General features: G+C 66.9%; 59 protein-coding genes (2 of these 59 cut by a window edge). 31 read left to right on the top strand and 28 right to left on the bottom strand.

Going from position 1 to position 53,914, the window contains the following annotated elements; all coding sequences use genetic code 11:
• The 5 genes from AC56DV_RS20695 to AC56DV_RS20675 form a co-directional block, all read left to right on the top strand.
• A protein-coding gene (locus tag AC56DV_RS20695) for a DEAD/DEAH box helicase (RefSeq protein WP_496316110.1) crosses the window boundary here: on the top strand, positions 1-265 show its final stretch. Its footprint begins 1,160 nt before the window's first position; the window shows 265 of its 1,425 coding nt (coding positions 1,161-1,425); its start codon lies off the left edge, out of view; the stop codon is at positions 263-265.
• Positions 266-529: 264 nt separating this feature from the next.
• Positions 530-1,321, top strand: a complete 792-nt coding sequence (gene otnI, locus AC56DV_RS20690; RefSeq protein ID WP_496316109.1) for a 2-oxo-tetronate isomerase — start codon at positions 530-532, stop codon at positions 1,319-1,321.
• Between the two features lie 60 nt (positions 1,322-1,381).
• Positions 1,382-2,257, top strand: coding sequence for a hypothetical protein (locus tag AC56DV_RS20685; protein WP_496316108.1), 876 nt, complete (start codon positions 1,382-1,384; stop codon positions 2,255-2,257).
• A gap of 10 nt (positions 2,258-2,267) precedes the next feature.
• Positions 2,268-2,840 carry a hypothetical protein gene (locus AC56DV_RS20680; protein WP_496316107.1) on the top strand — a complete coding sequence of 191 codons (573 nt, stop codon included), beginning with the start codon at positions 2,268-2,270 and terminating at the stop codon, positions 2,838-2,840.
• A gap of 54 nt (positions 2,841-2,894) precedes the next feature.
• On the top strand, positions 2,895-3,776 hold the full coding sequence (locus tag AC56DV_RS20675; RefSeq protein WP_496316106.1) for a universal stress protein: 882 nt from the start codon (positions 2,895-2,897) through the stop codon (positions 3,774-3,776).
• On the opposite strand, the gene AC56DV_RS20670 is transcribed toward AC56DV_RS20675, so the two are convergent.
• Positions 3,773-4,132: a hypothetical protein gene (locus tag AC56DV_RS20670; RefSeq protein ID WP_107870841.1), complete on the bottom strand. Its 360-nt coding sequence runs from the start codon at positions 4,130-4,132 to the stop codon at positions 3,773-3,775. The two genes, AC56DV_RS20675 and AC56DV_RS20670, sit on opposite strands and share 4 nt — an antisense overlap.
• A 415-nt stretch (positions 4,133-4,547) precedes the next feature.
• Between AC56DV_RS20670 and AC56DV_RS20665 the strand changes: the two genes are divergently transcribed.
• From AC56DV_RS20665 to AC56DV_RS20640, 6 genes are read left to right on the top strand one after another with little or no spacing between them, the layout of a single operon-like run.
• Entirely contained in the window at positions 4,548-7,112 is a 2,565-nt protein-coding gene (locus AC56DV_RS20665; RefSeq protein WP_496316105.1) for an EAL domain-containing protein, read from the top strand.
• Entirely contained in the window at positions 7,109-7,429 is a 321-nt protein-coding gene (locus AC56DV_RS20660) for a hypothetical protein (RefSeq protein WP_496316104.1), read from the top strand. Before AC56DV_RS20665 ends, AC56DV_RS20660 begins: the two co-directional genes overlap by 4 nt.
• An 11-nt stretch (positions 7,430-7,440) precedes the next feature.
• Positions 7,441-8,268, top strand: coding sequence for an HDOD domain-containing protein (locus AC56DV_RS20655; RefSeq protein WP_496316103.1), 828 nt, complete (start codon positions 7,441-7,443; stop codon positions 8,266-8,268).
• A gap of 11 nt (positions 8,269-8,279) precedes the next feature.
• A complete protein-coding gene (locus AC56DV_RS20650; RefSeq protein ID WP_496316102.1) occupies positions 8,280-9,797 on the top strand; it encodes a PAS domain-containing sensor histidine kinase in 1,518 nt (505 codons plus the stop codon).
• Positions 9,794-11,182, top strand: coding sequence for a response regulator c-di-GMP phosphodiesterase, NosR family (gene nosR, locus AC56DV_RS20645; RefSeq protein ID WP_496316101.1), 1,389 nt, complete (start codon positions 9,794-9,796; stop codon positions 11,180-11,182). The genes AC56DV_RS20650 and nosR overlap by 4 nt, the downstream gene beginning before the upstream one ends.
• 9 nt (positions 11,183-11,191) lie before the next feature.
• Positions 11,192-11,722, top strand: a complete 531-nt coding sequence (locus tag AC56DV_RS20640; protein ID WP_496316100.1) for a response regulator — start codon at positions 11,192-11,194, stop codon at positions 11,720-11,722.
• Between the two features lie 3 nt (positions 11,723-11,725).
• Here AC56DV_RS20640 and AC56DV_RS20635 read toward each other — a convergent pair whose 3' ends face one another.
• From AC56DV_RS20635 to AC56DV_RS20625, 3 genes are all read right to left on the bottom strand, one after another.
• Entirely contained in the window at positions 11,726-13,009 is a 1,284-nt protein-coding gene (locus AC56DV_RS20635) for an ATP-binding protein (protein ID WP_496316099.1), read from the bottom strand.
• 80 nt (positions 13,010-13,089) lie between these two features.
• Positions 13,090-14,004, bottom strand: a complete 915-nt coding sequence (locus tag AC56DV_RS20630) for a M90 family metallopeptidase (protein WP_496316098.1) — start codon at positions 14,002-14,004, stop codon at positions 13,090-13,092.
• Positions 14,005-14,165: 161 nt separating this feature from the next.
• Positions 14,166-14,744: a winged helix-turn-helix domain-containing protein gene (locus AC56DV_RS20625; RefSeq protein ID WP_496316432.1), complete on the bottom strand. Its 579-nt coding sequence runs from the start codon at positions 14,742-14,744 to the stop codon at positions 14,166-14,168.
• Between the two features lie 287 nt (positions 14,745-15,031).
• Here AC56DV_RS20625 and AC56DV_RS20620 point away from each other — a divergent pair, with 287 nt between their 5' ends.
• The 3 genes from AC56DV_RS20620 (at position 15,032) to AC56DV_RS20610 (ending at position 17,589) form a co-directional block, all read left to right on the top strand.
• Positions 15,032-15,286 (top strand): hypothetical protein, encoded by a 255-nt coding sequence (locus AC56DV_RS20620; RefSeq protein WP_496316097.1) that lies wholly within the window; start codon positions 15,032-15,034, stop codon positions 15,284-15,286.
• A 285-nt stretch (positions 15,287-15,571) separates the two neighbouring features.
• On the top strand, positions 15,572-16,618 hold the full coding sequence (locus AC56DV_RS20615) for an OmpA family protein (RefSeq protein WP_496316096.1): 1,047 nt from the start codon (positions 15,572-15,574) through the stop codon (positions 16,616-16,618).
• A 74-nt stretch (positions 16,619-16,692) separates the two neighbouring features.
• On the top strand, positions 16,693-17,589 hold the full coding sequence (locus AC56DV_RS20610; protein ID WP_496316095.1) for a YihY/virulence factor BrkB family protein: 897 nt from the start codon (positions 16,693-16,695) through the stop codon (positions 17,587-17,589).
• On the opposite strand, the gene AC56DV_RS20605 is transcribed toward AC56DV_RS20610, so the two are convergent.
• Positions 17,586-18,179, bottom strand: a complete 594-nt coding sequence (locus AC56DV_RS20605; protein ID WP_496316094.1) for a hypothetical protein — start codon at positions 18,177-18,179, stop codon at positions 17,586-17,588. The genes AC56DV_RS20610 and AC56DV_RS20605 overlap by 4 nt on opposite strands.
• 108 nt (positions 18,180-18,287) lie before the next feature.
• Positions 18,288-18,578, bottom strand: coding sequence for a hypothetical protein (locus AC56DV_RS20600; protein ID WP_496316093.1), 291 nt, complete (start codon positions 18,576-18,578; stop codon positions 18,288-18,290).
• Between the two features lie 99 nt (positions 18,579-18,677).
• Here AC56DV_RS20600 and AC56DV_RS20595 point away from each other — a divergent pair, with 99 nt between their 5' ends.
• Positions 18,678-18,917, top strand: coding sequence for a hypothetical protein (locus tag AC56DV_RS20595; RefSeq protein ID WP_496316092.1), 240 nt, complete (start codon positions 18,678-18,680; stop codon positions 18,915-18,917).
• On the opposite strand, the gene AC56DV_RS20590 is transcribed toward AC56DV_RS20595, so the two are convergent.
• Together AC56DV_RS20590 and AC56DV_RS20585 are read right to left on the bottom strand one after the other, a co-directional pair.
• Complete coding sequence (locus AC56DV_RS20590) at positions 18,918-20,162, bottom strand: AI-2E family transporter (protein WP_496316091.1); 1,245 nt, start codon at positions 20,160-20,162, stop codon at positions 18,918-18,920. It abuts the gene before it with no gap.
• 51 nt (positions 20,163-20,213) lie between these two features.
• Complete coding sequence (locus AC56DV_RS20585; RefSeq protein WP_057155774.1) at positions 20,214-20,528, bottom strand: BON domain-containing protein; 315 nt, start codon at positions 20,526-20,528, stop codon at positions 20,214-20,216.
• A gap of 227 nt (positions 20,529-20,755) precedes the next feature.
• On the opposite strand from AC56DV_RS20585, the gene AC56DV_RS20580 reads away from it, so the two are divergent.
• Genes AC56DV_RS20580 through AC56DV_RS20570 form a run of 3 tightly spaced genes read left to right on the top strand, consistent with a single transcriptional unit; the run spans position 20,756 to position 21,754 of the window.
• Positions 20,756-21,199 (top strand): outer membrane lipoprotein, encoded by a 444-nt coding sequence (locus tag AC56DV_RS20580; RefSeq protein WP_496316090.1) that lies wholly within the window; start codon positions 20,756-20,758, stop codon positions 21,197-21,199.
• A 35-nt stretch (positions 21,200-21,234) separates the two neighbouring features.
• On the top strand, positions 21,235-21,387 hold the full coding sequence (locus tag AC56DV_RS20575; RefSeq protein ID WP_082551849.1) for a DUF3309 domain-containing protein: 153 nt from the start codon (positions 21,235-21,237) through the stop codon (positions 21,385-21,387).
• Positions 21,388-21,403: 16 nt separating this feature from the next.
• Positions 21,404-21,754, top strand: coding sequence for a hypothetical protein (locus AC56DV_RS20570; protein ID WP_496316089.1), 351 nt, complete (start codon positions 21,404-21,406; stop codon positions 21,752-21,754).
• 69 nt (positions 21,755-21,823) lie between these two features.
• On the opposite strand, the gene AC56DV_RS20565 is transcribed toward AC56DV_RS20570, so the two are convergent.
• The 6 genes from AC56DV_RS20565 to AC56DV_RS20540 form a co-directional block, all read right to left on the bottom strand.
• Positions 21,824-22,249: a hypothetical protein gene (locus AC56DV_RS20565; RefSeq protein ID WP_496316088.1), complete on the bottom strand. Its 426-nt coding sequence runs from the start codon at positions 22,247-22,249 to the stop codon at positions 21,824-21,826.
• Positions 22,250-22,259: 10 nt separating this feature from the next.
• A complete protein-coding gene (locus AC56DV_RS20560; protein ID WP_496316087.1) occupies positions 22,260-22,640 on the bottom strand; it encodes a phage holin family protein in 381 nt (126 codons plus the stop codon).
• A gap of 21 nt (positions 22,641-22,661) precedes the next feature.
• The gene (locus tag AC56DV_RS20555; RefSeq protein WP_056405037.1) at positions 22,662-22,964 is read right to left on the bottom strand and encodes an ElaB/YgaM/YqjD family protein; all 303 of its coding nucleotides are present in this window, start codon (positions 22,962-22,964) and stop codon (positions 22,662-22,664) included.
• 72 nt (positions 22,965-23,036) lie between these two features.
• Positions 23,037-23,573, bottom strand: coding sequence for a ferritin-like domain-containing protein (locus AC56DV_RS20550; protein ID WP_496316086.1), 537 nt, complete (start codon positions 23,571-23,573; stop codon positions 23,037-23,039).
• A gap of 20 nt (positions 23,574-23,593) precedes the next feature.
• Positions 23,594-24,505: an OmpA family protein gene (locus tag AC56DV_RS20545; RefSeq protein ID WP_496316085.1), complete on the bottom strand. Its 912-nt coding sequence runs from the start codon at positions 24,503-24,505 to the stop codon at positions 23,594-23,596.
• A 27-nt stretch (positions 24,506-24,532) separates the two neighbouring features.
• Positions 24,533-24,925, bottom strand: a complete 393-nt coding sequence (locus AC56DV_RS20540) for a DUF4398 domain-containing protein (RefSeq protein WP_496316084.1) — start codon at positions 24,923-24,925, stop codon at positions 24,533-24,535.
• A gap of 137 nt (positions 24,926-25,062) precedes the next feature.
• Here AC56DV_RS20540 and AC56DV_RS20535 point away from each other — a divergent pair, with 137 nt between their 5' ends.
• The 3 genes from AC56DV_RS20535 to AC56DV_RS20525 all read left to right on the top strand — a co-directional run bounded on the left by AC56DV_RS20535 (position 25,063) and on the right by AC56DV_RS20525 (position 27,768).
• Positions 25,063-27,105: an AsmA family protein gene (locus tag AC56DV_RS20535; RefSeq protein WP_496316083.1), complete on the top strand. Its 2,043-nt coding sequence runs from the start codon at positions 25,063-25,065 to the stop codon at positions 27,103-27,105.
• Between the two features lie 126 nt (positions 27,106-27,231).
• Positions 27,232-27,543: a BON domain-containing protein gene (locus tag AC56DV_RS20530; RefSeq protein WP_496316082.1), complete on the top strand. Its 312-nt coding sequence runs from the start codon at positions 27,232-27,234 to the stop codon at positions 27,541-27,543.
• A 12-nt stretch (positions 27,544-27,555) separates the two neighbouring features.
• Complete coding sequence (locus AC56DV_RS20525; protein ID WP_496316081.1) at positions 27,556-27,768, top strand: YMGG-like glycine zipper-containing protein; 213 nt, start codon at positions 27,556-27,558, stop codon at positions 27,766-27,768.
• An 83-nt stretch (positions 27,769-27,851) separates the two neighbouring features.
• Here the strand turns inward: AC56DV_RS20525 and AC56DV_RS20520 are convergent, their stop codons facing one another.
• Positions 27,852-28,595 (bottom strand): Crp/Fnr family transcriptional regulator, encoded by a 744-nt coding sequence (locus tag AC56DV_RS20520; protein WP_496316080.1) that lies wholly within the window; start codon positions 28,593-28,595, stop codon positions 27,852-27,854.
• Positions 28,596-28,734: 139 nt separating this feature from the next.
• Here AC56DV_RS20520 and AC56DV_RS20515 point away from each other — a divergent pair, with 139 nt between their 5' ends.
• The 4 genes from AC56DV_RS20515 (at position 28,735) to AC56DV_RS20500 (ending at position 30,994) form a co-directional block, all read left to right on the top strand.
• Positions 28,735-29,445: a glycine zipper 2TM domain-containing protein gene (locus AC56DV_RS20515; protein ID WP_496316079.1), complete on the top strand. Its 711-nt coding sequence runs from the start codon at positions 28,735-28,737 to the stop codon at positions 29,443-29,445.
• Between the two features lie 111 nt (positions 29,446-29,556).
• Positions 29,557-29,703 carry a lmo0937 family membrane protein gene (locus tag AC56DV_RS20510; protein WP_157200948.1) on the top strand — a complete coding sequence of 49 codons (147 nt, stop codon included), beginning with the start codon at positions 29,557-29,559 and terminating at the stop codon, positions 29,701-29,703.
• Between the two features lie 63 nt (positions 29,704-29,766).
• Positions 29,767-30,408: a YiaD family glycine zipper/OmpA-like lipoprotein gene (locus AC56DV_RS20505; protein ID WP_496316431.1), complete on the top strand. Its 642-nt coding sequence runs from the start codon at positions 29,767-29,769 to the stop codon at positions 30,406-30,408.
• 37 nt (positions 30,409-30,445) lie between these two features.
• The gene (locus AC56DV_RS20500) at positions 30,446-30,994 is read left to right on the top strand and encodes a DUF3617 domain-containing protein (protein WP_496316078.1); all 549 of its coding nucleotides are present in this window, start codon (positions 30,446-30,448) and stop codon (positions 30,992-30,994) included.
• Positions 30,995-31,008: 14 nt separating this feature from the next.
• Here AC56DV_RS20500 and AC56DV_RS20495 read toward each other — a convergent pair whose 3' ends face one another.
• Both AC56DV_RS20495 and AC56DV_RS20490 read right to left on the bottom strand, forming a co-directional pair.
• Positions 31,009-31,845 carry a branched-chain amino acid aminotransferase gene (locus tag AC56DV_RS20495; RefSeq protein ID WP_496316077.1) on the bottom strand — a complete coding sequence of 279 codons (837 nt, stop codon included), beginning with the start codon at positions 31,843-31,845 and terminating at the stop codon, positions 31,009-31,011.
• A 62-nt stretch (positions 31,846-31,907) separates the two neighbouring features.
• Positions 31,908-32,990, bottom strand: coding sequence for a porin (locus AC56DV_RS20490; RefSeq protein WP_496316076.1), 1,083 nt, complete (start codon positions 32,988-32,990; stop codon positions 31,908-31,910).
• 147 nt (positions 32,991-33,137) lie between these two features.
• Here AC56DV_RS20490 and AC56DV_RS20485 point away from each other — a divergent pair, with 147 nt between their 5' ends.
• The 3 genes from AC56DV_RS20485 to cls all read left to right on the top strand — a co-directional run bounded on the left by AC56DV_RS20485 (position 33,138) and on the right by cls (position 37,970).
• Entirely contained in the window at positions 33,138-34,448 is a 1,311-nt protein-coding gene (locus AC56DV_RS20485; protein WP_496316075.1) for an acetyl-CoA hydrolase/transferase family protein, read from the top strand.
• A gap of 107 nt (positions 34,449-34,555) precedes the next feature.
• Complete coding sequence (locus AC56DV_RS20480; protein ID WP_496316074.1) at positions 34,556-36,571, top strand: site-specific recombinase; 2,016 nt, start codon at positions 34,556-34,558, stop codon at positions 36,569-36,571.
• 4 nt (positions 36,572-36,575) lie between these two features.
• Positions 36,576-37,970: a cardiolipin synthase gene (cls, locus tag AC56DV_RS20475; protein WP_496316073.1), complete on the top strand. Its 1,395-nt coding sequence runs from the start codon at positions 36,576-36,578 to the stop codon at positions 37,968-37,970.
• On the opposite strand, the gene AC56DV_RS20470 is transcribed toward cls, so the two are convergent.
• Genes AC56DV_RS20470 through AC56DV_RS20445 form a run of 6 tightly spaced genes read right to left on the bottom strand, consistent with a single transcriptional unit; the run spans position 37,951 to position 46,071 of the window.
• The gene (locus tag AC56DV_RS20470; RefSeq protein WP_496316072.1) at positions 37,951-38,733 is read right to left on the bottom strand and encodes an HpcH/HpaI aldolase family protein; all 783 of its coding nucleotides are present in this window, start codon (positions 38,731-38,733) and stop codon (positions 37,951-37,953) included. The two genes, cls and AC56DV_RS20470, sit on opposite strands and share 20 nt — an antisense overlap.
• A complete protein-coding gene (locus AC56DV_RS20465) occupies positions 38,720-39,958 on the bottom strand; it encodes a type III PLP-dependent enzyme (protein ID WP_496316071.1) in 1,239 nt (412 codons plus the stop codon). Before AC56DV_RS20465 ends, AC56DV_RS20470 begins: the two co-directional genes overlap by 14 nt.
• Positions 39,949-41,820: an IucA/IucC family protein gene (locus AC56DV_RS20460; RefSeq protein WP_496316070.1), complete on the bottom strand. Its 1,872-nt coding sequence runs from the start codon at positions 41,818-41,820 to the stop codon at positions 39,949-39,951. The genes AC56DV_RS20465 and AC56DV_RS20460 overlap by 10 nt, the downstream gene beginning before the upstream one ends.
• Complete coding sequence (locus AC56DV_RS20455) at positions 41,817-43,025, bottom strand: MFS transporter (protein ID WP_496316069.1); 1,209 nt, start codon at positions 43,023-43,025, stop codon at positions 41,817-41,819. Before AC56DV_RS20455 ends, AC56DV_RS20460 begins: the two co-directional genes overlap by 4 nt.
• The gene (locus AC56DV_RS20450) at positions 43,022-44,866 is read right to left on the bottom strand and encodes an IucA/IucC family protein (protein ID WP_496316068.1); all 1,845 of its coding nucleotides are present in this window, start codon (positions 44,864-44,866) and stop codon (positions 43,022-43,024) included. The genes AC56DV_RS20455 and AC56DV_RS20450 overlap by 4 nt, the downstream gene beginning before the upstream one ends.
• The gene (locus tag AC56DV_RS20445; protein WP_496316067.1) at positions 44,863-46,071 is read right to left on the bottom strand and encodes an ATP-grasp domain-containing protein; all 1,209 of its coding nucleotides are present in this window, start codon (positions 46,069-46,071) and stop codon (positions 44,863-44,865) included. The genes AC56DV_RS20450 and AC56DV_RS20445 overlap by 4 nt, the downstream gene beginning before the upstream one ends.
• Positions 46,072-46,316: 245 nt before the next feature.
• Here AC56DV_RS20445 and AC56DV_RS20440 point away from each other — a divergent pair, with 245 nt between their 5' ends.
• Positions 46,317-48,434: a TonB-dependent receptor gene (locus tag AC56DV_RS20440; RefSeq protein ID WP_496316066.1), complete on the top strand. Its 2,118-nt coding sequence runs from the start codon at positions 46,317-46,319 to the stop codon at positions 48,432-48,434.
• A gap of 6 nt (positions 48,435-48,440) precedes the next feature.
• On the opposite strand, the gene AC56DV_RS20435 is transcribed toward AC56DV_RS20440, so the two are convergent.
• Genes AC56DV_RS20435 through AC56DV_RS20425 form a run of 3 tightly spaced genes read right to left on the bottom strand, consistent with a single transcriptional unit; the run spans position 48,441 to position 50,972 of the window.
• Entirely contained in the window at positions 48,441-49,265 is an 825-nt protein-coding gene (locus AC56DV_RS20435; RefSeq protein WP_496316065.1) for a metallophosphoesterase family protein, read from the bottom strand.
• A 37-nt stretch (positions 49,266-49,302) separates the two neighbouring features.
• A complete protein-coding gene (locus AC56DV_RS20430; protein ID WP_496316064.1) occupies positions 49,303-50,214 on the bottom strand; it encodes a diacylglycerol/lipid kinase family protein in 912 nt (303 codons plus the stop codon).
• Between the two features lie 2 nt (positions 50,215-50,216).
• The gene (locus AC56DV_RS20425) at positions 50,217-50,972 is read right to left on the bottom strand and encodes a phosphatase PAP2 family protein (protein WP_496316063.1); all 756 of its coding nucleotides are present in this window, start codon (positions 50,970-50,972) and stop codon (positions 50,217-50,219) included.
• A 201-nt stretch (positions 50,973-51,173) separates the two neighbouring features.
• Between AC56DV_RS20425 and AC56DV_RS20420 the strand changes: the two genes are divergently transcribed.
• Entirely contained in the window at positions 51,174-51,398 is a 225-nt protein-coding gene (locus AC56DV_RS20420) for a hypothetical protein (protein WP_056405072.1), read from the top strand.
• A 1-nt stretch (position 51,399) separates the two neighbouring features.
• Here the strand turns inward: AC56DV_RS20420 and AC56DV_RS20415 are convergent, their stop codons facing one another.
• Complete coding sequence (locus AC56DV_RS20415) at positions 51,400-52,299, bottom strand: LysR family transcriptional regulator (protein ID WP_496316062.1); 900 nt, start codon at positions 52,297-52,299, stop codon at positions 51,400-51,402.
• 101 nt (positions 52,300-52,400) lie between these two features.
• Between AC56DV_RS20415 and AC56DV_RS20410 the strand changes: the two genes are divergently transcribed.
• Positions 52,401-53,450: a zinc-binding alcohol dehydrogenase family protein gene (locus AC56DV_RS20410; RefSeq protein ID WP_496316061.1), complete on the top strand. Its 1,050-nt coding sequence runs from the start codon at positions 52,401-52,403 to the stop codon at positions 53,448-53,450.
• Here AC56DV_RS20410 and AC56DV_RS20405 read toward each other — a convergent pair.
• Positions 53,447-53,914: the 3' portion of a hypothetical protein gene (locus AC56DV_RS20405; protein ID WP_496316060.1), read on the bottom strand. 57 nt of this gene lie beyond the right edge of the window; only the last 468 of its 525 coding nucleotides appear in the window; its start codon lies beyond the right edge, outside the window; the stop codon is at positions 53,447-53,449. The genes AC56DV_RS20410 and AC56DV_RS20405 overlap by 4 nt on opposite strands.

Genomic DNA, 53,914 nt, shown 5'->3' with positions numbered 1-53,914 from the left:
GCGCGCCCAGCCTATCCAGCTGCGCAGCGGCGCCGGCCACCACCGCAACGCCCCGCGCCAGGGTGGCGGTGGCGGCGGCAACGGCCGCAGCAAGCCGGCCGCAGGCGCCAGCGCCGGCGGCGCAGGCAAACCGCGCAGCGCCGGCAATGGCGGCGGCGGTGGCGGCGGCAACGCCGGCGGCGGCCGCGCCCCGGCAGCCCCGGGCGGCGGCCGCAGCGCCCCGCGCGCCGCGCCCCCGCACCGCTCCGGCGGCCGCGGCCGCTAAGCTCCCTCCTCCCGGCATGCCGGGAGGCAAAATGGGGGGCGCACGCCGCGGGGCGGCGTGGGCCGAACCCCCGTAGCTAAAAAGCAAAATGGGGGGCTCACGCCGCGGGGCGGCGTGGGCCGAACCCCCGTAGCTAAAAAGCAAAATGGGGGGCTCACGCCGCGGGGCGGCGTGGGCCGAACCCCCGTAGCTAAAAAGCAAAATGGGGTCAGGGTTAATTAAGTTATATACTTAATTAACCCTGACCCCATTTTTCTTATTGTCATGCCGAAGTTTGCAGCCAACCTGTCGATGCTGTTTACCGAGCTGCCGTTCCTGGACCGCTTCGCGGCGGCGCGCCAGGCGGGCTTCGATGCGGTGGAATTCCTGTTTCCGTACGCTTATGATCCGGACCAGCTGAACCAGCGCCTGCACCGCCACCAGCTGCAGCTGGTGCTGCACAATATGCCGCCCGGCGACTGGGCGGCCGGCGACCGCGGCATGGCCTGCGATCCGCGCCGCGCCGAGGAGTTCCGCGCCGGCGTGCAGCAGGCCATCGAATTCGCCACCGAACTGGGGGTGGCCAAGCTGCATTGCATGGCCGGCATCCTGCCCGGCGGCCTGGCGCCCGAACGCGCCCGCGAGACGCTGGTGGCCAATCTGCAGTACGCGGCCGAGCGCTGCCACGAGCACGGCATCTCGGTGCTGATCGAACCCATCAACACCTACGATATTCCCGGCTATTTCCTGAACCACAGCCGCCAGGCGCTGGACATCATCGCCGCCTGCGCGCGCCCGAACATCCTGCTGCAGTACGACATCTACCACATGCAGCGCATGGAGGGCGAGCTGGCCAACACCATCCGCGCCTGCCTGCCGCAGATCGGCCACATGCAGCTGGCCGACTCGCCCGGCCGCCACGAGCCGGGCACCGGCGAAATCAACTATGCCTTCCTGTTCAAGCTGCTCGACGAGCTGGGCTACGCGGGCTGGGTGGGCTGCGAATACAATCCGCTGGCCGGCACCACCGAAGGCCTGGGCTGGCTGGGCAGCCTAGCTGATGCCGGTTTGCGCTAGCGCAAAACCCCGATCTTTGCACGGAGCAAGATAGGTCCTCACCTTCCTGGGAGAGGACCAATGAAACTGCCCCGCGTGCTGGCCACTGCGCTGGCCACCCTGTTTGCCACGCTTATCCTCGGCGGCTGCGCCGGCAATCCCCGTTTGCACGAGGCGCGCGAATTCGCCGCCGCATCCGCGAAACTGGGCGGCTATGCCGACTTGACCCAGCGCTTCCGCGACACCTATCTCCGCCAGCAACCCTACCTGTCGGCCGCCGCCGACCAGCGCGAACGGGTGGCCGATGCGCGCCGCCGCGTGGCCTATCCGGACCTGATGGCCATCCACGAGGCGGTGCAGCTCTACATGCAGACCCTGGGCAAGCTGGCCGGCGGCGAGGCCTTCGATCTGAAGGAGCCGATCAAGGCCATGGGCAGCGGCATCAAGGCCTGGCCCGACACCGGCCTGACCGACCGCCACGTGAACGCCTACAGCGGCCTGGCGCAACTGCTGGCGCGCGCCGTCACCAATCCCCACCAGGAGCGCGCCGTGCAGGCCATGGTGCGCGACGGCGACCAGGAAATGCAGGCCTTGCTGGAGGCGATGCAGAACCTGCTGCGCTACTACAGCAAGAGCAACGACAACGAGCGCGACACCGTGCTGGGCATGCTGGAGGTGGAGATCCAGTTCGCCGACACGCCGCGCGACCGCCTGCTGGCGGCGCTGGCCAAGTCGCACCGGCTGGCCAAGCGCAACGAGTACCGCCTGATCGGCTTGCGCCACACGCTGGCGGCCAAGCACGTGGCGGCCATTGCGTCGGCCCACAAGGCGCTGGTGGCGTACATGGCGCAGCCGGACAGTGCGGCCGCCCGCAGCGCCCAGGCCGGGAGCGGCAATGAATTGCGCGCCAGCGCCGCGGCCGTCGCCACCTCCACCGCCGAACCGGTTACCGAATAAGGAGAACGCCATGACCCAGCCCATCACCGCTGCCGACTTCGAAACCCTGGCCGACAGCCTGTCCGCCTGCGCCGACGAGCTGCACCTGCGCATCATGAAGGCGATCCGCCGCAACCCGCCGGGCGGCCCGGCCCGAGAACCGCACAACGACCGCACCACGCAAGCCGCGCTGACCGGCCTGCCGCCCCGCTCCGACGCGTCCACCTCTGCTGCAACCAGTCCCGGCCACGGCGCCGCCGCGCCCGCCAACGGCAACCTGGACTTCGGCATCTCGCACGGCGCGGCGCAGGCGCTGTTCGAGAATGAGGTGGCGCTGCGCCAGCGCGCCAACACCCTGTATGTGGACGCGGCGGTGCTGGCGGCGGCCGGCCTGGGCGCGCCGCAGCGCGTGCTGCTGGACCTGGTGGCGGTGGCGCGGCGCCGCATCCGCCAGGCCAGCCTGCTCAAGGACCTGATCGGCATCACGGCCGACATGCTGGGCCTGGCCGCCGCCATCGCGGCCGGCAAGCCCGAGCATTTGCCCGGCGTGGTGGAGAATATCAAGGAGCGCTACGCACAACTGAGGGAAGACCGCGCCAGCTAGCGCCGCAGGAGCCTATAATCCAAGACATGCCCCCACTCCCGTAAGGAGCGCAGCATGTCTTACAAAAGCATCCTGGTGCACGTGGACGAAACGCCGCGCGTGGCCGAGCGCATCCGCCTCGCGGTGGAACTGGCGCTGCAGGACGACGGCCACCTGCTGGGCGTGGCCATGACCGGCATCGCCCGCGCGCTGTACCAGAACGCCATCGTCGACGAGCAGGACCCCAACCTCGCCCTGCACCTCAATTTCCTCCGGGAACGCGCCAACCGCGCGCTGGAGCAATTCGGCCCGCTGGTCCAGCGCCTGGGCCTGCAGGATTTCGAGCAGCGCGTGGTGGACGACGACCCCGGCGCCGGCCTGAGCCTGATGGCGCGCCACGCCGACCTGGTGGTGATCGGCCAGGCCGATCCCGAACATGTGTCCACCTCGGCCGGCAGCGACTTTCCGGCCCAGGTGCTGACCCATTCCGGCCGCCCGGTGCTGGTGGTGCCCTATGCGGGGCTGCCGCAGCCGGCCTCGGGCCAGGCCGGGCCGGCGCGGCGCATCATGCTGGCCTGGAACGCCAGCAAGGAGGCGGCGCGCGCGGTGCACGAGGCGCTGCCGCTGCTGCGGCGCGCCGAGCGCGTGCACATCGCCGTGTTCGATCCGGACAGCCAGCGCGCGCTGCATGGCGACGCGCCCGGCGCGGAATTGCTGCAGTACCTGGCCCGCCACGGCGTCGAGGCCGAGGTGCTGCTGCGCCAGTCGCAGCGGGCCGGCCTGCTGAAGCGCCCCACCGGCACCGGCGAAGCGCTGCTGTCGCTGGTGGCCGAGCACAACTGCGACCTGCTGGTGCTGGGCGCCTACGGCCACTCGCGCTTCCGCGAAACGCTGCTGGGCGGCGTCACCCGCACCGTGCTCGAAAGCATGACGGTGCCGGTGCTGATGGCGCACTAGCCTTCGGACCAGGACTGGCTGCGGATCTTGGCCACCTGGCGCTGCGCCAGCCATTTCCACAGCTGCAGCGCGTCGGCCTGCGGCGCGCCGGCCATGCGGCGCGGGCTGGCCAGGGCGATCTCGCAGTCGCGGTCGGACCATTCGGCAAAGCAGATGTCGCCGCCGCTGGCCACTTCCACCTCGTACATCAGGCCGTCGTCGTAGCCGAAGCGCAGCACCGCCGTGCCGGGGCCGCCGTCCGGGCCGTGCGCGGCCCCGCTGTAGACTTCCGCCAGCGCCGCGGCGAGCTGGGACTCGGTCGGCGCGGCGACGTCGCGGCCGTCCGGGCGTGTCAGCACTACCCATGCCTGTGTCATTGACGTTCCCCCTTCTTAACTCGTTAACATTCTTCTGGCGAATAATGTACCGGCTCGGGCAACTTTGCCATGATCCATGTCTAGCATGGGACTTGAGGACGACTTTTCAGATCATGTATCGGTATTTTTATTGTAGCAACTATATAAGGCGGCACCAGCGCGGCCAATCAAATCTTGCGCCGGTTGTTGGTCTGCAACATCAGGCGCCGCCCACCGGCTTCCTTGTTGCAAGCAAGAATACTCCGCGCCGGCCCTGCCCGCATAGGGCGCGCGCCATGCCGCCGTCTATGGCGCGTCCCAGATTGCCCCCAGCCGCGTGCCGCTTCCGTACGGGCGCGCACAGAGCGCCGTGCCCGCCGTATAATAAAAATCAATTGCTTGTCCCTGTCCGCTGTCCACTCATAGGAAAAGCCCGATGGAATTGGATGCCATGCCGCAGTTGTCCGCCCGCGCTCTGGCCGCCAGTTCGAACGGCGTGCTGATCGCCGATGCGCGCCAGCCTTCCTGCCCCATCATTTACGCCAACCCCGCGTTCTGCCGCATCACCGGTTACGCACTGGACGAGCTGCTCGGCCGCGGCTGCCTGTTCCTGCAGGACGCGGACGGCGACCAGGCCGCCGCCGCGCTGCCCGCGCTGCGCCTGGCCATGGCCGGCGGCGAGGACGCGCACGTGGTGCTGCGCAACCACCGCAAGGACGGCACGCCGTTCTGGAACGACCTGTTCCTGTCGCCGGTGCCGGACCAGCACGGCGAGCTGGCGCACTACATCGGCATCGTCACAGACATCACCGAACTGAAGGAGCGCGAGGAGCGGCTGGCCTTCCACAGCACCCACGACAGGCTCACCGGGCTGCCCAACCGCCACCTGTTCACCGACCGCCTGCAGCAGGCGCTGCTGCAGGCGCAGCGCCACGGCGGCCAGCTGGCCCTGCTGTGCATCGGCATCGACAACTACGCCTTCGTCAACGAAAGCCTGGGCCACGCCGGCGGCGACCAGCTGCTGGCCGGGGCCGCCGAGCGGGTGCGCGCCAGCGTGCGCAACGAGGACACCGTGGCCCTGTTGGGCGGCAACGAGTTCGTCGTCATCCTGGGCGATGTGGCCGACCCGTCGGACGCCATCGCCGTGTGCGAAACCATCTTCGCCGCGCTGTCCCCGGCCTTCGCGCTGCAGGGCCAGCTGGTGCACGCCAGCGCCAGCATCGGCATCGTGCTCAGCCCGCAGGACGGGCGCGACGGCGCCACCCTGCTGCGCTACGCCGACATGGCGCTGACCCGCGCGCGCGAACTGGGCGGCGCGCACTACCAGTTCTTCGCCTCCGAGATGAACCACCGCACGCTGGAACGCATCGGCATGGAGGCGGCGCTGCGGCTGGCGGTGTTCCGCGACGAGCTGCAGCTGCGCTACCAGCCGCTGGCCGACATGCGCAGCGGCGCCGTGTCCAGCCTGGAGGCGCTGGTGCGCTGGCAGCATCCGTCGCTGGGCCTGATCCCGGCGCAGCGCTTCGTGCCGGTGGCCGAGGAGGCCGGCCTGATCGGCGCCATCGGCGCCTGGGTGCTGCGCCGCGCCTGCCACGACGCGCGCGCCTGGCGCGACGCCGGCCTGCCGCCGGTGCGGGTGGCCATCAACGTTTCGCCCAAGCAGTGCCGCGACCGCCAGTTCGCCGCCCAGGTGGCCGCCGCGCTGGACGAGTTCGGCCTGCCGCCGTCGGCCCTGGCGCTGGAAATCACCGAGGCCGCGCTGCCGCAGGACACGGCCGCCGGCCCCGAGCAGCTGCAACTGCTGGAGCCGCTCAAAACGCTGGGCGTGGCGCTGGTGCTGGACGATTTCGGCACCGGCTACTCCTCGCTGAGCAACCTGAAGCGCTATCCCTTCGACGCCGTCAAGATCGACTGCGCCTTCATCCGCGACATCGTCACCGACAGCGGCGACGCCGCGCTGTCCAAGACCATCATCTCCATGGCCCACCTGCTGGGCATGCAGGTGGTGGCCGAAGGCGTGGAGAGCGAAGCGCAGTGCGACTTCCTGCGCCGCCACAGCTGCGACCTGATCCAGGGCTATTTCTTCGCCCCCCCGCTCACGCCGGACGAGGTGCAAACCCTGCTGCGCGACGACCGCCGCCTGCCGCCGCACCTGCTGCGGGTGCAGAAGCAGCAGCGCACGCTGCTGCTGGTGGACGACGAACAGAACATCGTCTCGGCGCTGAAGCGCCTGCTGCGCCGCGACGAATACCAGATCCACACCGCCAACAGCGGCCCGGAGGGGCTGGACGTGCTGGCGCGGCACGCGGTGGACGTGATCGTGTCCGACCAGCGCATGCCCGGCATGCTGGGCGCGGACTTCCTGCGCAAGGCCAAGGAGCTGTACCCGGACACGGTGCGCATCATGCTGTCCGGCTACACCGAGCTGCAATCGGTGACCGACGCCGTGAACGAGGGCGCGATCTATAAATTCCTCACCAAGCCGTGGGAGGACGAGCAGCTGCGCGGCCACATCGCGGAAGCGTTCCGGCTGAAGGAAATCGCCGACGAGAACGAGCGCTTGAACCTGGAGCTGCGCACCGTCAACCACGAGCTGGCCTCGGCCAACCGCCGCCTGGAGGACGTGCTGCGCCAGAAGCAGCAGCAGATCAGCCGCGACGAGATCAGCCTGAACGTGGCGCGCGAGCTGCTGCAGCACCTGCCGCTGCCGGTCATCGGCATGGACGACCAGGGCATGATCGCCTTCGTCAACGCGGCCGCCGACCACTTGTTCCGGCGCGGCGGCGCCCTGCTCGGCAACGAAGCCTGCGTGGTGCTGCCGGAACTGTTCCCGGCCGGCGACGGCTTCGACGCCATGGCCTCCGGCAGCCGCCGCGCGCCCGGCACGCACGAGGCCGACATCGACGGCACGCGCTTCGCGGTCGACGTCTACCCCATGGGCGCCAGCTCCACGTCACGCGGCAGCCTGATCACCCTGAGCCGCAAGGAGGAAACCGTATGAGCAGTATCAGCAGCGTGATCGATCTGGACGACGCCAGCGCCGGCATGGTGCTGGCCGAAGCCTTGCTGGACGCGCACGGCGCGGTGCTGCTGCCGCCGGGCGCCGTGCTCAGCGACAGCACCCTGTCCTCGCTGCGCCGGCGCGGCGTGGCCAGCTGCAGCGTGCTGGTGCCGCCCGAGCCCGAGACGGCCGAACAGGCGGCCGCGCGCCGCCAGCAATGCGTCGAGCGCCTGCAGCACTTGTTCCGCCGCAGCGCCGAGACCGAACCCACCGGCGAGCTGCTGCGGCTGCTGGCCGATTACCGCAGCCGGAGTTGACGATGCCGACCATGGAAGATGTAGCCCGCCGTGTGCAAGACCTGCCCTCGCTGCCCGCCGTGGTGGGCGAGTTGCTCGCTTGCGTGGGCCAGGAGGGGCTGGACATGCAGGTGCTGGCCGGCAAGCTCGCGCTGGACCAGTCGCTGTCGGCCAAGACCTTGCGGCTGGCCAACTCCTCGTTCTACGGCATGCCGTCGCGCGTGACCACCATCCAGCAGGCGGTGGCGGTGCTGGGCGTGCACAATATCCGCACCCTGGTGACGGCCTGCTCGATCACCGGCAGCTTCCACAGCGTGGCCGGCAACAGTTTCGACTTGCCGGCGTTCTGGCGCCACTCGGTGGGCACGGCCGCCTGCGCGCGCGCGCTGGCGCGGCCGCTGCGCCAGAACCCGGACACCGCCTTCATCGCCGGCCTGCTGCACGACCTCGGCACGCTGGTGCTGGCCACCCGCTATCCGGCCGAATACGAACAGATGGAAGCCTACCGCCGCGAGCACGACTGCTACCAGGCCGAGGCCGAGCGCGCCGTGTTCGGCTTCGACCACGCCGGCATCGGCGGCGCGCTGGCCGCGCGCTGGCAATTCCCGCAGCAGATCCAGCACGCCGTGGCCAGCCACCACGCGGCGGACCAGCTGGACGCGCCCTCGCTGGCCCTGGCCGTGCACCTGGCCGACGCCTTCTCGCACGGGCTGGAGTTTTCCGGCCGCAGCGACGAGCTGGTGCCGGTGCTGGGCCAGCAAGCCTGGCGCGCCGCCGCGCTGAGCGACGAGGTCTGCCTGGAAGTGTTCGCCGAGTCCGAGCGCACCTTCCGCGACCTGGCCCAGATCTTGGTCAACTGAACGGAACCGCCATGTCCCCAAGCACAGCCAGCGCCGCGCCCCCTTCCGCCCCCCCACCGGTCTCCGCCGCCGAAGCGGCGCCCGCGTTCGACCTGTCGGCTTTCCTGGACGGCCACCCGGTGGCCACCTTCGTGATCGACACCACGCATACCATCACGCACTGGAACAAGGCCTGCGAGCACCTGCTGGGCTGGAGCACGGCAGAGATGGTGGGCACGCAAAACCACTGGCAGGCGTTCTACCCCAAGCAGCGCGCGCTGCTGGCCGACCTGATCGTGTCCGGCGTGGACCCGGCCGCCAGCGAGTATTACCGGGAAAAACACAAACGCTCGGCGCTGATCCCGGGCGCCTACGAGGACGAGGATTTCTTCCCCAACATCGGCGCCAGCGGCCACTGGCTGCACTTCACGGCCGCGCCGCTGCGCGACGGCGCCGGCCGCGTGGTGGGCGCGATCCAGACCCTGCGCGACGTGACCGAACGGCGCGTGGCCGAGAACGCGCTGCGCAAGGCGCACGACAACCTGGAACACCTGGTGGAAAAGCGTACCGCCCAGCTGGCCGAGGCCAACCAGCGGCTGGAGGACGACATCCGCCAGCGCGAGCTGGCCGACGCCGAACTGCGCCGCCGCAACATCGAGCTCACCGAGCTGAACGAGCAGCTCGGCATGACCCAGCAGCAGCTGCTGCAGTCCGAGAAGCTGGCCTCGATCGGCCAGCTGGCGGCCGGCGTGGCGCACGAGATCAACAACCCGATCGGTTACATCTTCTCCAATTTCGGCACCCTGCAAAGCTACCTGGGCAGCCTGTTCGACGCGCTGCAAGCCTACCGCGACGCCGAGCCGCACGTGGCCGACGCCGCCGTGGCCGAGCGCCTGCGCGCCATGCGCGAAGACCTGGACCTGGACTTCCTGCGCGAGGACATCCCCTTGCTGATGAACGAATCGAAGGAAGGCATCGTGCGCGTGCGCCACATCGTGCAGGACTTGAAGGACTTTTCGCGGGTGGACGCCAACCAGGAATGGGTGTGGGCCAACCTGCACCAGGGCATCGATTCCACGCTCAACATCGTCAGCAATGAAGTCAAGTACAAGGCCGACGTGGTCAAGCAATACGGCGACATCCCGGACATCCAGTGCCTGCCGCTGCAGCTCAACCAGGTGGTGATGAACCTGGTGGTGAACGCGGCGCACGCCATCGGCGCCGAGCGCGGCACCATCACGGTGCGCACCGGCGCCACCTCGGGCGCGACCGCCGGCGCCGCGGAAGAGCAGCAGGTGTGGCTGGAAGTGCAGGACACCGGCGGCGGCATCGCGCCGGACAACCTGTCGCGCATCTTCGACCCCTTCTTCACCACCAAGCCGATCGGCAAGGGCACCGGCCTGGGCCTGTCCATGGCCTACGGCATCGTGCGCAAGCACAACGGCAGCATCACTGTGCAGTCCACGGTGGGCGTGGGCACCACCTTCCGCGTGCTGTTGCCGGTGCGCCACGAGGAAGCGCCGGCCGGGCAAGGACCAGAGCAAGCATGAATTCCGCCATCAAATCCCCCGCGACGCCAACCATGACGCCAGCCCAGCCCTTCGCCGCCGCCTTCGGCGCCACTGCCGGCGACAGCGCGCCGCCGCCGCCCACCCTGCTGTGCGTGGACGACGAACCCAACATCCTGGCCTCGCTGCGGCGCCTGTTCCGCGCCAAGGGCTACCGCGTGCTGCTGGCCGAAAGCGGCGCGCTGGGCCTGCAGGTGCTGGAAACTGAAAGCGTGGACCTGGTCATTTCCGACATGCGCATGCCGGAAATGGACGGCGCGCGCTTCCTGGCGCAAGTGAAGGAGCGCTGGCCGGACACGGTGCGCCTGCTGCTGACCGGCTACTCCGACATCCAGTCGATCCAGGACGCGATCAACTGCGGCGAGATCTACCGCTACATCACCAAGCCCTGGGACGACAACGACATGCTGCTGGTGGTGCGCCACGCCCTGGAGCGGCGCGCGCTGGAGCAGGAGAAGCAGCGCCTGGAGATGCTCACGCTGCGCCAGAACGAGGAGCTGAAGTCGCTCAACCAGAGCCTGGAAGCCAAGGTCGAGGCGCGCACGCTGCAGCTGCAGCTGTCGCGCGACGCGGCGGTGGCCGCGAACGACAAGCTCAAGCAGAACTTCGTCACCACCATCAAGGTCATCTCCAGCATGCTGGAGATGCGCGGCGGCGCGCTGTCCGGCCACGCGCGCCAGGTGGCCGACCTGGCCCGCAAGATGGCCGTCAAGCTCAAGCTGGACACCAGGGAAAGCCAAGACATCTTCGTAGCCGGCCTGCTGCACGACCTGGGCAAGATCGGCTACAGCGACAGCATGCTGGCCACGCCGCTGACCATGCTGCACGGCGAGGAGCTGGGCCTGTTCCGCAAGCACCCGCTGCGCGCCGAGCAACTGCTGATGCCGCTGGAGGATTTGCGCGGCAGCGCCGCCATCCTGCGCGCCCAGCTGGAGCGCTTCGACGGCAACGGCTTCCCGGACGGCCTGGCCGGCCTGGCCATCCCGCTGGGCGCGCGCATCCTGGCGCTGGCGGTGGACTATTTCAACCTGCAGCAGGGCGCGATGGTGCAGCGCCACCTGCGCGCCGACGAGGCCAAGTCGCTGATCATCAACGCCAGCGGCAAGCGCTACGACCCCAACGTGGTGAACGCCTTCCGCCAGGTGGTCGACGGCGGCGCCGGCGACGAAGCCAACGGGGTGGAGATGCTGTCCGGCGAGCTGGTGCCCGGCATGGTGCTGGCGCGCGACCTGGTCAGCCGCGACGGCCTGATGCTGCTGGCCGCCGACCACGTGCTGGACGCGCGCATGATCCAGCAGGTGCAGGACTTCGAGACAAAAAGCGAGGGCCGCCTGACGATACGGGTGCGGCCCCCCAAGGGAAAATAAGGGCACACCATGAGACGCATCCTGCTGCTGGACGATGAGATGAATGTGCTGATGGCGCTGCAGCGCTCGATGCGCGCGCAGCTGAAGCACCTCGATCTGCAAACGGAGATCTTCACCAATCCCTACGAGGCGCTGCAGCGCGTGTGCGTGTGCGATTTCGACGTGGCCATTTCGGACTACCACATGCCGCAGATGAGCGGCGTGGCCTTCCTGCAGGCGCTGAAGGACGTCGCGCCCAACACCGTGCGCATGATGCTGACCGCCTCCACCGAATTCGAAACGGCCATAAGCGCCATCAACGAGGCCCACGTGTTCCGCTTCATCCCCAAGCCGTGGCAGCTGAACGACCTGCAGGAGAATATCGGCGAAGCGCTGGCCCTGCGCGACCGCCTGCTGGCCGACCAGGCCGCGGCCAAGGCCCAGCCCAGCCAGGACGCCGGACCGCTGACGCCGCAGGAACTGGAAGCGCAGCGCCTGGAGGCCGAGGAGCCCGGCATCCTGAAGGTCAACCGGGCGCCGGACGGCTCGATTATCCTGTAACGCTCAACCCTTGGGCGGGTGCACCGGCAGCCGTATCGTGAAGCGCGTGCCCTTGCCCACTTCGGACGCCACCTCGATGCGGCCGCCGTGCTTGTTGACGATGCCGTAGGACAGCGACAAGCCCAGCCCGGTGCCGCTGCCGACCGGCTTGGTGGTGAAGAAGGGTTCGAAAATGCGGTTCAGGTTTTCCGGCGGGATGCCGCAGCCGGAGTCGCCCACTTCGATCCAGACCCAGCCGTTCTCGGCGCCGGTGCGCAAGGTGATGGTGCCGCGCTCCTTGATGGCGTGGCCGGCGTTGACCAGCAAATTCATGAACACCTGGTTCAGCTGCGAGGCCAGGCACTCGACCTGCGGCAGCACGCCGTAGTGCTTTTCCACCGTGCACTTGTACTTGATCTCGTTGGCCACGATGTTGAGCGTGCTGTCCAGGCCGTGGTGCAGGTCGGCCACCTGCCACTCGGTTTCGCCCACGTGCGAGAAATCCTTGAGCGCCTGCACGATGTCTTTCACGCGCTTGAGCCCGTCCATCGATTCCTTCACCAGCTCGGTCACGTCCTCGCGCAGGAATTCCAGGTCGGCCGCCTGGCGCGCGGCGCCGATGCGCGCCGCCAGCGCGGGCGGCAGCGGCTGCGCCGCCAGCGCCTGGTCGTAGGCGTCCACCACGCCGAACAAGGTGGCCACGTAGTTGCGCAGCGTGCCCATGTTGGAGTTGACGAAGCCCACCGGGTTGTTGATCTCGTGCGCGATGCCGGCCGCCAGTTGGCCGATGGAGGCCATTTTTTCCGACTGCAGCAATTGCTCGTGCGCCTCGCGCAGCTTGGTGATCAGGTCTTGCTGGGCCTGCTCCATGTGCTTGCGCACGGTAATGTCGGTGAGCGAGCCGATCACCTCCAGCGGCGCGCCGTGCTCGTCGCGTATCAGGCGCAGGCTGTCGTGCATCCACAGGTAGGAGCCGTCGGCGATGCGGAAGCGGTACTCGTAGGCGCGCTGCCCTTCGGTGAAGATGCTGGCCAGGCTGGAGAAGATGTTGGGCGCGTCGTCCGGGTGGATGTGGTCGAACCAGAAATTGGGATCGGCCACCATGTCTTCCGGCCGGTAGCCCAGCACATTGAGGGCGTTGTTGCTGACGAAGGTCATCTTGAAGTCGCCGCTGGGCACGGTGCAGTAGATGATGGCGGGCGTGTTGTCGACCAGGTACTGCAGCCGGACCAGCGGCGAAGCCGCCTCTGCCGATGGAGCCGGCGCCACCGGAGCCTGCGTGAAAAAATCGAATTCCTCGAATTGCATGTCGCCACCCTTCCCGCGCGCCTAGGACATGCGTGAATTATGCTCTTTTCCTCGGCGGAAAGCGCACTATTTGCCAGGCACTACCAGCTTGCAATTGCGTAGGAACGGCGCGGCACGCCGGACGCGTCCGCCGTGGCCGCCGCAAAGACCGGTTCGGGCAGGGCCGGCGCCGCCGGCTGCGGCAGCCAGGCGCGCGGATCGACGCGGTAGTACTTCATGAACTCGTCATAGAGCGCGGCGTGCCGTTCGGCCATTTGCCACGGCTTCTCGAAGAAGGTTTCGGTGGCCACGGCGAAGAACTCGGCCGGGCTGGTGGCGCCGTAATGATCGAGCACGCTGTCCTGGCGGCCGTAATAGGCGTCGTAGCGCAGAGTGTCATAATCTCGCGACAGTACCGCCGACCAGCTGCGGTAGCTGTCCTGGCTGCCCAGGTAGGGCGCACCGTTGGTGCTGCCCGATTCGCTGTCGAGCTGGTGCGCGAACTCGTGCAGCACCACGTTGTGGCCATCGGTCCAGTCGCGGTAGCCGCGCTTGACGTCGGCCCAGGACAGCACCACGCGGCCGTCATCCCACGACTCGCCCAGCAGGGTCTGGCGGTGGGCCGTGACCACGCCGCCGGCCTCCATCTGCTGGCGCGGCACCAGGAAGGCGCTGGGATAAACCAGGATGGTGTGCAGCGCGCGGTATACCTTGCTGGGACGGTTCAGCAGCAGCAGGCAAGCCTGGCCGGCGATGGTGTAGCGCATTTCGTCGTCCAGCTCCAGTCCTTCGCAGCCGACGAACTTCTTCTGGTGCAGGAACTGCTTGACCAGCTGCCGCAACTGCTGCTGCAGCGCGGCGCCCATGCTGGCGTAGACCGGGATGTTGCGCTGCAGGATGGCTTCGGCGGCGGCCGGCAAGGGCCGGGCCAGCGCCCGGCGCAGCGTCCAGCGCGGGTATATCAGCGGCGCGGCCAGTGCCAGCGCCAACACGGGGAGCCACAACAATCCGTCCATAGTGCCATCCATAAGGAAACTCGTCCGCCTCAGGTGGGGTTCCTTTCCGACAATTCAATGCAAAACAGCCGGAACGCATTCCGGCTGTTTTAGTGTAGCACCCGATAGGGCACTGCATGGCACTGCGGCCGCGGTATGCGCGCCCCGCCGGGCGGACCGGCTTATGGCTGCGCTTTTTGCAGCGAGGTCGGGGCGCCGAACAGGGCTGCCACCAGCGGGTCGCGGGTCACCGGGCCGCGGTTCACGCGGATCGCATAATGGGTGTCGTCGGCCAGGATGTGGAAGTGGCGGCCGGCGCCGGCCATGGCCTGTTCACGCAGGCTGGGGCGTTCCTTGCGCGGCGGCGCGCCTTCGCGCTTGGGCTGCACGATGGCGGCCAGGAACTGCTTCACGCGCTCCGGGTCGGGCGTCAGCTGGTATACCGCCTTGCCCAGGTAGGTGGCGGTGCCTTCTATATAGCGCGCCAGTTCGATCACGCCCGCATCGCGCAGGTCGCGGATGTACTTGCGGGCGCCGGACGGCGAAAACTTGAGGAACCATGCAATCTCGTCGGCCAGCATCTCATGCTGCTGCAGCTCGGCGATCAGCTTTTGCATGTTTTCGATGCGGCGCAGCGTTGCCGAAGTCGAACGCACCCGCTCAATGGGGGCCAGCGACAGGGCCTTGCGTTCAGGAATAGGACCGGGACGTTCTACCAGCGTCAGCCGTGGTTTGTCAGCAGCCTTGACAGGCTCCTGCATGGCGTGGCCGGAATTTTGGTTTTCTCTGATTGCATGCATTTCATCACTCCTTATAACGATAGCCAGGATTGCGTGTCCAGGGGCCCGACTGCCTCGCAGGCCACGCATTCGTCTACTTCTGGGGTCTAGAATGCCGTGGCGACCATTTTTGGTCTGTGCGGCAACGAACATAAGTGAGCAATAGGTTAATAAGGGAGCAAACCGGGGCCGCTTGGTGCGTTCGCGAACAGAGCAGTCCTGTGACCGCCGTTAATCTGGATGCATCTTTTCCAAAGAGAGGACTCATCATGAAAATTTCCATCCTGTTGGCCACCGTGGCCGCCGCCCTGACCCTGACCGCCTGCGAAAAAACCACTGTTAACAACCCGCCTGTAGTGGAAACGCCGACGCCGGCCCCCGCCGCCGTGCCCGTTCCCGTCCCAGGCCCACCCGGACCGCAAGGCGCACCGGGCGAACCCGGCAAGGCCGGCGACACCCTGATCGTGGTGCCGGAGGCGCCGAAACCCGCGGAAGAAGCGGCGCCACCGCCGCCAAGCCGCTGATTTCCGGACTAGCCAAGTCACCAAGCTTGTTACTCTGCTACAATACCTACCGCGCTGCACCATTTATGGTGACGGCGCGGTTTCCATTGGACTGCGCAAAATGCATACAGTTCACGGGCTGGACCGTCACATTTCGGCAACACTTTTGATGTAGCGCAAGAGTTTTGTGCGGTAGCGCACGGAGCTATTGAGCAAATGTCCATAAAGTCCAGTCCAACAGCTCAGCACTGGCTGGAAACTTCGCTGTCTAGCAGCACCACCCTCAAATAAAAACGGGAGTTACTTGTGAAAAAGACCAATAAAATCGCTATCGTTGCCGCCCTGCTGTCGCTGTCGTCGACCGCCGTCCTGGCGCAGGAAGCCGTGATCAACCCTAACTGGTACATCCAGCCCAGCCTGAGCATCCTGGACCAGGACTCGGATTTCGGCATTGACAAGCAAGGCCACGGCGCCGGCCTGAAGTTCGGTAAGGCCCTGAACCAGAACTGGGATATCCAGACCGGTTACACCTACGCCCGCAGCCGCGACAACGGCACCCGCTACCAGCAAGAAACGCTGGGCGTGGACGGCCTGTACCTGTTCTCGCGCAAAGCCGTGCGTCCATTCCTGCTGGTCGGTATCGGCGCCGAGCGTTCGCGCACCAACCTGCGCAATGCCGCAGAGCGCGAAAAGAGCGCACCGTTCGTCAGCGCCGGCGTGGGCTTCCAGTCCGACCTGACCGACCGCCTGTCGCTGCAAGCCGACCTGCGCAACGTGCACGCCTTCGTGCGCGACAACGCCTTCCCGGGCGTGGGCGCCAACAGCAACAACGCCTACCTGAACTTCGCGCTGAACTACGCGCTGGGTCCTAAGCCAGTACCGGCAGCACCGCCGGCACCTGCGCCAGCGCCAGTGGCCGCCCCGGCACCGGCACCGGTTGCTCCTCCTCCACCGCCGCCGCCAGCGCCGCGTTTCGAGAAGGTCACCATGTCGGCAACCGAACTGTTCGCCTTCGACAGCGCCAAGCTGAACCCGAACCAGCCTAAGCTGGACGAACTGGCCACGCTGCTGAACAACAACCCATCCGTCGGCAACGTGACCATCACCGGCCACACCGACCGCCTGGGTTCGGACAAGTACAACCAGAAGCTGTCGGAACAGCGCGCCAACTCGGTCAAGGCTTACCTGACCGGCAAAGGCGTTGCCGCTGACCGCCTGAACGCTGTTGGCAAGGGCGAGTCCCAGCCAGTGGTTCAGTGCGACAACAAGAAGCGCGCCGACCTGATCAAGTGCCTGGAGCCTAACCGCCGCGTTGAAGTCGACCAAGTCACCATCGAACGCCGCGTGAACTAATCGCACGGCTGGTCGTCTGACTGTGAGGAAAAGGGGCTTCGGCCCCTTTTTCTTTTTCGGAAGGAGATATTGCCATGAGACACATTCCGCCCAAGGTGAAGACGCTGCGCAGCGTGGCCGTGTGCACCGTCACCGAATGGCTGGAGCACCGCGCCAGCAGCAAGGGTGCGGCGCTGGCCTTCTACACCATGTTTTCCATCGCGCCCATCCTGGTGCTGGTGATCGCCATCGCCGGCGCCTTCTACGGCGAGCAGGCGGCGCAGGGCGAACTGTTCGGGCAACTGCGCGGCCTGGTGGGCCCGCAGGGCGCGGACGCGCTGCAAGCGGTGCTGGCCGGCGCGCGCAACCAGGAAGAAGGCAAGCTGGCCACCCTGGTGGCCAGCGCCCTGCTGCTGTTCGGCGCCACCACCGTGTTCGCCGAACTGAAGTCCAGCCTGGACGAAATCTGGCAGCTGCCGCCGCCCACCCAGGGCACCGTGTGGGACACCGTGCGCACCCGCCTGCTGTCCTTCGGCATGGTGCTGGTGCTGGGTTTTCTGCTGATGGTGTCGCTGGTGGTGAGCGCGGCGCTGGCGCTGCTGGAGAAATACTGGCAGGGGCTGTGGAGCAACGCCGCGCTGGCACTGTCGGTCATCAACTGGATCATCGGCTTCCTGGTGATCGCCGCCATGTTCGGCGTGATCTACAAGCTGCTGCCGCGCATCGCGCTATCCTGGCACGACGTGACCATCGGCGCGCTGGGCACGGCGGCCCTGTTCACGCTGGGCAAGTACGGCATCGGCGCCTACATCGGCAATAGCGGCGTGGCGAACAGCTTCGGCGCCGCCGGCTCCCTGATCGCGCTGCTGCTGTGGGTCTACTACTCGGCGCAGATCTTCTTCCTCGGCGCCGAGTTCGCGCGCCAGTACGCGCTGCAGCTGGGCAGCCTGCGCCACCACCCGCGCGACGAACAAGGCAACCTGAAACTCTAGTGCACGGCGCCCGGCATGCTGGCCGCCGCGTGCGTGATGTCGAGGCCGCCGCCGCCCAGGCAGCCGGCAACCGCGACCGGCACGGCGCCGGGCCGGTTCACCGCATGCAGATGGAACAGCAATTGCCCGTGGGCCAACTCGCCCCAGCCCGCCATCACCAGTTCACCGGAAGAGCGCTGCTGCATCATCACGTGCACGCTGCAAGCCAGCCCGGCGACCGGCTCGGCCAGCAGCAGGTGGCCGACGCGGTAGCCATCCTCGCCGATGGAGCGCGTGACGACCGCGCCCAGCAGGGTCTTCTGCTTCAGCAGGCCCGGCAAGGCGTCCGGCAGCGCGGCCTGGCGCGACACGCACACCACGTGCGCGGCCTGGCCGTAGCGCAGGCAAAGGAAGTTGTTCTCGTCAAACTCCAGCCCCAGGGCGCTGTCCCGCAGGACGGCCAGGACTGCGCGCGACATCTGCGCGCCGGGCCGCTCCACCGGCAGCGCGTGGCCGTCGGTGTCCGCCAGCGCCAGCAGTCCATCCGCGTGGGGGAAGGACAATTCGTTGCGTTCAGTATTCCCAGGATTGCCTTTAGCATGGATAGCCATTCTCTTCTCCGGTGGTTGGACGAACCTTGTTTTTATACGCCGGAGCGGGAAGAAATTCAACCGGCGGGAGCGCATTTTTTCGCGCCCGCCGCGCCGACTATGTGCAAGCTACTCGCCACTGCAGTACAGATAACGGCCGGACGCCGACGCTTTCCGCAGCAGCGCCTGGAACGCCGCTATTTCAGGCGATGCGTGCTGGCCGCATGCCGTCCTGATAGCGTCAGCCAGCAAGGCAGCGTGGCTGGGAGGAAGTTTGGCATCGTCATACTCGGACATCGCCACACCGGTCTTCCGCCTGAAGGCCGCAAGTGCAGGCGCAAGTTCGCCCATAGCCCGGCTGGAAAGCATCCCGCCCGGCGCACGCCCCAGTTCCGTTTCGATCTCTATATGCAGCGGCATCTGTACTCCCCATGGTCCCCAGGACCATGATCATACCGTCCGGCGCCGCATGATAGAATTTCCTGTCATCATCAAAACTAAAGACTGGCAACCCGCGCGATGATTTTTCTGCTGCAGCTTTTCCTGTTTGTCCTCGCGGGTTCCCTGCTGCTGGCGGGGATTCTCGTCGCTATCAGTTTTTTGTTTCCGAAGGATAGTGCCTTGCGCGCGGGCATCAGGACAGCGGCGGCCAAGACCCCGGCGGCCGGCGTCAAGCTGTTCAATTCGGTGTTCAGCTGGTTTTGCTGGCTGCTGGTCGCCGGGCTGATACTGATGGCCCTGAGCGGAGCGGGAACCTAGCTATTCCCCCAGCAGCTCGGCCACCACTTCCATGCCTTCGACGCGCTCGGCCACCACCTTGACGATGACGATCACCGGCACGCCAAGCAGCAGGCCCCACACGCCCCACAGCCAGCCCCAGAACAGCAGGCTGACGAACACGGCGGCCGGGTTCATGCGGGCGATGCGGCCCGTCATCCAGGTGGTGACGAAGGTGCCCACCAGGGTGGCGATGGCCAGCGAGGCGCCCGTCACCAGCAATACCATTTGCAGCGATTCGAATTGCAGGAAGGCCACCACGCCGGTGGCGCTGGTGATCAGCAAGGGTCCGAAGTAAGGCATCAGGTGCAGCAGCCCGGCCACGATGGCCCAGGCGCCCGCGTTTTCCAGCCCGATGGCGCGCAAGGCCATCCACATCAGCAGCGCCAGCAGCAGGTTGGTCACCAGCAGCATGAACATATAACTCTGGATGCTGCTGTTGATGTCCTCCAGGATGTGCACCGTCACCTTCTTCTTGCTCAGCGACGGCCCGGTCAGCTTGACCAGCTTGCGCTTGAAGGTGTCGCCCGCCAGCAGCAGGAAGAACACCAGGAAGATCACCATCGCGGCCTGGCTGACGAAGCCGGCCACGCCCATCGATCCGGCCCAGACCCAGTCGATCACCTTGATGCCGCCCTGCTCCGCCTGGACGGCCCTGCGCGCCGTGCGCTTGGCGCCGCCGGACGCGGCCTGCTCGATCTCGGTGGCCACGGCCTGGATGCGCTCCAGCGTGCTGGGCCCCTTGCCCAGCTTGTCCGACAGCAGGCGCGACAGCTTGTGCGTGACGGTGGGCAGTTCTTCGACGATGTTCTGGAATTCGCCATGCAGCTTGTCGGCCGTGACGGCCGAGCCGAACAGGATGGCGGCGGTGACCAGCGTGGCGCCCACCGGCCGCGCAATGCGGATGCGCTCCAGCCAGCACACCACCGGGTTCAGGGTATAGGCGATGAAGATGCCGAGCAGCAGCGGCACCAGAAATTGCTTGCCCCATTGCAGTGCGTACAGGAAGGCCACGGTGGCGATAATGCCCAGCGCCAGGCCGCGCGCGTGCACGTGCAGCGGCAGGCGGGCGCCTGCGTCTAGCGGTGGTACGGGGAGAGCTTCTTGCCCGGTGGCCGGGACATCCGGCACGGTCGCCGGAGGAGTGTCCGGCACAGGCGCCGGAGCGGGGGGGGATGCCGCCGCCGCTTCCAGCGGGCGGCTTGCTGCGTCGTCGGCGTGCATCATATTCTTTCGCTTGCCGGTGCCATCCCCTCGGGGACGGCGCCGGCCGCATGCTTACTTCACGCGAATGTCGTTCTTGACCGACTTCACGCCAGCCACGCCGCGCGCAATTTCGCCGGCCTTGGTGATGTCGCCTGGCTGGGCCACGAAGCCGCTCAGCTGAACGGTGCCTTTGAAGGTCTCGACATTGATCTCGGTCGATTTCAGCGTAGGCTCGTTGAAGATGCTGGCTTTCACCTTGGTGGTCAGCACGGTGTCATCGACGTATTCGCCGGCACCTTCTTTAGTCGGGGTGGAAGCGCAGCCGACCACAGCAAACACGGTAGCGGCAGTAAACACGGCGGTTGCAAATTTTTGAGCGATCTTCATGGTGTTCTCCTTGGTTGGCAGGTGCTCAACTGAGCAGTCTGCAGTGTCACCCAGCCACCGCGCGGCATCTGTACGCTAGCGTACACACCAACATTTATTTTCTGCGTTTGCCACAAGCCCACAACGGGCCCACAACGAGCCCAGCCGCCACAAGGCTTCGTGCGTCATCGCACAGACCCTCGCCGCCAAGCTGACTATGCTGTAAGCACACTTTTCAGGAGATCGATATGAAGACTACACAAACCGTCGCGGCACTGATGATCGCAGCTTCCGCCCTGATCAACGGCTGCTCCAGCACCCCCATAGATTCCACCAATTACTCCACCGCCAGCAACGACTCCACTCATGGCGTGATCGATTCGATCCAGATCGTCCGTATCGATCCCGCCACCAGTGGAGTTGGCGCCGTCACCGGCGGCCTGGTCGGCGCGCTGGTCGGCAACCAGGTCGGCTCGGGCAGCGGCCGCACCGCCGCCACCGCCGCCGGCGCCATCGGCGGCGCGCTGGTGGGCAACAGCGTGGAACGCAACCGCAACCAGCCCTACGACGCCTACCAGATCACGGTACGGCTCGACAACGGCGACTATCGCACCATCAACCAGGACAGCGTGTATGACCTGCGCGTGGGCAACCGCGTGCGCATGGTCGATGGCCGCGTGTACCGCTACTAAGCACTGCGTCAACTCAATAAATCAAGGAGAACACCATGGGCACCATCATCCTCATCGTATTGGTCCTGCTACTGATCGGCGCGCTGCCGGCCTGGCCGCACAGCCGCAACTGGGGGTATGCGCCCAGTGGCGTCACGGCAGTGATCGTGCTGATCCTGCTATTCATGCTCTTTACCGGCAGGCTATAAGACATAGGAGAACTCTATGAAACGCACGCTCGCCATTGCCATGCTGGCCGCCTGCTGCGCCGCGCAGGCGCAGGTCACGCCACCGGAGGTGGCGGCCCAACAGAAACAGGAAATCAAACGCGGCGATCCCGCCCGCTGGACCAGGGAAGACCGCACGCCGGCGCAGCAGATGGCCACGCTGCGCAAGGAAATCAACGCCGCGCTGGCCGAAGCGCGCGCCGAATGCAAGCAGTTGTCCAAGGAAGAACGCAGCGACTGCATGAAGGAAGCGCAAGCAACCTATGTGGCGGACATCCGCAATATGCGCCAGCAGCTCGCCAATGCCAACAACCCGCGCCAGGGGGTGTACGACACCAGCGGCCAATGATGCAGCAGCCGCACAATGAAAAACGCCGCGGACATCGCGGCGTTTTTCATTGTGCGGCTTGTCGTGTGGCTACTTGCGCCTGGACAGCCACAGGCCGGCCGCCAGCGCCGCCACGCCGGCAAACAGCGCCGGCTTGACGAGGCGGCGCCGCGCCACGAAGGTGCCGACCCGGATCGCGATGGGCAGCGCGCGCGTCAAGCCCATGCCCTTGACCAGGCCGATAATGCCGGCCAGGCTGGCCAGGCCGCCCAGGCCTGCGGCAGCGCCCTCGCCGCCCTGCCCCTGCGCGCCCTTGGCGCCGCCGCCGAACAGCCCCGCGAAGCGGTGCTGCACCGCGCCCAGCGCATGCTCGATGGCGCTGTGGACGATGGCGTCCGGGCGCAGCGCATTGGCAACCTGGGCCTTTGCATGCACCACGCTGACGCGGTAAAGCTGGCCTTCCAGCACCAGCTTTTCCTTGGCGGCCGCCAGGGCCGCGCGTTCTTCCTTAGTCATGGCAACTCCATTACAACAGCATGTCGCGGTCGCCTTGCAGCTCCGCCATCGTCATGGGCAAGGCGAGCTTGTTCTGCCGCAGCAGGCCGCGCGCCATCATCACCAGCCACAGGGTGATGACGATGAACACGGCGGCCAGGATCAGCAGGATCTTCCAGCCGATCGCCTCCCACGCCAGATAGACCACGGTGGCCGTGGTGAACGCCACCGCGAACCAGCCGGCCACCAGCGCCAGCGCAAATACCACCGACAGCTGCACCAGGTGCTCGCGCACCTCGGACAGCTCCAGCGCCGCCAGCTCGATGCGCGACAGGATCAGCCGCGCCGTGTTGCGAAAGACGCCGGCCAGCGAGCCGATCAAGCCAGGGGCAGGCGATGCAGGTTGCTCCATGTCAGCTCCTGGCACCGGCAATTACTTGCGGCCCAGGATCACGCCCACCAGCAAGCCGACGCCAGCGGCCAGGGCGATCGAACGCCATGGATTTTCTTTCACATAGGCATCAGTCGTCTGTGCCATTTGCTTGCCGGCCGCAACGGCGCTTTGCTGCGCCTCATGGGCCTTGGCCAGCGCCGTGTCGAGCGCGCGCATGCCGCGGCCGCGCAGTTCTTCGGCCTTTTCGCCGGTCAGCGCGGTGGCTGCGGTGAACAGCGCCTGGGCGTCCTTGACCAGGGTTTTCACGTCGTTGTTCACGGTACTGATGTTATTTTCAAGCATGATGGACTCCTGTTGTTATGGTGGGTAAAAACGTACTGCAAAAAAAACTTAGTCAAGCATTCATTCGGCCAGTTATTCGAGCAGGTCTCGCATATCGTCGGCGTGTTCCTCCTCGACTGCCATGATCTTAATCAACAATTGCTTTGTCGTCGGGTCCGATTCGCCGATCTGCTCGATCATCTGGCGGTAGGACTCGATGGCCACCCGCTCGGCGATCAGGTTGGCGCGCACCATCGACTGCACCTCCCCAGACTCATCATACTCGGCATGGCTGCGATCAAGCAACGTTGCCGGATTAAAATCAGGTTGGCCATTCAGCTGAATGATACGCTCAGCCAGCCAGTCCGCGTGTTCCTGTTCCTGGGTGGCATGCTCGAGGAATTCGGCCTTGACGCCGGCGTTGTCGCGCCCGGCAACCGTGTAGTAATGGCGCTTGTAGCGCAAGATGCAGACCAGTTCGGTGGCCAGCGCGCCGTTCAGCATCTTGATGACCGCCTCGCGGTCGCCTTTGTAGCCGGCCGTGACCGGGCCGTCCGACAGGTTTTGCGCCGCGGCGCGGATGGCTGCCGTATCGATGCCGGCGGGTGGGGATAGTGTGGATTCAGCCATGACAATTCCTTTTCAAGTGTTCATCGGCGCGCGTTCACCGGGCGGCCCGCATCGGACAGCACGATTTCCACGCGGCGGTTCAGTTGGCGGTTGCCGGCCGAGTCGTTGCCGGCCACGGGATAGGCTTCGCCATAGCCGCGCGTGGCCACGCGCGTGCCTTCGATGCCCATGCCCATCAGCGCGCTGCGCACCGCTTCGGCGCGGCGCTGCGACAGTTCCAGGTTGTGCGCCGAGCTGCCGGTGCTGTCGGTGAAGCCTTCCACCATCACGCTGCGGTCCGGGTTCTGGTTCAGCACGTCGGCCAGCTTGCGCAGCGTGCGCTGGCCGCCCTCGGTCAGCACCGCCTGGTCGGTATTGAACAGCACGTCGCCAAAGGTGATGACGATGCCGCGTTCGGTCTGCTTGGCCTGCAGTTCGGCCAGCTGGGCCGCCAGTGCGTCGGCCTTGGCTTGCGCGTCGCGCGTGGCGCCGGCCTGGGTCTCGGCCGCCATGCGGGCCGCGTCGGCCTGGCTGCGGGCCGCCTCGGCTTGCGCCTGGGCCTGCTCGGCGCTGCGCTTGGCGTTCTCGGCCTCGACGGTGCGCGCGTCCAGGCGGATCTGGTCGCGCTGGCGCGCCGAGTCGGCCACGGACGCTTCCGCGCCCTTCTGTTTGGCGACTTCCTGCGCCACGCCGATGCGCTGCTTGGCGATGTAGGCCAGCTTGTCGACTTCGGCGGCGTCATCCTTGCGGGCCGCCGCCTCGTTGGCGCGGTCCAGCGCGGCAGTGGCCTGGCGGAACTCAACCGGTGCATACTGCGCCACCGCCGGGTTGTTCTGCGCGGCCATGTAGTCGCCGCGGGTCTGGTCCAGCAAGCTGGTGGTGGTCGGAGCCGAGCTGCAAGCGCCCAGGGCGATGGCCAGCGCCAGCACGGCGGGTTTGAGGTTCATATTCATTTTCTATCTCCTGGCTTATTTGACGGCTTATTTGACGGTCGTGGTGTTGGCGCGGTCCAGCTCTTCGCGCAGCACGCGGATATTTTCCTGCAGCGCGTCGGCGGCGGCGGTGGCCTTGGCCGAGTTGGCCTTGCTCTGCGCCAGGCGGGCATCAGCCTGGGCCTGGGTGGCCAGGTCGCGCGCGGCCTGGTAGTCCTTGGCGGCCAGCGCCTGGTTGGCGCGCAGCATTTTCTCGCGCGCCGACGTCATTTCGGCCGGGGCCAGTTCGGCCGCGCCGGCGGAGGTGGCGTTCTCGACCGCCGCGCGCGAAACAGCGACATCGGCGGTGGCGGGCGCCTTCTGGCTGGCGCAGCCGGCCAGCACCAGCAGGACCAGGCCGCAAATGGCGGAAGTGGATTGCATACGCAGCGCAGTGCTCATTATTGTTCTCCTTGAATGTATGAGGGGGTATCAACGTTATAAGCGTTCTGGAGAACCCATTCAGTACGGTGCCGCACATTGCACCCGCCATGCGTGGTGTAGGCTATCGCCATACTCCCAGTATGAAAGGCCGCGCCATGTCCATGCCGAGAAGAACAAAAATCGCCCTTGCCATCGGCGGCACCCTGATCGCCGTGCCCGCCATTGCCCTGGTCGTGCTGCTCAACTACGACTGGAACCGCGCCCGTCCGTGGCTCAGCGAAAAGACCGGCGAAGCGATCGGCCGCGCCTTCTCCATCAACGGCAACCTGGCGCTCACGTGGGAAAAGCAGATCGTGCCAGAGGGCGAGCGCAGCTGGCGCGACCGCCTGCCGTGGCCGCACCTGGTGGCGAAAGACGTCCATCTCGGCAATCCGGCCGGCATGCAGCCGGCCGAGATGGCCAGCGTGGGCGAGTTCTCGTTCTCGCTCAATCCCTTCGCCCTGCTGAGCAAGCAGATCTCGATCCCGGTGCTGCGCTTCGAAGCGCCCACCGTGCTGCTGCAGCGCAGCGAGGACGGCAAGAACAACTGGACCTTCCAGAAAAAGGACAAGCCCTCGCCGTGGCAGCTGGACTTGCAGCGCGTGGTGTTCAACAAGGGCACCGTGCACTACAAGGACGCGCTGGCCAAGGCCGACGCCACCGCCGAGATCGACACCATCAACGCCGATCCGGCCTACGGCGTGTCGTGGAAACTGAAGGGCCAGTGGCGCGGCGCGCCGGTCACCGGCCACGGCAAGGCCGGCGCGGTGCTGTCGCTGCAGCAGCAAACCACGCCCTACCCGATCGCGGCCGACGTCAACCTGGGCGGCACCCGCATCGCCGTCGAAGGCACGCTGACCAAGCCCACCGCGCTGGCCGCGCTCGACATGAAGCTGACCATGGCCGCGCCCAGCATGGCGCGCCTGTACGGGCTGACCGGCATCGTGCTGCCGGAAACGCCGCCCTTCACCACGTCCGGCCGCCTGAAGGCCACGCTGGGCAAGGACGGCGGCCACTACATCTACGACAAGTTCACCGGCAAAGTGGGCTCGAGCGACATCAGCGGCCACATGGAATACCAGCAGAAGCAGCCGCGCGGCTACCTGAGCGGCAACGTGGAATCGCGCCTGCTGCAGTTCGCCGACCTCGGCCCGCTGGTGGGCGCCGACTCCAACGCCAGCAAGCAGGCGCGCGGCCTGCCGGCGGTGCAGCCCAGCGGCAAGGTGCTGCCGGTGGAAAAATTCCGCACCGAGCGCTGGACCAGCATCGACGCCGACGTGAAGTTCAAGGCCGACCGCATCGTGCGCGAAAAACAGCTGCCGATCGCCAACCTGGTGACCGAGATCCACCTGAAGGACGGCGCGCTGACGCTGACGCCGCTCAACTTCGACTGGGCCGGCGGCAAGCTGACCTCGAACGTCAAGCTCGACGGCAGCGGCCGCACCGACAAGAATGCCATCCGCGCCGAGCTGAAGGCCAGCGCGCGCCACCTGAAGCTGAAGGAACTGTTCCCCACGCTGGACGGCCTGAAGGCCAGCGTGGGCGAGATCAACGGCGACGCGTCGCTGAGCGCCACCGGCGATTCCGTGGCCACGCTGCTGGCCGCCTCGAACGGCGAAGTGAAGGCGCTGATCAACCAGGGCAGCATCAGCAAGCTGCTGCTGGAGCAGATGGGGCTAAACCTCGGCAACGTGGTGCTGACCAAGCTGTCCGGCGACAAGCAGGTCAAGCTCAACTGCATGGCGGCCGATTTCGCCGTCACCAACGGCCTGGCGCAAACGCGCGAATTCATCGTCGACACCGAGGACGCCGTGATCGGCGTGACCGGCAGCGTCAACCTGGCCAGCGAGCAGCTGAACCTGACGCTCAAGCCCGACAGCAAAGGCTTGCGCATCATCACGCTGCGTTCGCCGCTGTACGTGACCGGCACCTTCAAGAACCCGGACGTGAGCGTGGACAAGGGCGTGCTGGCCATGAAAGCCGGCGGCGCGCTGGCGCTGGCGGTGGCGGCGGCTCCGGTGGCGGCGCTGCTGCCGCTGATCAACACCGGTCCCGGCAAGGACAGCGAATGCGCCAAGCTGCTGGCGCAGGCGCGCCAGAAACCGGTGGCGCCGCCGCCGGGCAAGACGCTGAAAGGCCGCCCGGCGCGGAAACAATAAGTAACACATATGCCCGCCCAGGCTCGCATCAGCGTGCGATGGCGTACAGAACATTTGGCTGAGCGCGGTTAATCTGGTCCTGTTGGAAGCGCCTGTTGCCAGGCGCAATCTTTCAAGGAGCAAACGATGAAAACTCTGCAATCCCTTCCCGCCCTGCTTGGCGCGCTGATGCTGGCCGCAACGGTAGGCTGCGCATCGACGTCCACGGCTGAAAGCACCGGCGAGTACATCGACGATACGGCCCTGACCGCCAACGTCAAAGCCGCCATGGTGAACCAGCCGGAACTGAACGCTTCCGAAATCAACGTGGAAACCTACCAGGGCACGGTGCAGCTGAGCGGCTTCGTCTCCTCGCAGGCGGACATCGACAAGGCAGTAGCGGCGGCCCGCAGCATCAACGGCGTGAAAAGCGTCACCAATGACATGCGCCTCAAATAAAGGAGAACAATCATGAACCACATTAAACATCTGGCGGCCATTGCCGCAGTCCTGTCCCTGAGTGCTTGCGCGGGCATGTCCCAGCAAGATAAAAACACGGCGGTCGGCGCCGCGGTGGGCGGCGTGGCCGGCTCCGTGCTGACCGGCGGCAGCGCGGTCGGCACCGTCGGCGGCGCAGCGGTGGGCGGCGTGATCGGCAACCAGGTCAGCAAGCCGCCGCGCTAAGCAGCCTGCCTCATAGCAAAAAGGACTTCCGCGGAAGTCCTTTTTTTACGGCCGCATTTTGGGATGCGCCCGGCCGGGCCGGGCTACAGGAACACATTGGCCATGCCGATGCTGCCGGTATCCTTCACCATCTCGTAGCAGCGGCAGGACACCGCCTCCAGGCCGGCCGAATCGAGGATCTCGATATTGCCCCGGCTGTAGGTGATCAGCTTCTGGTTCTGCAGCGCGCTGGCCGCCTTGGTCACGCCGACGCGCCGCACGCCCAGCGCATGCGCCAGGAACTCGTGCGTCAGGTGGAATTTTTCCGACTGCAGGCGGTCCCGCGTGATCAGCAGCGAGCGCGCCAGGCGCGCCTCCAGCACGTGGAAGCGGCTGCACACGGCGATCTGGATGGCCTGCGCCAGCAAGGTGTCCGTGTAGCGGTACAGCAGGCGCTGCAGCGACTCCATGCGTGCGAACTCGGCGCAGAAATCGGCCGCGTGGATGCGGCTGGAATGGCCGGCGCGCTGCACCACGGCGCGCACCTGCGCCAGCTCGTGCCCCAGCGCCACCGACGAGCCTATCATGCCTTCGCGGCCCACCGAGCCCACTTCCAGCGTCATGCGCCCTTCCGCCACGGCCAGCAGCGAAATCAGGCTGTCGCTGGGGAAATAGATGTACTGGATCGCCTGCCCGGGTTCGTAGAGCACGTCGCCCACGTCCGAATGCACCTGCTCGCACAGCGATTCCAGGTGCAGCAAATCGTCCTCGGGCAGGCTGGCCAGCAGCCGGTTGCCAGAGTCGGGCGGCGGCATATTGCTGTGGGCGGTGGCGACGGTCAGGTCCATGGGATGGCAACAGTTAGCTTTTCTTCATCATGAAACCAAGGGTAGCGGCATTGAATTTCCATGTATGTACGCTGACGCACTGAACTAGCCGCCCGGCGCGGCGACAATCCCATGCATCAGTCTGCAAAGGAAAAACATCATGCATAGCAACCCCGCCAACTCCATCCGTTCCAACCACCCGCTGCTGCTTATCGCGGCCATCGCCGTGATCCTGTTCTGCAGCGTGGGCATCGCCGCGCTGATGGGCTGGCTGCCCACTTCCAACAGCAACCCGGCGCCGCAGCAAGTGGCTGCGGCCTCGCAGGCGCAGCAGCCCGCCAGCGACGCCGTGGTGGCCTCCTATCCCGGCTACCACCCCGGTCCCGGCCCCGGCTCCAGCCTGACGCCGGTGCCGCCGCCCGCCAATGCCGCCTACGCCGGCGCGGAGCCGGCCTATGAGCGCGCATCCGAGCGCACAGCCGAGCGCGCCCCCGATCCCGCAGCCCAGCCACGGCGCGCGGCGCAGGCCGAACCGGCCGTCTGCAAGAGCTGCGGCGTGGTGGAATCGGTGCGCGAAGTGACCACCCGCGCCCAAGGCAGCGGCCTGGGCGCGGGCGCCGGCGCCGTGGTCGGCGGCTTGCTGGGCAACCAGATCGGCGGCGGCCATGGCCGCCAGCTGGCCACCGTGGCGGGCGCCGTGGGCGGCGCCGTGGTCGGCAACCAGGTGGAGGGCAATATGCGCGCCACGCGCAGCTACACCATCAAGGTGCGCATGGACGACGGCAGCCAGCGCACCTTCCACCGCAGCTCCCCCAACTGGCAGCAGGGCGAACGCGTGCGCGTGGTGAAGGGCGAACTGCGCCATGGCTAAGACACCGTGGCCAAGAAATAATCATTAATGTACGGCACCGAACAGAACACCCGGCGGCAAGCGCCGATACTGACAACTCCTAAATAACATTGAGACGAGAGGGCCACTATCATGCTATATACCATCGCTGTAGTACTCATCATCCTCTGGCTGCTGGGCCTGGTGACTTCTTATACCATCGGCGGCTTCATCCACATTTTGCTGGTAGTGGCTATTATTATGATCCTGCTGCGCCTGATAAGCGGACGCGGCATTTAGCCAAAAGGAAGGTCCATGAACCCAATCGGTAACAACCGCAGTAAAACACCCCTGGCCGGCGCGATGGCGCTGGTCATCGCCCTCGCCAGCACCGGCTGCGCCGACATGTCCGCTACCCAGCGCGGCACGGCCACCGGGGCCGGCGCAGGCGCCGCGCTGGGCGCGCTGATCGGCGGCACCACCGGCAGCCACAGCAGTGGCCGCACGGCAGGCGGCGCGCTGATCGGCGCGGCGGCCGGCGCCGTCATCGGCAATATCTGGTCGACCCGCATGGAAAACCAGAAGCGCGCCATGGAGCAGGCCACGCAAGGCACCGGCGTTCAAGTCAGCAAGACCGCCGACAACCGCCTGCGCCTGGAGATTCCGAGCGACATCTCCTTCGACACCGGCCGCGCCGACATCAAATCGAACTTCCGTCCCATCCTGGACCGTTTCGCCACCACGCTGAACGAGAATCCTGCCGCCACGGTCAGCATCATCGGCCACACCGACAGTACCGGCAGCGACGCCATCAACCAGCCCTTGTCGGTCGACCGCGCCTCCAACGCGCGCGACTACCTGGCTGCGCGCGGCGTGTCGCCCACCCGCATCGTGGTGGAAGGCAAGGGTTCGCGCGAACCGATCGCCTCCAACAACGACGACAGCGGCCGCGCCCGCAATCGCCGCGTGGAAATCTTCGTAGCGGAACCGCAAAGCCGAGGCTGATGCGGTATGCTGGCGGCTACGCTTAACGGGAGCCGCCATGCCATCCACACGCAACCTCCGTCTCACCCTCCCGGCCGCAGTGATTGCGGCCGCTTTCATGTTGCCCGCGTCGGCGCAGACCATCCGCCCCGGCCTCTGGGAAATCAACAACAAGGTCAGCAATGCCAAGGGCGGCAACGCCAACGCCCTGGCCGAAGCGCAAAAGCAGCTGGCCGCGCTGCCGCCCGAGCAGCGCCAGATGATGGAAGCCATGATGGCCAAGCAAGGCATCGCCCTCGCCGGCGGCGCCGACGGGGGCATGAAGATCACCTATTGCGTGACCAAGGAAATGGCCGAGAAGAAGGAACTGCCGGCCGGACAGCAGGGCGACTGCAAGACCAGCCAGACGCCCATCCCCGGCGGCATGAACATCAGCTACACCTGCACCAACCCGCCCTCGACCGGCAGCGGCCAGGTGCTGTTCCAGGGCGACAGCGCCTACACCATGCGCATGAACATGTCCGGCACGGTGCAGGGCAAGCAGGAGAGCATGACCATCGACAGCACCGGCCGCCTGCTCAGCCCCAGCTGCAGCGCGAAAAAATAGCTACGTGACGTGGATCAGTGCTGGTCCATGAACGCGAAATACAGATCGCGCGCCTGCGTGGCCACCGGCCCCACGGGCAGCGCGCGGTCTTCATAGCGCACGCATGGCGTCACCTTGCCGTAGTTGCCGGTGTTGAAGATCTCCAGCGCCGTCAGCAGCTCCTCCGGCTTCACCGAACGCTCCTCCACCGCCACGCCGGCTTCGGCCAGCAGCTTGATCACGCGCGCGCGGGTGATGCCCGACAGGAAGGTGCCGTTCGGCACCGGCGTCACCACCTTGCCCTCCGGCGTGACGAAGAACAGGTTCGCCGTGGCGAACTCGGCCACGTGGCCCTGGCTGTCCACCATCACCGCGTTGTCGTAGCCGCGCTCCTTGGCCAGGCGCAGCGCCTTGGTGGAATTGGCGTACAGCGCGGACGCCTTGGCGTCGGCCACCGCCATGTCGGCATCCGGCCGGCGCAGGCTGGACAGGCAGGCCGAGAAGCCGGTGAACGGCGGCATCGGCGCATCGAACAGGGTCAGCGCGAAGGCCGACTTCTCGGCCACCGGTATCAGCAGGCCGTCGGTGCCGAACACCAGCGGCCGGATGTACAGTTCGGCGTCCGCCGGGAACCTGGCCACGCCCTCGCGCACCAGTTGCTCCATTTCATCCACGCTGAGCGGGCACACCAGGCCGACGCTGGTGGACGAACGCACCACGCGCTCCAGGTGCGGACGCAGGTCGGGCATATGGCCGCGCACCGAGCGCGCGCCGTCGAAAACCGAAGAGCCGAGCCAGACGCTGTGGTCCATGGCGCCGAACAGCGGGGCATTGCCTTCGCTCCAGCTGCCGTTGAAGTAGGTGAGATACATGAAAATTCCGGGCGGTTGTTGATCACAGTCGCAAACTGTAGCACGGCTATGGCAAAACTTGCTCAGAATGAATGGCGCAAGCCCAGGTTGATGCCGCTGTTGCCCTTGCCGCTGTCGGTGGCGTTGCCTACCGTATAGCCGGCGCCGTTCTTGTTCTTGATCTTGGCGTAGGCCGCGTACAAGCTGGTACGCTTGGACAGCGCATAGGTCATGCCGGCGGCGATCTGGTCCGCATCCTGGTTGGCCAGCGTGCGGTCGTTCTTGTGGATGTAGGACACCATGAAAGTGGCCGCGCCGCGCGGAATGGCGATGCCGGCCAGGATGTCGTGGCTGTTATTGGTCGGCATCGGCGCCACCAGCGCGCCGTAGGGGTTGGACGGGTCCCACGGCGAGCTGCCGATGCCCCGGTTGACGCCGTAAGCCGCGTACAGCGTGGCGGTCCGCATGTTGAAATTGGCCGCCACCAGCGTATTGCGCGACGAATAGTCGATTGCCGGCACCACGCCGGTGGCGTCTGACAGGTTGTTCTTGCGCTGGTGCGCCACGCGCAGCGTGAAGGGGCCGTTCTCGTAGCCGATGGTGGCGCCGTAAGCGCGGTTGTGGCGGGTGCTGTAGGGCGACTCGCCGAAACTGTAGATCGCGCCGGCGCTCCAGCCGCGCACCTGCGGGGTCGAGTACTTGACGGTGTTGTCGTAGCGGCGCGTGGTGTAGCCGGCCAGGTTGGTGGCGGTGCCCGCCATGCCGCCCCGGAACGGGTCGGCCACGTCGATCAGGGTTTCATACTGCAGGTTGTACTGGCGGCCCAGCGTGATCGCGCCCCAGCGGCTTTCCAGCCCGACAAAGGCCTGGCGGCCGAACAGCCTGCCCTCCTCGGACTGGCCGGTGTCGGCGCCCACGCCCGCCTCCAGCGTGAACACGGCCCGCACGTCGCCGCCCAGGTCTTCCTTGCCGGACACGCCCAGCCGCGAACCGCTGGCCACGCCGCTGCTGACCTTGGTCCCGGCGCAAGCCGTGCCGCAACCGCGCTCGGCCACCACGCCCGCGTCCACCACACCGTAGACATTCACCGACGACGCCGGCGGCTGAGCCTGTGCCAGCACGGCCAGCGGAGACAACAACACGACGGTCCAGAGTGCGGTTTTCATAATAACTACAGATTACGCCGCAGTGACTTGCATTTCTGTGCGCGCGCTCACATTCAAACCGGTCAATTGTCGTCCGCTTGATATTCATCATGGCGGGAGGCGTATAGTTTAGCAAAAACTACCAAATCAAAAGCCCGGAGACCAACCATGAGCACCACCGCAGCCCACTACGCCGCCCAGTACGCCGGCAAGCGCATGTCCGCCAGCGACGCCGTCCAGCACGTGCGCGACGGCGACTTCATCATCGTGCCCTCGGGCGCGGGCGAACCGCCCACCCTGCTCACCGAGCTGTCCGAGCAGCGGCGCCGCTTCCGCGACGTGAAGGTGTCGCAAATCCTCGCGCTGCGCAAATACGGCTACTTCGACTGCGACACCGTGCAGCACGTGCGCCACGTCGCCCTGTTCTTCGGCGGCGCCTCGCGCGCCGCCGGCCAGGCCGGCTGGGCCGACTTCATCCCGGCCTATTTCTCCGAACTGCCCAGCCTGATCGAACGCGCGCAGATCCCGTCCGACGTGGTGTTCTCCATGGCTTCGCCGATGAACGAGCAAGGCTGGTTCTCGCTCAGCCTGGGCGCCGACTACACCATGGCCGCCGTGCAGCAGGCGCGCGCCGTGGTGCTCGAAGTCAACCCCAACGTGCCCTTCGCGCATGGCCAGTGCCACCTCCACATTTCGCAGGTGGCGGCGCTGGTGGAAAGCAGCGAGCCCATCATTGAAGTGGGCCTGCCGAAGATCGGCCCGGTGCAGGAAGCGATCGGCAAATACGTGGCCGACATGATCGAGGACGGCTCGACCCTGCAGATCGGCTACGGCGGCATTCCGGACGCGGTGGTGATGCAGCTGACCGCCAAGCGCGACCTGGGCATCCACACCGAAATGATAGGCGACGGCATCCTCAACCTGGTGGAAGCGGGCGTGGTGACCAACCGCAGGAAAACCTGGCTGCCGAACAAGATGGTGGCCACCTTCGCGCTCGGCTCCAAGCGGCTGTACGACTATATGCACCACAACCCCATGCTCGAGATGCACCCAGTCAACACCACCAACGACCCCTACATCGCCGGCCAGAACGACAAGCTGATCGCCATCAACGCCAGCCTGCAGATCGACCTGCTGGGCCAGTGCGGTTCCGAGAGCATCGCCCACCTGCCCTACTCCGGCACCGGCGGCCAGGTCGACTTCGTGCGCGCGGCCAACCGCTCGCGCGGCGGCAAGGCCTTCATCGTGCTGCCCTCCACCGCCAAGGACGGCACCATCTCGCGCATCGTCCCCACGCTCACGGCCGGCACCCACGTCACCACCGGCAAGAACGACATCAACTACGTGGTCACCGAATACGGCGTGGCCCAGCTGCGCGGCAAGTCCGCCCGCCAGCGGGCCGAAGAGCTGATCAGCATCGCCCACCCCGACTTCCGCGCCGAACTGCGCCAGGCCGCCGCCAAGATCAACCTTTGCTAAAACCCAATATGGGGTCAGGGTTAATTAGTCGGCACGGCAATATTAACCCTGACCCCATTTTGCAGTGAGGAAATGTGCGATTGCAGCATTTCGGGTAGACTAGAGGGATGCTTAATATTCTTGAAAGCATCTCCGATGCGACCGCCAGCATCGATACGCTGGTAAAACTTTTCAATACGCTGCGCCCGAAGCGGCCCGCCGATGCGGCCCAGGCAATCGCCAACGTCCGCACCCTGACCCGCCTGCTCAAGGCCGATCCGCTGCACGCGCAGGCGCTGCGCGACTACGTGCTGCGCCTGCTCGCCGCGCGCCGCCATTCCAGCCTGTACACCGAGATCGGCGTGCTGTCGAACGACGGCTTCTTCACCGAATTGAAACGCCGCATCGCCTACCGCGTGCTGCCGCCCGCGCTGGGCGACGAGTATCTGAGCGATGCGCTCGACCAGCTGGCCCACGAGGAAACCGACCACCTGTGGATCGGCGCCGTTCCCGCCGCCGACTGGCTGGAGCTGTTCGACACCGTCTTCACCGCCCAGCCCGGCATGGGCAACGTGATGCTGCCCGGCCTGCTGGACGCGATCCGCACGCTGTCCTACCGCGTGGCCGCCATCGGCCTGGAACCGAAGCTGACCAACTTCCACACCGAGATCGAAGTGTTCGATTCGCCGTTCACCGAGCAGAACCGCGAAGTGAACGCCTACCTGGAGGGCTACCAGCAGCTGCTGGCGGGCCAGGCCGAGCAGGTGGAGGATGCCGCCCACCTGCTGGTGATGCTGGACCAGTGCGACGCCGTGGTGGCCAAGATCCGCAAGAAGGCGCTGGCGCAGGGCACCAGCATCGCGCTGACCTATCTGCTGGTGACGCTGACCCAAAGCATCGACCGCCTGCGCAAGCTGTTGTTCCTGGTCGATACCTCCGGCGGCCTGCTGGACGCGCCGGCCAGCGAGCGCCGCGCCGCCGGCATCGCGCTGATGCTGGAGCTGATCGAGGCGCACAACAAGAAGTACACGGTGCGCGACCTGCTGGCCGACAATATCCACCTGCTGGCGCGCAACGTCACCGAGAACGCCAGCCGCACCGGCGAGCACTACGTGGCCGACAACCGCAGCCAGCTGGGCGGCATGTTCCTGTCCTCGGCCGGCGCCGGCCTCGTCATCGGCTTCATGGCGCTGTTCAAGATCCTGATGTCCTACCTGCGCGCCGCGCCGCTGGTGGAAGCCTTCCTGTTCAGCATGAACTATTCGCTGGGCTTCATGTTCATCCACCTGATGCACTTCACGGTGGCCACCAAGCAGCCGGCCATGACGGCCTCGCGCATCGCCACCGGCCTGCAGAGCCGCGACGGCAGATACCTCGACGTCGACAGCATGGCCGAACTGGTCAACAAGGTGTTCCGCACGCAAGTGTGGGCGGTGCTGGGCAACCTGGCCACCGCCATCCCGACCGCCTGGCTGATCGCCTTCGGCTGGCAGCGCATCACCGGCCGCCACCTGGTGTCGCCGGAAAAGGCCATGCACCTGCTGCACGATATCGACCCGATCGGCAGCCCGGCGCTGCTGTACGCGGCGGTGGCCGGCGTGTGCCTGTTCCTGGCCGGCCTGATTTCGGGCTACTACGACAACAAGGCGCTGTACACCCGCTTCGCCCAGCGCATCTCGCAACGGCGCGGCCTGGGCCGCATCATCGGCCAGAAACGCCTGGACCGCCTGGCCGTCTACATGGAGAACAACCTGGGCGGCCTGATGGGCAATTTCTACTTCGGCATCCTGCTCGGCAGCATCGGCACCCTGGGCTTCCTGCTGGGCCTGCCGATCGACATCCGCCACGTCACTTTCTCGTCTGCCAACTTCGCGACAGCAATTGTGGCCTTGGATCACAATGTCAGCTGGCAACTGGTGTTGAAGTCCGTATCGGGTTTCCTGTCCATCGGCGCGGTCAACCTGCTGGTCAGCTTCGCGCTGGCGCTGTGGGTGGCGCTGCGCTCGCGGCAGGTGCGCTTCAAGCATGGCTTTGCCCTGCTGAAAGCGCTGGGCCGCCGTTTCATCACGGCGCCGGTCGATTTCTTCCTTGGCGCCAGGGATACGGCCCCCATATTGCCGGATGAGACGACCATGAAGAGATAAAGCTATGACACTCCCAAGCGCGCGCGGCTGGCTGGCAACCATACTGACCTGCTGGTCCCTGGTGGCGTGCGCTTCGCTGCCCACGGTGGAGCTGGACGACGCCAAGGCCAAGGCCGCCGCGTCGGACGCGCCGCGCATCCACACCGCCAACGGCAAGCTGTCGGCCAACACCAGCGAATCGCTGCTGAAGAAGCGCTGGGCCAAGGGCGCGCTGGACCTGGGGCAGCAGGCGGCGCTGGAGGAAGCGGCCACCGGCGTGCCCCTGATCGCGGGCAACAAGGTGCAGCTGCTGTTCGACGGCCCCGCCACCCTGAGCGAAATGATGAAGGCCATCGACGCGGCCAAGAACCACGTCAATTTCGAGACCTATATCTTCGACGAGGACGTGCTGGGCAACCAGTTCGCCGACCTGCTGCTGAAGAAGCAGGCCGAGGGCGTCACCGTCAACATCATCTACGACAGCGTGGGCACCATCGGCGTGCCGCAAGCCTTTTTCGACCGCATGCGCGCCGGCGGCATCAGGCTGGTGGCGTTCAATCCGGTGAATCCGGCCAAGGTGCGCGGCAACGGCTGGAAGGTGAACAACCGCGACCACCGCAAGATCCTCATCGTCGACGGCAAGGTGGCTTTCACCGGCGGCATCAACATCAGCGACACCTACTCGAAAAGCTCGCCGTTCCGCTCCAGGGCCAAGCCCACCGACAAGAAGGACGTGGGCTGGCGCGACACCCACGTGAAGATCGAGGGCCCGGCCGTGGCGGCCTTCCAGTGGCTGTTCATCCAGGCCTGGACTCAGCAGGACAGCGACGACCTGCGCGACGCCGACTACTTCCCCACCCCGGTGATCGCCGGCGACCGCATCGTGCGCGTGCTGGGCAGCGCGCCGGGCGGCAGGTTCGAGATCTTCAAGGCCTATCTGCTGGCGATGCAGGAGGCGAAAAAATCCATCCACATCACCATGGCTTATTTCGTGCCGGACCAGCAGACCATGGACGCGCTGACGGCCGCCGCCCGGCGCGGCGTGGACGTGCGCCTGGTGCTGCCCAGCGTGTCCGACAGCGGCCTGGTATGGCACGCCGGGCGCGCCAAGTACGACGAGCTGCTACAGGCGGGCGTGAAGATCCACGAGCTGAAGCTGGCCGTGCTGCACGCCAAGACCGCCGTCATCGACGGCGTCTGGTCCACCGTGGGCTCGACCAACCTGGACACGCGCAGCTTCCTGCATAACAGCGAAGTGAGCGTGATCGTGATGGGCGAGTCCTTCGGCGCCGAGATGGAGCGCGCCTTCCAGGAGGATTTGCGCAACTCCACCGAGGTGAAGCTGGAACAGTGGCGCCACCGCCCCTGGAGCATGCGCATGAAGGAGTGGTCGGCGCGGTTTATGGATTACTGGCTGTAGGTTCCCGGTAGCCGCCGACGTGCGCCTTGAGCGCGCGGAAGCTCACGCCCCGGTCGTCGCCCAGCAGGAAGGCGCGCACGCCGCGCGCCAGCCACGCAGCGTGCTGCCCGGCTTCGCGCGGGATGGCGCAGAACGGCACCCGGTGCGCCCTGCAGGCGTCGGCCACGCGGCCGATGGCGGCCTGCACTTGCGGATGCTGCGCCCGGCCCGGATGGCCCAGCGACTGCGACAGGTCGATGGCGCCTTCCAGCACCATGTCGATGCCCGGCACGGACAGGATGCTGTCGATATTGTCCACGCCCTGCGCATCTTCTATCATCGCCACCACCATGATCTCGCGGTTGGCCTGCTCGAAATAGTCCGTCAGCGGGATGGCGCCAAAGCCCGTGGTGCGGCCGCCGCTGATGCCGCGCTGGCCCAGCGGGTGGTAGCGGCTGGCCTGCACGGCGGCGCGCGCATCGTGCGCCGTGCGGACGTGCGGCACCACCACCCCCATCGCGCCCGCGTCCAGCACGCGCGTGATGTCCGCGCCGCCGCCCGCCGGCACCCGCACCAGCGCCGGCAAGCCCGCGCACTCGGCGGCGCGCAGCATGTGCTCCAGCGTCTCCGGGTTGACGCAGACGTGCTCCGTGTCGAGGATGACGAAGTCGTAGCCCGCGCAGGCGATCATCTCCACCATCAGCGCCGACGGCATGGAATTGAGCAAGCCGTGCACGGCGGCGCCCCCGGCCAGCTGTTGCCGCAGGCGGTTAGGCTTCAGCATGCAGATACCATTGGTGTGGATGCTGGTGCCGCAGGAAGTCGTGGTGCGAGATGTGCCATGCGTAGGCGCCCGCCAGCGGGAACACCAGCACGTCGCCGCAGCGCACGCGCGCCACCGGCGCATCGAAAGCCAGCACGTCTTTCGGCGTGCACAGCTGTCCCACCACGCTGACCGCCGTGTCCTGCGCCTGCGGCCGCGCGTACGGATGGGGCCAGGCCTCCACCGGCATCACGTGGAAGGGGTGGCTGTGGCCTTGGGCGGGCGGCGTGCGGAAGTGGTGCGTGCCGCCGCGCCCGACCACATAGGTCTTGCCATAGCTGGGCTTGACGTCGATGACTTCCATCGCATAGTAGCCGCACCAGGCCGTCATGTAGCGTCCCAGCTCGAAGCGCAGCTTCACGCCGGGCATGGCCTCCTGCCGCATCAGGCGCGCCAGTCCGGAGCAGAAGCCCTGCCAGTCGAACTGCGCCTGCCCGTCGCGGTAGTTGACGCCGATGCCGCCGCCCACGTTGATGTGGCCGATATCCAGGCCGTGCTGCGCGCACCACAGCTTTACCTGGCGCAGATAGCTGGCCATCAGCTGCAGGTGCGCCTGCGCGTCCAGCTGATGCGACAGCAGGTGGAAATGGAAGCCGCGCAGCGCCAGCTGCGGATAGTCGCGCAGCCGCGCCAGCGCGGCCGGCAGAGCGGCGGCGGGGATGCCGAACGGCGTGGGCTTCCCGCCCATCATCAGGCGCGTCTCGGCCAGGCCGTCCAGTGCCAGATTAATCCGCAGCAGCACCGGCACGCGGCCGCCCGGCGCCGCATGCCCGCGCCGTGCCGCCAGGCTGCCCAGCCGTTCGATCTCGTGCACGCTCTCCAGGTGCACCCCGTCCACGCCCAGCTCCAGCGCGGCCTGCAGCTCGCTATCCAGCTTGCCCGGGCCGCTGAAGATCACCGGCGTGTGCGGGAAATGCTCCCTCACCCACGCCAGCTCGCCGCCGGAGGACACTTCGAAGCCGTGCACCAGCGGCGCCAGCGTGCGCAGCACCGGCAGGTCGGAATTGGCCTTGATCGCATAAAACAGCTCGCACTGCTCCGGCAATGCCGCCACCGTGCGCGCGGCGTGTGCCTGCAGCGCCTGCATGTCGTACACATAGGCGCACAGCGGCTCGCGCGCTTCGGCCAGGGCATCCTGCAGCCCCTCCCGCAGGCGCCCGAACACCGCATCCATCCTCAATTCCATGCCGCCTCCCGCACCGTCATCGGATTGCCGACCGGGACATACGTGGTGGCGCGGTCGGCGCGCTTGAAGAAGCGGTTCAGCAGATTGGTCTTGCCGGGCAAGGGCGCGCCCGCCAGCAGCTCGCCCAGGCGCGCGGCCGACTGGCTGTCCCCGTACAGCTGCTGGTAGCGCTCGACGTGGTGCCGCACCACCGCCCACAGGCGCTTGCGCAGCAAGGCGTCGCTGCCGGCCAGCTGGTCCACCGCCTCGCAGAAGTTGTTCACGAACAGGCAATAGGCGATGCGCTTCCAGCCCAGGTCCGCGCTGTACCACAGCGCCGAGCGGGCCGCTTCGCTCACGCCGCGCAGGTCGCCCACGCTGTAGCGTTCGCGGGTCAGCTTCACGCCTTCGAAGTCGCGCAGGAAGACCTGGCACGGCAAGCCGTCCGCCACGCCCACCAGCACGTTCTGCAAGTGCGGCTCGAAGATCAGCCCATGCGCGAAATAGCAATACAGCACCGGATACATCAGCTCTTCCACGTAGCACGAGAACCAGCGCTCGGCCATGGCGGTATCGCCGGCGCCGGTGGCAGCGGTCATGCCGCCGCGCGCCTGCGCCACCAGTTCGCGCAGGCGCGCCGCGCCGTGCACGTGGTTGCCGAACAGCGCGCCGGCCAGCAGCGGCACCGCGCCGGGGCGCAGGAAGTCCTGCCAGCCACGCCGCAGTATCATGCCGAACGCTTCGCTCACGTCGCGGTCGCCGGCCGCGTCGCCGGACTTCAGGTCCACGCTCATGAAGGCCGGCTCTTCCAGCACTTCCAGGCCGGCAAAACGCTGCTTCAAGTCCGGCATCAGCCCACGCATGATTTCGCTGACCTGCAACGCGCCTTCCAGCTCGTAGTGCGCGTTCTTGCGCACGCAGTTGGTGATGCGGATATTCAACGAACACTTGTAGAAGTATTCCTGGTCCGGGTGGTACAGCGTGCGGATGGACGAGGTGGGGAAATATTCGGCGCCTTGCGGGCCGAGGTAGCGCAGCCTGCCCTGCTCCAGCGCGGCCGCCACCAGCGGATGCTGCAGCAGGTGGCTGGCCTGCCACGGGTGCACCGGCAGCAGCGCATGGCTGTCGTCCGGGACCAGGCCGGCGGGGGCTTGCGCCGCCACGATCTGGTCGCAGCTGCGCTCCAGCAGGGAACGCTGCATCAGGTGCTCGCGCTGCACCGCGAAATAGTGCAGCGGGAAGCGCGCGCCGGTTTCCGGTGAGTAGCGCAGCATGTCGGCATGACTCACGCCCTGGCGGCTTTTCGGCGCCGGGTGGAAGGGATGGCCGAACAGCAGCGACTGTTCGGAGGCGATGAAGGCGGCCGCCGGCTGCGCGGCGAACGGGCCAGGATCGGCCACCGCCAGCACGGCCGCCGTCACGCCGACGCTGTCGCGCATCTGCTGCATCAATTCCTCGTTGTGGCCGGTGCCGGTCTGCTGGCCCAGTTCGCGCAGCAGCGTGGCGGCCAGCGCTTCCCAGTCCAGTATCGCCCACGGCTTGCCGTCGGTCTTGGCGTAGAACGCCGAGGTGTAGCTGAAGTTGCCCGTGTCCGACGGCGCGGCGACCGCCACCAGCAGCCGCGCACGCGTGTGCGGCAGTGCAATCTGCAGCACGCTCGGCTCAGCGGCGCCGCCTGCACCGGCCACGGCGGCGCGCATGGCCATGCGCAGGGACTGCGGCCAGTCGTCCTGCGCGCCGGGCGGGCCGGCCTGCAGCTGCCCATGGGGCGCCGCCACTTCGCGGCAGTAGCAATTGAGCAGGGTTTCCATCGCGCGGCGCGCCGCGTCCAGTTGCGCATCCGCTTGCGCGTGTTCGGGGAAATTCGCGGTAGTGGCTTTCATGGTTTCTCCAATACGTATTTTTGTGTGGGGGCGCAGGCCAGCGCCGCGGCGTACAGGCCGCAGGCCAGCATCACGGCGGCGCCGGCGATGAAGGGCGCGCGCAGGCCGGTTTGCTGCACCAGCAGGCCGGCGGCCAGGCCGGCCGCGACGGCGCCCCATTTGGAACTGCTTTCGAACCAGCCGAAGGTATGGCCGGCGTTGTCATGCTGGACCAGGCCGGCGATCAGGCCGTGCAGCGCGAGGTAGGCCAGCGTCATGCCGAGGCCCATCAGCAGGCGCCAGGCGGCCAGCAATTGCCACTGCGCGCCGCCGCCCCATGCCTGCCCGGCCAGCGCCAGCACCAGCAGCAAGCAGGCGCCCGCCATGGTGGCCAGCAGGTGGCTGCGGCCCAGCCAGCGGCTCAGCGGGACGGCGCACAGCAGGTACACCAGGTGCGGCAGCCCGAACAGCAGCCCGGCGATGGCTGGCGTTGCCGCGCCGGCCTGCGCGTAGCTGACGAAGTACGGCATGGTGGCGACGGTGGCGAACACGAACAGCCATTGCAGCAGGTAGACTTGGCGCGGCGTGGCGGCCACCGGCTCGACCCTGGCTGCCTGCGCCTTGGCCGCCTTGGCAGCGGCGGCGGCGCTGGCCGGCAGCAGCCAGATGCCAAGCGCCGCGCACAGCGGCAGCGCGGCCAGCCAGCGGTACAGCGCCAGCGGCGAACCGGTCTGCATCAGCAGCCATCCCAGTCCCAGCGGCGCAATCACGAGTGCGGCGCGGGCCGACCACTGCATCAGCGTCAGGCTGCGCATCAGCGCCGCGCCGCTCACCACCGTGGCCAGGTAGGCATTGGAGGCCGAGAAGGTTCCGCCCAGCAGGCCTTGCAGCACCAGCGCGGCGACGAACCATTCCACGCTGGGGGCGAAACTGGCCAGCAGGAAGCTGGCCGCCAGGCCGAGCTGGGCCCGCAGCAGCAGGCGCTTCTTGCCGTAGCGGTCCGCCAGCCTGCCCCACCACGGGCTGCTGAGCGCCGTGAAGAAGGTGGGCACCACGTACAGCCAGCCGGCCAGGAAGGGCTGGCCGCTGTGCAGCGAACCTTCCAGGATCAGCGCGAAGAACGGCGGCATGCCCAGCGCAGCGAACGCCGCCACGAAGTGGCACAGCATGACGGTGCCGATCACCAGCCCCGGGCGGGTACCGCCCGCCGCGGCCGCTGCGCTCATGCCATCCTCAGGAAGTTGGGCGCGCTGCGGCCATAGAACTTGTTCACGTCGGCCGCGCCGGTTTCGCTCTTGTCCGACAGCGTGGCCGCCACCAGCAGGCATTTCAGGTACAGGCGCTCGTCCTCCAGCAGCACGCGGCGCGCCAGCGACGCATCCTCGCCCTCGGCTTCCAGCTGCGCCAGCACGCGTTCCACGCAGCCGCGCACGCGCCGGTGCAGTGCGGACGGCTCCACCTTGAGCGCCAGCGCGTAGCGCTCCGCCAGCACGGCGACGTTCAGCTGCAGCGTGATGGTGATGAACATCTGCGCCAGCGGCAGTGCGTCGGCCACGGCGATGCGCTGGTCCTGCAGGTCCGCCACGTGCGCCGCCAGCTGCGGCCAGCGCCGCCCCAGTTCGCCGGTGTGGATGCGGGCCGCGTCGTTGTCCTTCAATAGCAGGCGCAGGCGCGGCCCGCCCTGCCGCCGCCCCAGCACCAGGACCGAGTTCTGCTGGTTGGACTCCAGCGCCACGCCATAGCGCAGCCACAGCGTCAGATGCAGGCCCAGGGTCAGTTCCAGGTAATCGTCGAAGAAGGCCAGCAGGTCGCCGTCGTAGTAGCGCTGGGCCAGTTCCTGCGCCACGATGCCGCCGTGCTGCGCGGTGGCCGTGAGCGCGGCGACGGACACCACCGAGCAGCCTTGCAGCGCCGCGTCCGGATAGCGCCGCAGTATGTAGCCGAGGAACATGCGGTGGTCCGCGTGCGCGCCCGCCTGCTCGTCGGTGAGCAGCAGGCGCTGTGCGTAGGCCGGCTCGCGCGCGGCAATGGCGCCCAGCAGGGTCTGGATACTGTGGCCGTCGCGGATGGTGCTGGGCTTGATGGTGCGGATGTTCCTGGCGCCCAGCGTGCGTATCGTCAGCGGCACTTTCAGGTGCCACTCGGGCGCATCCAGCAGCACCACGGTGCGCACCGACAGCGTGGGCGCCACCGCTAGCCACGGATGCGGCGCGGCGATGGCCTGCCCGGCCAGGCCGCAGCCTTCCAGCATGGCGTCCAGCTGCTCGCCCCAGACGAAGGGGTGGACCGGCAGCAGCACGTGGCTGCCGGCCAGCTCCGGCGCCAGGCCGACGTCGGCGAAGCCCGGCCATGCGGCCGGCCGCCCGCCCGCCGCCCCGCCTTCGGCGAACACCAGCGCGCGCGGCAGCGCCAGCCAGCGCAGCTGGAAGGGCTGCTGGCACTCCGGCCCATAAGCTTCCAGCGCGGCGCGGTCGAAGCCCAGCTTGGCGCGCGCGGTGGGATACAGCGGATGGTCGTGGAACGCGGCCACCCTGTCGTAATGCAGCAGGGACGCGCTCCAGTCCATATCCTGCGCGCCCGCCTGCTCCAGGCGCAGCGCGCCGAACCAGCGTTCGCGCTCGGTGTCCGCGATGCGGCGGTGCTCAACCGCCAGGCGGCACTCGGCCGCGAACGAGGAGAACAGCGCCCGCGCCTGCGGCGCCAGGCCGCGCGCAAAGCATTCGAGGATCTCGCCCAGCGTCAGCAGCTCGGTGTACCGCACGCCCTCCTGCCACAGCAGCGGCGCGGCCGTGCTGCGCCACTGCTGCATGAAATGCGCGGGCTGCACCGGTATCCACAGCACGCCGCCCTGCAAGTGCGGCAGCCGCAGCCACTGCGCCCCGCTGGGGCGGCTCCACGCGCCGGGATAGCCGGCCAGCTGCTCCGCGCCGGCCAGTTCGGCCTGGCTGACGCAGCCGCGCACGTCCTCGCGCAGCAAGGCATCGAGCACGCGCTGGCGGATATAGCTATCCTCTTCCCGCATGTTGACGGCGGCGCTCAGCGCGCGCAACGCGCTGCCGCGCCTCACGCCGCGATCTCCCACACCAGGCCGGCGCTGACGCGGTCCATGGCCTGCGCCAGGCTGTGCGCGTCGCGGCCGGTGCCGCGCAGCACGCCGAGGTAGTCCTTGTTGGAGTTGCTGAGCCGGATCTGCTCGCCCTGCTCGCGCAGCGGCTGGTACTGCCACTGCACGCCGTCGCTGCCGGCGCCGAAGGCGGACGGCGACGCGGCCAGCCGGCCTTCCTCGGAGGCGGTGAAGTAGCGTATCAGCGCGGCGTTCTGCGCCGGCTTGAGGTCCGGCAGCGGCTGGCCCAAGTGGAGCCGCAGCACGGTCTCGAACAGCGGGATGTGCAATGTGTCCTGCAACAGGAACTCGCGGTAGTCGCCGATATTGCGGTAGTTGATCTCGATCAGGCGCGGCCCGGTGGGGCTGAGCACGAACTCGGTGTGGCAGGCGCCGAAGCCGATGCCGAAGCGCTCTATCATGCGCACCACCTGCGCCTCCTGCTGCGCCGTCAGGCCAGTGCCCCAGCGCGCCTCCAGCTCCACAAAGTACGGCGGCGGCGACAGGCTGACCTGGAAACCGCCCAGCACGCACAGGCGCTCGCCGTCGCCCAGCGTTTCCAGCGTGTACAGCGGGCCGGGGATGTATTCCTCCAGCAGCAGCGGCGCGCCCGACTGCGACTGCCAGATGGCGGCGCACTGCTGCCGCAGTTCGTCCTCGGTGGCGGCCAGCGTCACCTGCTGGCTGGCCACGCCTTCGCGCGGCTTAACGATGCACGGATAGAGCACCTCGTCCACCAGGCGGTCCAGGTCGTCCGGGCTGCAGGCCAGGCCGAACCACAGCGGATCGAGTCCCTCCGCTTTCAGGTGCTCGCGCATTTGCGCCTTGTTCTTGGCGCGGTAGGTCACGTGCCAGTCCTTGTGCGGCAGGCCGAAGTAGTCGGCCGCGACGGCGGTGCTGGTTTGCAGGTGGTCGCTATTGGAGAACAGCGCGGCCGGCGCGGCGGCGCGCGCGCTGAGAACATCGATCACGGCCAGCGGGTTGAACACGTCGCAGGCCACGATTTCGGCCGGGTAGGCCGGCAAGCCGGCCTGGTTGAAATGCTTGCGGTGGGCGTCCGCATGGTCGCTCAGCAGCACCACGTTCAGGCCCAGGGCCCTGGCTGCGGGCAGGAAGCCCAGGTTGACGGAATCGGTAGGCACATGGGCCAGGATGATCAAGTCTTGCATCGTGTTCCTCATTCGGTGGAGACGGATGACTTGCTTGCTTCCGCAGGTGGGAAGCTGGCTGGCTTGGAACAGCGATAATACTGTGAATGCGAATCATTATCAATTAAAAGTTGTTTTTATTTATAGATTGCAATATGATATTGAGAATTATTTGCATTTAGCCAGCCGCCGCCAGCCGAATCCATCGAATCAATCAACAAATCAATCATCGAATCCATCACCCATTACGTTCTCGAGGAATCCGCATGGCACTGAAGAAAACCCCGCTGGCGCTGCTGCTGGCACTGAGCTTCCCCACCCTCACCCACGCCCAGATCGACGCCGCTGCCGCCGGCATCGCCGCCGATGGCGTGATGCCGACCGTGACCGTGGTGGGCGCCGCCAACGCCGACAGCTACAACGCCGCCAACTCGTCCAGCGCCACCAAGACCGACGCGCCGCTGCGCGACATTCCGCAAACCGTGAACGTGATTCCGCAAACGCTGCTGCGCGACCAGGGCGTGCGCTCGCTGCAGGACGCGCTGAAGGCGGTGCCGGGCGTGGGCATGTCGCACGGCGACGGCCAGCGCGACCAGGTCACCATCCGCGGCTTTTCCGCCATCGCCGACCAGTTCATCGACGGCATCCGCGACGACGCGCTCTATTTCCGCGACCTGTCCAACATCGAACAGCTGGAAGTGGTGAAAGGCCCGGCCGCCGTGCTGTACGGACGCGGTTCGTCCGGCGGCCTGATCAACCGCGTGACCAAGAAGCCGGGCGTGGACATCAGCGAAGTGGCGCTGCAAGTGGGCAGCTGGGCGCAGAAGCGCGCCGAGTTCGACCTGGGACGCAACATTGCCGACAGCGGCGTAGCCTTCCGCATCACCGGCGCGGTGGAGGACGCCGACAGCTACCGCGACCAGCAGTTCCTGGAACGCCAGGCGCTGGCGCCGTCGGTGCAGTTCAAGCTGGGCGCGGCCACCACCCTGCTGCTGCAGGCCGAATACCTGCACGACAAGCGCGTGACCGACTTCGGCATTCCGTCCTACCAGGGCCGGGTGGTGGACGTGGCGCCGGGCACCTACTACGGCGCCGCCAACGCCAGGGACAACGACTTCAGCGAAGCGCGCGTGAAAGCGGCCGGCTTCGTGCTGGAACACGCCTTCAGCGGCACGCTCAAGCTGCGCAACGCCTTGCGCTACTACGATTACACGCTGAACCGCAACAACACCCTGGTCGGCTCGGTCAACGAGGCCGCCAAGACCGCCTCGCTCACGCGCGGCAATGTGTTCCGCGCCGAAGACGGCTACTTCAACCAAACCGAACTGGTGCAGAAGGCCGAGCTGGCCGGCATGCAGCACCAGATCCTGTACGGCGTGGAGTTCGGCCAGCAGGACAAGGAAGTGCTCAACCGCTCGCAGGCCAACGTGGCCACGGTATCGCTGTTCAACCCGGTGGCGCCGGCCGTGCCCTTCATGGCCGGCGGCGCGCCGGGCGCCAACAACCTGTCCAAGTTCGACGTGAGCAGCGGCTACCTGCAGGACCAGGTGACCCTGGCGGCCAACTGGAAAGCGCTGGCCGGCGTGCGCTACGACCGCTTCGAGCAGAAGACCATCGAGCGCCGCGTGAACCAGCCCAACCTGGCGCGCACCGACAGCACCTGGAGCCCGCGCGCCGGCCTGGTGTACCAGCCGGACGCGAAGCAGTCCTATTACGCGTCGTTCAGCAAGTCCTACCAGCCTTCCGGCGAAACCTTCGCGCTGGCCGCCAACAACGCCGACATGGCGCCGGAGCAAACGCAGAACAAGGAACTGGGCGCCAAGTTCGACCTGCTGGGCGGCCGCGCTTCGCTGACCGCCGCCGTGTTCCGCCTGCAGCGCGACCACATCAAGGCCACCGACCCGGCCACCAACAAGATCATCCCCATGGGCACCCAGCGCACCGACGGCGTGGAACTGACCTTCGCGGGCGACCTGGGCCAGGGCTGGCAGGCATGGTCCGGCTATTCCTGGCTGGATTCGAGCATGATCGCCTCCATCGCCCGGGACGACGGCCAGCCGGTGCAGGGCAAGCGCGCCACGCTGACGCCGCGCCACAGCGTCAACCTGTGGCTGAGCAAAGCCTTCAACAGCAACTGGGGCGCGGGCGCGGGCCTGAACTACGTGGGCGAGCGCTTCGCCAACCCGGGCAACACCGTCACGCTGGCCGGCTACACCACGGTGGACGCCATGGCCTACTACCGCGCCAAGGCGGTGGAAGTGCAGCTGAACGTGATGAACCTGCTGGACCGCGAGTACATCGTGTCCGGCCACGGCTCCAGCAAGTTCCTCAGCCTGCCCGGCGCGCCGCGCTCGGCGCAGCTGACGCTGCGCTACAGGTTCTAAGCCATGCTACGCCGCGGCGGGCCGGGTGGACTCCCACACGTCGCCGTTGCGGCAAAACACCTCGCTGCTGGCCAGTTCAAACGTGGCCAGCGCGTCCTGCCAGCTGTAGCGCTCCACCGTCAGCCGGCCGGTTTCCACGCGGATGGCGTTGAAGGAGTTTTCCTCGCCGCGCTTGCGGGTGGAGGTGGCCGTGCCGGCCTGCACCACCAGCGCCGCGTAGCCGGCGATCTTGTAGCGCTCGGAGCTGTTGGCCGCGTGGCTGGAGTGCAGGTGGCCGGCCAGCAGCAAGTCGACGCCGCAGTCGGCGAAGGCTTCCATGGCCATCGGCGCGCGGTCCACCAGGTCGTCCTCGTCGAAATGCTCGGGCAGGTCGAAGGGATGGTGCGTGACCACCACGTGCGTCAGCCCGTCCGGCAGCGCGTTGAAGCGCTCGCGCAGCCGCCCCACCTGCTCGCGGTTGACGCGGCCGTCCTTGAAGGTGAGCGAGCGCGCGGTGTTTATGCCCAGCACGGCGATTTCATCGTCCACGTATTCCGGCGCCAGGTCGGCCGTCATGTAGCGGCGGTATTTCACCAGCGGCGTGAAGAAGCGCGCCGCCACGTTGTAGAGCGGGATGTCATGGTTGCCCGGCACCACGATCTGCGGCCCCGGCAAGGTGTCCAGCCAGGCCCGCGCCGCCTTGAACTGGGCGCTGCGGGCGCGCTGCGTCAAGTCGCCCGACACCACCACCACGTCCGGCCGCAAGGCCTCCACGCGCGCCTTCAGCGGCGCCAGCAGCGCCTCATCGACGCGGCCGAAATGCAGATCCGACAAATGCACCAGGGTACGCATGGCGTTCTCCTTTGGTATACGCTACTTTGTTATCCGTCTATTTGGGCACCACCACCGTCAGCGCGCCCGCGCGCATGCGGTAGGACAGCGGCGTTTGCATCACCGTCACCTCGCCGTCGGTGGCCACGCGGATGCGCGCGTTGCCGTGCTTGCCGCCCTTGCGCGTGTCTATCGTCATCTCGGTGGCCAGCAGCACGTCGAAGTCGCGCTGCTGCGCCAGGGTGCCAAGCAGCGCGTGCCAGGCCAGCCGCACCAGGCCCAGGCGGCTGGGGCGCTGCGCCACGTACAGGCTCAGCATGCCGCCGTCGATGCGGCTGCGCGCGCCGATATTGAAGCCTTGCATCAGGTATTCGTTGTTGCCGATGAAAACGAAAGGCGTGCGCCGCGCATGTTCTTCGCCGTTCACGCTCAGCCGCACGTTCAGGAAGGGAAAGCGCCGCAGCGCCGCCAGTGCGGCCCAGGTGAACGCCAGCCACTTGCCGCGTCCCAGCCGGCTCTGCTGCTTCTCGCGGTCGCGCACAATGTCCGGGTACAGGCCGAGGCTGGAGTTGTTGAGAAAAATGCGGCCGTTGACCTCGCCCACGTCCACCCGCATGTGGCCGCCGGTGGCGATGGCGGCAATCGCCTGGTCCAGCTCCAGCGGGATCTGCAAATCCTTGGCGAAATGGTTCAGGGTGCCGAGCGGCAGCACGCCGTACGCCACGTCGGTGCCCGCCAGCACCGAGGCCACGGCGTTGATGGTGCCGTCGCCGCCGCCGGCCACCACCAGCCGCGCGCCCGCCGCCACCGCCGCCCGCGCGGCCGCGATCATTTCCTCGCCGCTTTGCGCCAGCGTGATGTCGGCTACATAGCCGTGCCGGGCGAACTTGGCCACCAGCTGCTGCGAGAACTCGCCGCAATAGCCCAGGCCTGCGCCGGCGTTGATGATGACGGGAACCACGGTGGCCACGGCTATCCTTTCGCGTGCATGCTGGTCTGCGCAGTCCGCGCCGCCTTCGCGGCCTGCCTGCGGCGCAAGGTCGAGCAGCCGGTGATGCAGACCGCCAGCCAGCCGCAGCCCTCCACCATCGCCCCCAGCACGTCGCTGGGATAATGCGCGCCGAGATAGATGCGGCTGATGCCGGTCAGCGCCACCATCAGCGTGGCGCCGGCCACCACGGCGCAGCGCACGCGCCAGCGCTGCGCCGTCATCACCGCGTAGCTGGCCACCAGGCCCCAGAACAGCGTGGCCGCCACCGTGTGGCCGCTGGGGAAACTGTAGGTGGCCAGCGTGAGCATGGGCTCATCGAACACCGGGCGGGCGCGCTGGTAGATGTGCTTGAGCGCCACGTTCAGCAGCATGCCGCCCGGCACCGACAAGGCCAGCGCCAGCAGCCAGTAGCGCCCGTGCAACTCCGCGCGGCGCCTGAAAAAGGCGCCCGCCAGCGCCACCAGCAGGCACATGCCGGCCACGCTGTGCACGTGCGTGAGCAGCCACATGAGGGTGGTGTACGGCTCCTGCGCATTGACATGCATCCAGGTCGACACGTGCAAGTCGAACGCGGCCACGCCGTCGTTCTCGGCCACGTCCTCCGCCACCTCGGCGAAAACGGCCACGGCCGCCATCATCAGGGCTGCGCCGGCGGTCAGGTGCAGGCCGAATTCGCCGCCGGGCGTCAGGCGCGCTTCCACGAAGCGCATCAATTTCGAAGTAGCTGTCTGGTTCAAGGTGGATGGTTCTCCTTTGTTTTGCAAATGATAAGGCTTGTGCGCGCCCGGCGTCGGTTCCCTGGCGCACCGAGGGCGCTGCACAAAAAAACAACAGTTATTAAAATCTACTGATATTTCATACAGTACTGTGTTTTTCAACAGTAGTTGTGATACAGTGGCTTCACTCGATCAACACTCAACTGACCCAAAGGAAGAATCATGACTACATTGAACAGCGGTTTCGGCTCCCGTTTCGGCCTGGAATATGCCCCGATGTCTTTCCTGGTGCGCTTCGGCAAACGCGAGATCCTGGTGTGCCGCGACTTCCGCAAGCGCTTCTATGCAGTCAACCCTATCCTGGAATGCGACACCGGCGTGCAAGCCGGCCACCTGGAAATCCTGGTGCTGCGCCGCTGGCTGCTGATCCTGTCCAAGGCACACTGATTTACATTTGTTCATACTGGGCGCGCAAAAAGTCGCGCAGCTGCAGCACCGTCGGCGTCACTTGCGAGCGGTGCATGCACACCAAGTGCAGCGGGGTTGCTTCGCCCACGATGTCGGGCAACAGTACTTGCAGCCTGCCGCTGCGCAAGTCGTCCGACAGATCCATCTTCGATTTATACGCGATGCCCAGTCCCGCCACGGCCCAGCGCCGCACCAGGTCGGCGTCGTCGGCGCAGCGGTTGCCGCGCACGGCCAGCGTGACCGCAGCCTTGCTGCCGGGCGGATAGAAGCTCCAGTTATTGTGGATTACGTCGTCCAGCGCGTAGCACAGGCAGTTGTGGCGCTGCAGATCGTCCAGCGACGCCAGCCTGCCGTGCTTGCGGATATAGTCCGGCGAAGCCACCAGCACGCGCCGGTTGTCCGGCGCAATGGGCATGGCGATCAGGCTTGAATCCTCCTGCTTGCCATAGCGGATGGCGATGTCCACCGGCTGGCGGTACATGTCCGCCTGCCGGTCGCTCACGCTGATCTGGTAATGCACGCCCGGATACTGGGCCTGGAACTTGTCCAGCCAGTACAGCAGGATATTGCGCCCCAGGTCGGACGGCATGGCGATCTTCAGCGTGCCGCCGGGAACGTCCTTGGCCTGCATCAGCGTGTCGTGCCCCTCTTTCAGCAGCCGCAGCGCCTCGCGCGCATGCACCAGGTAGCGCTCGCCCTCGTCGGTCAGGCGCAGCGAGCGCGTGGTGCGCGCGAACAGCCGCAGCCCCAACTCCCCTTCCAGCCGCTTCAGGCCGGCGCTCGCCAGCGCCGGCGAAATCTCCAGCGCGCGGGCCGCCGCCGACAGGCTGCCCTCATCCGCCGTGCGCACGAATACCGTCAAATCATCGAGCCGCAGCACTATCCTCATTCCTTTGAAAGTGTTTCAGGAAAAGCCCTCTTTTTCGCGCCTGCGAAATAAGTGATGATACTCGCATCGCACAACCATCCAGGAGTTTCCCCATGAAAGCCGTTGCCTACCGCGCCTCCCACCCTATCGACCATGCCGACGCGCTGGTCGACGTCGAGCTGCCCGAGCCGCAAGCCGCCGGCCGCGACCTGCTGGTCGAGGTGAAGGCGGTGTCCGTCAACCCGGTCGACACCAAGATCCGCAAAAACGTGGCGCCGGCGGACGGCGAGCTGAAAGTGATCGGCTGGGACGCGGCCGGCGTGGTGAAAGCGGTCGGCCCGGACGTGACGCTGTTCAAGGTGGGCGACGAAGTCTGGTACGCCGGCTCGCTCACGCGCCCCGGCACCAACAGCGAGCTGCACTTGGTGGACGAGCGCATCGTCGGCTACAAGCCGAAGAACCTGGATTTCGGCCAGGCCGCAGCCCTGCCGCTGACCGCCATCACCGCGTGGGAGCTGCTGTTCGAGCGCCTCGGGGTCAGCCGCAACCTGAGCCGCAACCCGGGCCGCGAACCGGGCCGCGACGCGGGAGAGACCGGAAAATCGCTGCTGGTGATCGGCGCGGCCGGCGGCGTCGGTTCCATCCTGGTGCAGCTGGCGCGCCAACTGACCGGGCTGACCGTCATCGCCACCGCATCCCGCCCGGACACGGCGGAATGGGCACGCCAGCTGGGCGCGCACCATGTGATCGACCACAGCAAGCCGCTGGACCAGGAAATCAAGCGCCTCGGCCTGCCGCCGGTGAACTACGTGGCCGCGCTGAACCAGACCGACAAGCATTTCGCCGCGATCGCCGAACTGATCGCCCCCCAAGGCAAGCTGGGGCTGATCGACGATCCTGGCCAGCTGGACGTGAGCAAGCTCAAGCGCAAGAGCGTGTCGCTGCACTGGGAATTCATGTTCACCCGTTCGATGTTCGAAACAGCCGACATGGCGCAGCAGCACGCGCTGCTGAACGACGTGGCGCAGCTGGTGGACAGCGGCGTGCTGAAGACCACGCTGGGCGAGCGCTACGGCAGCATCAACGCCGCCAACCTGAAGCGCGCCCACGCGCTGATCGAAAGCAACCGCGCCAAGGGCAAGCTTGTGCTGGAAGGGTTTTAAGCGGGCCGGGCGCACTCGGCGCCGTCCTGCATGCCGCGCAGCAGCGCCAACGCGGCCGCGTCGTGCTCGGCCAGCACCTGCTGCAACTGCGTGGCCGACTCGTATGACTCGGACAGCAGCTTGACCAGGTTCTCCTGCAGCCGCGCCAGCCGGCGCGAGCTGTAGCCGACGTTGCCGAACAGCCGCGTCACGTCGAGGCAGATCTCGCGCAAGTCCCACAAGGTGCGCTTGGTGCATTCGATATCGTCGCGCATGGCCTGGCGCACGTCGATCAGCTCGGTCCTGGCCTCCTCCCTGGCGCACAACTCCTGCACCGACACCAGCCACGAACGGATGCGCACGGCGACGCGCTCGATGCGCGCCATCTTGGCCTGCATCGAGTAGCAGTACTGCAGCGCCAGCAGCCAGTACGGCAGGCGCGCCAGCACCATCGGCAAGCCCGCCGCGCGCAGGCGCTGCTCCAT

The organism is Massilia sp. BGA-UO-ETr-WB1 (assembly GCF_059567845.1).
This window is presented reverse-complemented; position numbering and strand designations above follow the sequence as displayed.

Excerpts from the sequence above, each read along its gene's own strand:
- otnI (WP_496316109.1), top strand. The coding sequence starts at position 530 with ATGCCGAAGTTTGCAGCCAACCTGTCGATGCTGTTTACCGAGCTGCCG.
- AC56DV_RS20685 (WP_496316108.1), top strand. The coding sequence starts at position 1,382 with ATGAAACTGCCCCGCGTGCTGGCCACTGCGCTGGCCACCCTGTTTGCC.
- AC56DV_RS20680 (WP_496316107.1), top strand. The coding sequence starts at position 2,268 with ATGACCCAGCCCATCACCGCTGCCGACTTCGAAACCCTGGCCGACAGC.
- AC56DV_RS20675 (WP_496316106.1), top strand. The coding sequence starts at position 2,895 with ATGTCTTACAAAAGCATCCTGGTGCACGTGGACGAAACGCCGCGCGTG.
- AC56DV_RS20670 (WP_107870841.1), bottom strand. The coding sequence starts at position 4,132 with ATGACACAGGCATGGGTAGTGCTGACACGCCCGGACGGCCGCGACGTC.
- AC56DV_RS20665 (WP_496316105.1), top strand. The coding sequence starts at position 4,548 with ATGGAATTGGATGCCATGCCGCAGTTGTCCGCCCGCGCTCTGGCCGCC.
- AC56DV_RS20660 (WP_496316104.1), top strand. The coding sequence starts at position 7,109 with ATGAGCAGTATCAGCAGCGTGATCGATCTGGACGACGCCAGCGCCGGC.
- AC56DV_RS20655 (WP_496316103.1), top strand. The coding sequence starts at position 7,441 with ATGGAAGATGTAGCCCGCCGTGTGCAAGACCTGCCCTCGCTGCCCGCC.
- AC56DV_RS20650 (WP_496316102.1), top strand. The coding sequence starts at position 8,280 with ATGTCCCCAAGCACAGCCAGCGCCGCGCCCCCTTCCGCCCCCCCACCG.
- nosR (WP_496316101.1), top strand. The coding sequence starts at position 9,794 with ATGAATTCCGCCATCAAATCCCCCGCGACGCCAACCATGACGCCAGCC.
- AC56DV_RS20640 (WP_496316100.1), top strand. The coding sequence starts at position 11,192 with ATGAGACGCATCCTGCTGCTGGACGATGAGATGAATGTGCTGATGGCG.
- AC56DV_RS20635 (WP_496316099.1), bottom strand. The coding sequence starts at position 13,009 with ATGCAATTCGAGGAATTCGATTTTTTCACGCAGGCTCCGGTGGCGCCG.
- AC56DV_RS20630 (WP_496316098.1), bottom strand. The coding sequence starts at position 14,004 with ATGGACGGATTGTTGTGGCTCCCCGTGTTGGCGCTGGCACTGGCCGCG.
- AC56DV_RS20625 (WP_496316432.1), bottom strand. The coding sequence starts at position 14,744 with ATGCAGGAGCCTGTCAAGGCTGCTGACAAACCACGGCTGACGCTGGTA.
- AC56DV_RS20620 (WP_496316097.1), top strand. The coding sequence starts at position 15,032 with ATGAAAATTTCCATCCTGTTGGCCACCGTGGCCGCCGCCCTGACCCTG.
- AC56DV_RS20610 (WP_496316095.1), top strand. The coding sequence starts at position 16,693 with ATGAGACACATTCCGCCCAAGGTGAAGACGCTGCGCAGCGTGGCCGTG.
- AC56DV_RS20605 (WP_496316094.1), bottom strand. The coding sequence starts at position 18,179 with ATGGCTATCCATGCTAAAGGCAATCCTGGGAATACTGAACGCAACGAA.
- AC56DV_RS20600 (WP_496316093.1), bottom strand. The coding sequence starts at position 18,578 with ATGCCGCTGCATATAGAGATCGAAACGGAACTGGGGCGTGCGCCGGGC.
- AC56DV_RS20595 (WP_496316092.1), top strand. The coding sequence starts at position 18,678 with ATGATTTTTCTGCTGCAGCTTTTCCTGTTTGTCCTCGCGGGTTCCCTG.
- AC56DV_RS20590 (WP_496316091.1), bottom strand. The coding sequence starts at position 20,162 with ATGATGCACGCCGACGACGCAGCAAGCCGCCCGCTGGAAGCGGCGGCG.
- AC56DV_RS20585 (WP_057155774.1), bottom strand. The coding sequence starts at position 20,528 with ATGAAGATCGCTCAAAAATTTGCAACCGCCGTGTTTACTGCCGCTACC.
- AC56DV_RS20580 (WP_496316090.1), top strand. The coding sequence starts at position 20,756 with ATGAAGACTACACAAACCGTCGCGGCACTGATGATCGCAGCTTCCGCC.
- AC56DV_RS20575 (WP_082551849.1), top strand. The coding sequence starts at position 21,235 with ATGGGCACCATCATCCTCATCGTATTGGTCCTGCTACTGATCGGCGCG.
- AC56DV_RS20570 (WP_496316089.1), top strand. The coding sequence starts at position 21,404 with ATGAAACGCACGCTCGCCATTGCCATGCTGGCCGCCTGCTGCGCCGCG.
- AC56DV_RS20565 (WP_496316088.1), bottom strand. The coding sequence starts at position 22,249 with ATGACTAAGGAAGAACGCGCGGCCCTGGCGGCCGCCAAGGAAAAGCTG.
- AC56DV_RS20560 (WP_496316087.1), bottom strand. The coding sequence starts at position 22,640 with ATGGAGCAACCTGCATCGCCTGCCCCTGGCTTGATCGGCTCGCTGGCC.
- AC56DV_RS20555 (WP_056405037.1), bottom strand. The coding sequence starts at position 22,964 with ATGCTTGAAAATAACATCAGTACCGTGAACAACGACGTGAAAACCCTG.
- AC56DV_RS20550 (WP_496316086.1), bottom strand. The coding sequence starts at position 23,573 with ATGGCTGAATCCACACTATCCCCACCCGCCGGCATCGATACGGCAGCC.
- AC56DV_RS20545 (WP_496316085.1), bottom strand. The coding sequence starts at position 24,505 with ATGAATATGAACCTCAAACCCGCCGTGCTGGCGCTGGCCATCGCCCTG.
- AC56DV_RS20540 (WP_496316084.1), bottom strand. The coding sequence starts at position 24,925 with ATGAGCACTGCGCTGCGTATGCAATCCACTTCCGCCATTTGCGGCCTG.
- AC56DV_RS20535 (WP_496316083.1), top strand. The coding sequence starts at position 25,063 with ATGTCCATGCCGAGAAGAACAAAAATCGCCCTTGCCATCGGCGGCACC.
- AC56DV_RS20530 (WP_496316082.1), top strand. The coding sequence starts at position 27,232 with ATGAAAACTCTGCAATCCCTTCCCGCCCTGCTTGGCGCGCTGATGCTG.
- AC56DV_RS20525 (WP_496316081.1), top strand. The coding sequence starts at position 27,556 with ATGAACCACATTAAACATCTGGCGGCCATTGCCGCAGTCCTGTCCCTG.
- AC56DV_RS20520 (WP_496316080.1), bottom strand. The coding sequence starts at position 28,595 with ATGGACCTGACCGTCGCCACCGCCCACAGCAATATGCCGCCGCCCGAC.
- AC56DV_RS20515 (WP_496316079.1), top strand. The coding sequence starts at position 28,735 with ATGCATAGCAACCCCGCCAACTCCATCCGTTCCAACCACCCGCTGCTG.
- AC56DV_RS20510 (WP_157200948.1), top strand. The coding sequence starts at position 29,557 with ATGCTATATACCATCGCTGTAGTACTCATCATCCTCTGGCTGCTGGGC.
- AC56DV_RS20505 (WP_496316431.1), top strand. The coding sequence starts at position 29,767 with ATGGCGCTGGTCATCGCCCTCGCCAGCACCGGCTGCGCCGACATGTCC.
- AC56DV_RS20500 (WP_496316078.1), top strand. The coding sequence starts at position 30,446 with ATGCCATCCACACGCAACCTCCGTCTCACCCTCCCGGCCGCAGTGATT.
- AC56DV_RS20495 (WP_496316077.1), bottom strand. The coding sequence starts at position 31,845 with ATGTATCTCACCTACTTCAACGGCAGCTGGAGCGAAGGCAATGCCCCG.
- AC56DV_RS20490 (WP_496316076.1), bottom strand. The coding sequence starts at position 32,990 with ATGAAAACCGCACTCTGGACCGTCGTGTTGTTGTCTCCGCTGGCCGTG.
- AC56DV_RS20485 (WP_496316075.1), top strand. The coding sequence starts at position 33,138 with ATGAGCACCACCGCAGCCCACTACGCCGCCCAGTACGCCGGCAAGCGC.
- AC56DV_RS20480 (WP_496316074.1), top strand. The coding sequence starts at position 34,556 with ATGCTTAATATTCTTGAAAGCATCTCCGATGCGACCGCCAGCATCGAT.
- cls (WP_496316073.1), top strand. The coding sequence starts at position 36,576 with ATGACACTCCCAAGCGCGCGCGGCTGGCTGGCAACCATACTGACCTGC.
- AC56DV_RS20470 (WP_496316072.1), bottom strand. The coding sequence starts at position 38,733 with ATGCTGAAGCCTAACCGCCTGCGGCAACAGCTGGCCGGGGGCGCCGCC.
- AC56DV_RS20465 (WP_496316071.1), bottom strand. The coding sequence starts at position 39,958 with ATGGAATTGAGGATGGATGCGGTGTTCGGGCGCCTGCGGGAGGGGCTG.
- AC56DV_RS20460 (WP_496316070.1), bottom strand. The coding sequence starts at position 41,820 with ATGAAAGCCACTACCGCGAATTTCCCCGAACACGCGCAAGCGGATGCG.
- AC56DV_RS20455 (WP_496316069.1), bottom strand. The coding sequence starts at position 43,025 with ATGAGCGCAGCGGCCGCGGCGGGCGGTACCCGCCCGGGGCTGGTGATC.
- AC56DV_RS20445 (WP_496316067.1), bottom strand. The coding sequence starts at position 46,071 with ATGCAAGACTTGATCATCCTGGCCCATGTGCCTACCGATTCCGTCAAC.
- AC56DV_RS20440 (WP_496316066.1), top strand. The coding sequence starts at position 46,317 with ATGGCACTGAAGAAAACCCCGCTGGCGCTGCTGCTGGCACTGAGCTTC.
- AC56DV_RS20435 (WP_496316065.1), bottom strand. The coding sequence starts at position 49,265 with ATGCGTACCCTGGTGCATTTGTCGGATCTGCATTTCGGCCGCGTCGAT.
- AC56DV_RS20420 (WP_056405072.1), top strand. The coding sequence starts at position 51,174 with ATGACTACATTGAACAGCGGTTTCGGCTCCCGTTTCGGCCTGGAATAT.
- AC56DV_RS20410 (WP_496316061.1), top strand. The coding sequence starts at position 52,401 with ATGAAAGCCGTTGCCTACCGCGCCTCCCACCCTATCGACCATGCCGAC.